62 protein-coding genes, 1 tRNA gene and 1 pseudogene (1 of these 64 cut by a window edge) are annotated in these 54874 nt (G+C 64.5%); 31 read left to right on the forward strand and 33 right to left on the reverse strand.

Translation table 11 applies throughout. The features are described from left to right. Window positions 1-279: 279 nt before the first annotated feature. From QN413_RS18615 to QN413_RS18630, 4 genes are all read left to right on the forward strand, one after another. The gene (locus QN413_RS18615) at window positions 280-1176 is read left to right on the forward strand and encodes a 2-dehydro-3-deoxygalactonokinase (protein WP_323498059.1); all 897 of its coding nucleotides are present in this window, start codon (window positions 280-282) and stop codon (window positions 1174-1176) included. Between the two features lie 32 nt (window positions 1177-1208). Beyond that, complete coding sequence (locus QN413_RS18620; protein ID WP_323498060.1) at window positions 1209-1856, forward strand: 2-dehydro-3-deoxy-6-phosphogalactonate aldolase; 648 nt, start codon at window positions 1209-1211, stop codon at window positions 1854-1856. Further along, window positions 1856-2656, forward strand: coding sequence for an aldolase (locus tag QN413_RS18625; RefSeq protein WP_323498061.1), 801 nt, complete (start codon window positions 1856-1858; stop codon window positions 2654-2656). The genes QN413_RS18620 and QN413_RS18625 overlap by 1 nt, the downstream gene beginning before the upstream one ends. A gap of 107 nt (window positions 2657-2763) precedes the next feature. Next, complete coding sequence (locus tag QN413_RS18630) at window positions 2764-3078, forward strand: hypothetical protein (RefSeq protein WP_323498062.1); 315 nt, start codon at window positions 2764-2766, stop codon at window positions 3076-3078. Between the two features lie 50 nt (window positions 3079-3128). Here the strand turns inward: QN413_RS18630 and QN413_RS18635 are convergent, their stop codons facing one another. The 3 genes from QN413_RS18635 to QN413_RS18645 form a co-directional block, all read right to left on the reverse strand. Then, window positions 3129-4538, reverse strand: coding sequence for an MATE family efflux transporter (locus QN413_RS18635; RefSeq protein WP_323498063.1), 1410 nt, complete (start codon window positions 4536-4538; stop codon window positions 3129-3131). Between the two features lie 10 nt (window positions 4539-4548). Next, window positions 4549-5883: an MFS transporter gene (locus tag QN413_RS18640; protein WP_323498064.1), complete on the reverse strand. Its 1335-nt coding sequence runs from the start codon at window positions 5881-5883 to the stop codon at window positions 4549-4551. Between the two features lie 75 nt (window positions 5884-5958). Beyond that, entirely contained in the window at window positions 5959-6432 is a 474-nt protein-coding gene (locus QN413_RS18645; RefSeq protein WP_323498065.1) for a MarR family winged helix-turn-helix transcriptional regulator, read from the reverse strand. A gap of 53 nt (window positions 6433-6485) precedes the next feature. On the opposite strand from QN413_RS18645, the gene QN413_RS18650 reads away from it, so the two are divergent. From QN413_RS18650 to QN413_RS18685, 8 genes are all read left to right on the forward strand, one after another. After that, a complete protein-coding gene (locus QN413_RS18650; RefSeq protein ID WP_323498066.1) occupies window positions 6486-7028 on the forward strand; it encodes a PaaI family thioesterase in 543 nt (180 codons plus the stop codon). A gap of 51 nt (window positions 7029-7079) precedes the next feature. Continuing rightward, on the forward strand, window positions 7080-7529 hold the full coding sequence (gene gloA, locus QN413_RS18655) for a lactoylglutathione lyase (RefSeq protein WP_323498067.1): 450 nt from the start codon (window positions 7080-7082) through the stop codon (window positions 7527-7529). Between the two features lie 66 nt (window positions 7530-7595). Beyond that, window positions 7596-8333, forward strand: a complete 738-nt coding sequence (locus QN413_RS18660; protein ID WP_323498068.1) for a type IV toxin-antitoxin system AbiEi family antitoxin domain-containing protein — start codon at window positions 7596-7598, stop codon at window positions 8331-8333. Then, the gene (locus QN413_RS18665; RefSeq protein WP_323498069.1) at window positions 8330-9244 is read left to right on the forward strand and encodes a nucleotidyl transferase AbiEii/AbiGii toxin family protein; all 915 of its coding nucleotides are present in this window, start codon (window positions 8330-8332) and stop codon (window positions 9242-9244) included. The genes QN413_RS18660 and QN413_RS18665 overlap by 4 nt, the downstream gene beginning before the upstream one ends. 80 nt (window positions 9245-9324) lie before the next feature. Beyond that, window positions 9325-9456, forward strand: coding sequence for an RHS repeat domain-containing protein (locus tag QN413_RS18670; protein ID WP_323498070.1), 132 nt, complete (start codon window positions 9325-9327; stop codon window positions 9454-9456). A gap of 128 nt (window positions 9457-9584) precedes the next feature. Further along, window positions 9585-10625 carry a LysM domain-containing protein gene (locus tag QN413_RS18675; protein ID WP_323498071.1) on the forward strand — a complete coding sequence of 347 codons (1041 nt, stop codon included), beginning with the start codon at window positions 9585-9587 and terminating at the stop codon, window positions 10623-10625. Then, a complete protein-coding gene (locus QN413_RS18680) occupies window positions 10616-12364 on the forward strand; it encodes a hypothetical protein (RefSeq protein WP_323498072.1) in 1749 nt (582 codons plus the stop codon). Before QN413_RS18675 ends, QN413_RS18680 begins: the two co-directional genes overlap by 10 nt. Window positions 12365-12368: 4 nt before the next feature. After that, a complete protein-coding gene (locus tag QN413_RS18685) occupies window positions 12369-13088 on the forward strand; it encodes a hypothetical protein (RefSeq protein ID WP_323498073.1) in 720 nt (239 codons plus the stop codon). On the opposite strand, the gene QN413_RS27375 is transcribed toward QN413_RS18685, so the two are convergent. The 9 genes from QN413_RS27375 to QN413_RS18720 all read right to left on the reverse strand — a co-directional run bounded on the left by QN413_RS27375 (window position 12983) and on the right by QN413_RS18720 (window position 19398). Next, window positions 12983-13225, reverse strand: a complete 243-nt coding sequence (locus QN413_RS27375) for a putative toxin-antitoxin system toxin component, PIN family (RefSeq protein ID WP_416352206.1) — start codon at window positions 13223-13225, stop codon at window positions 12983-12985. The two genes, QN413_RS18685 and QN413_RS27375, sit on opposite strands and share 106 nt — an antisense overlap. A 1-nt stretch (window position 13226) precedes the next feature. Then, on the reverse strand, window positions 13227-13367 hold the full coding sequence (locus QN413_RS18690; RefSeq protein WP_323498074.1) for a hypothetical protein: 141 nt from the start codon (window positions 13365-13367) through the stop codon (window positions 13227-13229). A 180-nt stretch (window positions 13368-13547) separates the two neighbouring features. Continuing rightward, entirely contained in the window at window positions 13548-13883 is a 336-nt protein-coding gene (locus QN413_RS18695; protein ID WP_323498075.1) for a hypothetical protein, read from the reverse strand. A gap of 107 nt (window positions 13884-13990) precedes the next feature. Beyond that, window positions 13991-14863 carry a flagellar type III secretion system pore protein FliP gene (fliP, locus tag QN413_RS18700; protein WP_323498077.1) on the reverse strand — a complete coding sequence of 291 codons (873 nt, stop codon included), beginning with the start codon at window positions 14861-14863 and terminating at the stop codon, window positions 13991-13993. Then, complete coding sequence (locus QN413_RS27380; RefSeq protein WP_416352207.1) at window positions 14860-15174, reverse strand: flagellar biosynthetic protein FliO; 315 nt, start codon at window positions 15172-15174, stop codon at window positions 14860-14862. The genes fliP and QN413_RS27380 overlap by 4 nt, the downstream gene beginning before the upstream one ends. A gap of 312 nt (window positions 15175-15486) precedes the next feature. Next, window positions 15487-16257, reverse strand: a complete 771-nt coding sequence (locus tag QN413_RS18705; protein WP_323498078.1) for a haloacid dehalogenase type II — start codon at window positions 16255-16257, stop codon at window positions 15487-15489. Beyond that, window positions 16254-16904 (reverse strand): bifunctional 4-hydroxy-2-oxoglutarate aldolase/2-dehydro-3-deoxy-phosphogluconate aldolase, encoded by a 651-nt coding sequence (gene eda, locus QN413_RS18710; RefSeq protein WP_323498079.1) that lies wholly within the window; start codon window positions 16902-16904, stop codon window positions 16254-16256. Before eda ends, QN413_RS18705 begins: the two co-directional genes overlap by 4 nt. Continuing rightward, window positions 16895-18733, reverse strand: coding sequence for a phosphogluconate dehydratase (edd, locus tag QN413_RS18715; protein ID WP_323498080.1), 1839 nt, complete (start codon window positions 18731-18733; stop codon window positions 16895-16897). The genes eda and edd overlap by 10 nt, the downstream gene beginning before the upstream one ends. 98 nt (window positions 18734-18831) lie before the next feature. Further along, window positions 18832-19398, reverse strand: coding sequence for an OmpA family protein (locus QN413_RS18720; protein WP_323498082.1), 567 nt, complete (start codon window positions 19396-19398; stop codon window positions 18832-18834). 42 nt (window positions 19399-19440) lie between these two features. On the opposite strand from QN413_RS18720, the gene QN413_RS18725 reads away from it, so the two are divergent. Then, window positions 19441-20169, forward strand: a complete 729-nt coding sequence (locus QN413_RS18725) for a gamma-glutamylcyclotransferase (protein WP_323498083.1) — start codon at window positions 19441-19443, stop codon at window positions 20167-20169. A 107-nt stretch (window positions 20170-20276) separates the two neighbouring features. Beyond that, window positions 20277-20747 (forward strand): superoxide dismutase family protein, encoded by a 471-nt coding sequence (locus tag QN413_RS18730; RefSeq protein WP_323498139.1) that lies wholly within the window; start codon window positions 20277-20279, stop codon window positions 20745-20747. Here QN413_RS18730 and QN413_RS18735 read toward each other — a convergent pair. Continuing rightward, entirely contained in the window at window positions 20744-21325 is a 582-nt protein-coding gene (locus tag QN413_RS18735) for a nucleotidyltransferase family protein (RefSeq protein WP_323498084.1), read from the reverse strand. The genes QN413_RS18730 and QN413_RS18735 overlap by 4 nt on opposite strands. A 15-nt stretch (window positions 21326-21340) precedes the next feature. On the opposite strand from QN413_RS18735, the gene pdxH reads away from it, so the two are divergent. After that, window positions 21341-22021 carry a pyridoxamine 5'-phosphate oxidase gene (gene pdxH / locus QN413_RS18740; protein ID WP_416352208.1) on the forward strand — a complete coding sequence of 227 codons (681 nt, stop codon included), beginning with the start codon at window positions 21341-21343 and terminating at the stop codon, window positions 22019-22021. A 40-nt stretch (window positions 22022-22061) separates the two neighbouring features. Here the strand turns inward: pdxH and QN413_RS18745 are convergent, their stop codons facing one another. The 3 genes from QN413_RS18745 to QN413_RS18755 all read right to left on the reverse strand — a co-directional run bounded on the left by QN413_RS18745 (window position 22062) and on the right by QN413_RS18755 (window position 25237). Further along, window positions 22062-22421, reverse strand: coding sequence for a hypothetical protein (locus QN413_RS18745; RefSeq protein WP_323498085.1), 360 nt, complete (start codon window positions 22419-22421; stop codon window positions 22062-22064). A 103-nt stretch (window positions 22422-22524) separates the two neighbouring features. Next, window positions 22525-23472 (reverse strand): AEC family transporter, encoded by a 948-nt coding sequence (locus QN413_RS18750; protein WP_323498086.1) that lies wholly within the window; start codon window positions 23470-23472, stop codon window positions 22525-22527. Between the two features lie 16 nt (window positions 23473-23488). Then, complete coding sequence (locus QN413_RS18755; RefSeq protein WP_323498087.1) at window positions 23489-25237, reverse strand: IlvD/Edd family dehydratase; 1749 nt, start codon at window positions 25235-25237, stop codon at window positions 23489-23491. Window positions 25238-25322: 85 nt separating this feature from the next. On the opposite strand from QN413_RS18755, the gene QN413_RS18760 reads away from it, so the two are divergent. Next, complete coding sequence (locus QN413_RS18760; RefSeq protein WP_323498088.1) at window positions 25323-26780, forward strand: MFS transporter; 1458 nt, start codon at window positions 25323-25325, stop codon at window positions 26778-26780. Window positions 26781-26789: 9 nt separating this feature from the next. Here the strand turns inward: QN413_RS18760 and QN413_RS18765 are convergent, their stop codons facing one another. From QN413_RS18765 to msrA, 3 genes are all read right to left on the reverse strand, one after another. Beyond that, entirely contained in the window at window positions 26790-28883 is a 2094-nt protein-coding gene (locus QN413_RS18765) for a TonB-dependent receptor (RefSeq protein ID WP_323498089.1), read from the reverse strand. A 90-nt stretch (window positions 28884-28973) separates the two neighbouring features. Next, window positions 28974-29408, reverse strand: coding sequence for a hypothetical protein (locus QN413_RS18770; protein WP_323498090.1), 435 nt, complete (start codon window positions 29406-29408; stop codon window positions 28974-28976). A gap of 31 nt (window positions 29409-29439) precedes the next feature. After that, window positions 29440-30006: a peptide-methionine (S)-S-oxide reductase MsrA gene (gene msrA, locus QN413_RS18775; RefSeq protein WP_323498092.1), complete on the reverse strand. Its 567-nt coding sequence runs from the start codon at window positions 30004-30006 to the stop codon at window positions 29440-29442. Between the two features lie 87 nt (window positions 30007-30093). On the opposite strand from msrA, the gene QN413_RS18780 reads away from it, so the two are divergent. Genes QN413_RS18780 through QN413_RS18805 form a run of 6 tightly spaced genes read left to right on the forward strand, consistent with a single transcriptional unit; the run spans window position 30094 to window position 37779 of the window. Then, window positions 30094-30771 (forward strand): TetR/AcrR family transcriptional regulator, encoded by a 678-nt coding sequence (locus QN413_RS18780; RefSeq protein WP_323498093.1) that lies wholly within the window; start codon window positions 30094-30096, stop codon window positions 30769-30771. Beyond that, window positions 30768-31919, forward strand: a complete 1152-nt coding sequence (locus QN413_RS18785; protein ID WP_323498094.1) for an efflux RND transporter periplasmic adaptor subunit — start codon at window positions 30768-30770, stop codon at window positions 31917-31919. The genes QN413_RS18780 and QN413_RS18785 overlap by 4 nt, the downstream gene beginning before the upstream one ends. A 5-nt stretch (window positions 31920-31924) precedes the next feature. Beyond that, window positions 31925-35164: an efflux RND transporter permease subunit gene (locus QN413_RS18790; RefSeq protein ID WP_323498095.1), complete on the forward strand. Its 3240-nt coding sequence runs from the start codon at window positions 31925-31927 to the stop codon at window positions 35162-35164. Between the two features lie 22 nt (window positions 35165-35186). Next, a complete protein-coding gene (locus QN413_RS18795) occupies window positions 35187-35864 on the forward strand; it encodes a protein-L-isoaspartate O-methyltransferase (RefSeq protein ID WP_323498141.1) in 678 nt (225 codons plus the stop codon). Between the two features lie 22 nt (window positions 35865-35886). Continuing rightward, window positions 35887-36225 carry a rhodanese-like domain-containing protein gene (locus tag QN413_RS18800; protein ID WP_323498096.1) on the forward strand — a complete coding sequence of 113 codons (339 nt, stop codon included), beginning with the start codon at window positions 35887-35889 and terminating at the stop codon, window positions 36223-36225. 21 nt (window positions 36226-36246) lie between these two features. Continuing rightward, window positions 36247-37779, forward strand: a complete 1533-nt coding sequence (locus QN413_RS18805) for a TolC family outer membrane protein (RefSeq protein ID WP_323498097.1) — start codon at window positions 36247-36249, stop codon at window positions 37777-37779. Here QN413_RS18805 and QN413_RS18810 read toward each other — a convergent pair. After that, window positions 37760-39148, reverse strand: a complete 1389-nt coding sequence (locus QN413_RS18810; protein ID WP_323498098.1) for a 3-deoxy-D-manno-octulosonic acid transferase — start codon at window positions 39146-39148, stop codon at window positions 37760-37762. The two genes, QN413_RS18805 and QN413_RS18810, sit on opposite strands and share 20 nt — an antisense overlap. A 20-nt stretch (window positions 39149-39168) precedes the next feature. Beyond that, a complete protein-coding gene (locus QN413_RS18815; protein WP_323498099.1) occupies window positions 39169-40551 on the reverse strand; it encodes a phosphomannomutase/phosphoglucomutase in 1383 nt (460 codons plus the stop codon). A gap of 82 nt (window positions 40552-40633) precedes the next feature. Between QN413_RS18815 and QN413_RS18820 the strand changes: the two genes are divergently transcribed. Genes QN413_RS18820 through QN413_RS18830 form a run of 3 tightly spaced genes read left to right on the forward strand, consistent with a single transcriptional unit; the run spans window position 40634 to window position 43695 of the window. Continuing rightward, window positions 40634-42244, forward strand: coding sequence for a DNA-3-methyladenine glycosylase 2 family protein (locus QN413_RS18820; RefSeq protein WP_323498100.1), 1611 nt, complete (start codon window positions 40634-40636; stop codon window positions 42242-42244). 6 nt (window positions 42245-42250) lie between these two features. Next, complete coding sequence (locus tag QN413_RS18825) at window positions 42251-42748, forward strand: methylated-DNA--[protein]-cysteine S-methyltransferase (protein ID WP_323498101.1); 498 nt, start codon at window positions 42251-42253, stop codon at window positions 42746-42748. Beyond that, complete coding sequence (locus QN413_RS18830; protein ID WP_416352209.1) at window positions 42745-43695, forward strand: DMT family transporter; 951 nt, start codon at window positions 42745-42747, stop codon at window positions 43693-43695. The genes QN413_RS18825 and QN413_RS18830 overlap by 4 nt, the downstream gene beginning before the upstream one ends. Here the strand turns inward: QN413_RS18830 and QN413_RS18835 are convergent. Beyond that, window positions 43692-44348: a DUF1345 domain-containing protein gene (locus QN413_RS18835; protein WP_323498102.1), complete on the reverse strand. Its 657-nt coding sequence runs from the start codon at window positions 44346-44348 to the stop codon at window positions 43692-43694. The two genes, QN413_RS18830 and QN413_RS18835, sit on opposite strands and share 4 nt — an antisense overlap. A gap of 104 nt (window positions 44349-44452) precedes the next feature. Here QN413_RS18835 and QN413_RS18840 point away from each other — a divergent pair, with 104 nt between their 5' ends. The 4 genes from QN413_RS18840 (at window position 44453) to QN413_RS18855 (ending at window position 47341) form a co-directional block, all read left to right on the forward strand. Next, the gene (locus QN413_RS18840; protein ID WP_261802266.1) at window positions 44453-45142 is read left to right on the forward strand and encodes a c-type cytochrome; all 690 of its coding nucleotides are present in this window, start codon (window positions 44453-44455) and stop codon (window positions 45140-45142) included. Next, on the forward strand, window positions 45139-46482 hold the full coding sequence (locus QN413_RS18845; protein WP_323498104.1) for a c-type cytochrome: 1344 nt from the start codon (window positions 45139-45141) through the stop codon (window positions 46480-46482). The genes QN413_RS18840 and QN413_RS18845 overlap by 4 nt, the downstream gene beginning before the upstream one ends. A 172-nt stretch (window positions 46483-46654) precedes the next feature. Then, the gene (tssJ, locus tag QN413_RS18850; protein WP_323498105.1) at window positions 46655-47170 is read left to right on the forward strand and encodes a type VI secretion system lipoprotein TssJ; all 516 of its coding nucleotides are present in this window, start codon (window positions 46655-46657) and stop codon (window positions 47168-47170) included. 36 nt (window positions 47171-47206) lie between these two features. Beyond that, window positions 47207-47341, forward strand: a complete 135-nt coding sequence (locus QN413_RS18855) for a hypothetical protein (RefSeq protein WP_323498106.1) — start codon at window positions 47207-47209, stop codon at window positions 47339-47341. 4 nt (window positions 47342-47345) lie between these two features. Here the strand turns inward: QN413_RS18855 and QN413_RS18860 are convergent, their stop codons facing one another. The 8 genes and pseudogenes from QN413_RS18860 to QN413_RS18895 all read right to left on the reverse strand — a co-directional run bounded on the left by QN413_RS18860 (window position 47346) and on the right by QN413_RS18895 (window position 51697). Continuing rightward, a complete protein-coding gene (locus tag QN413_RS18860; RefSeq protein WP_323498107.1) occupies window positions 47346-47768 on the reverse strand; it encodes a hypothetical protein in 423 nt (140 codons plus the stop codon). A 49-nt stretch (window positions 47769-47817) separates the two neighbouring features. After that, window positions 47818-48348, reverse strand: coding sequence for a DUF3304 domain-containing protein (locus tag QN413_RS18865; protein WP_323498108.1), 531 nt, complete (start codon window positions 48346-48348; stop codon window positions 47818-47820). After that, window positions 48345-48500, reverse strand: coding sequence for a hypothetical protein (locus QN413_RS18870; protein WP_323498110.1), 156 nt, complete (start codon window positions 48498-48500; stop codon window positions 48345-48347). Before QN413_RS18870 ends, QN413_RS18865 begins: the two co-directional genes overlap by 4 nt. Before the next feature lie 55 nt (window positions 48501-48555). Continuing rightward, a complete protein-coding gene (locus QN413_RS18875; protein ID WP_323498112.1) occupies window positions 48556-49092 on the reverse strand; it encodes a DUF3304 domain-containing protein in 537 nt (178 codons plus the stop codon). Next, complete coding sequence (locus QN413_RS18880) at window positions 49085-50014, reverse strand: hypothetical protein (protein WP_323498113.1); 930 nt, start codon at window positions 50012-50014, stop codon at window positions 49085-49087. Before QN413_RS18880 ends, QN413_RS18875 begins: the two co-directional genes overlap by 8 nt. Next, on the reverse strand, window positions 50014-50499 hold the full coding sequence (locus QN413_RS18885) for a DUF2345 domain-containing protein (RefSeq protein ID WP_416352210.1): 486 nt from the start codon (window positions 50497-50499) through the stop codon (window positions 50014-50016). The genes QN413_RS18880 and QN413_RS18885 overlap by 1 nt, the downstream gene beginning before the upstream one ends. Continuing rightward, window positions 50423-50695: pseudogene (locus QN413_RS18890) on the reverse strand (type VI secretion system ATPase TssH); the annotation flags it as partial. The pseudogene QN413_RS18890 and the gene QN413_RS18885, both read right to left, overlap by 77 nt. 294 nt (window positions 50696-50989) lie before the next feature. After that, window positions 50990-51697 carry an SDR family NAD(P)-dependent oxidoreductase gene (locus tag QN413_RS18895; protein WP_323498114.1) on the reverse strand — a complete coding sequence of 236 codons (708 nt, stop codon included), beginning with the start codon at window positions 51695-51697 and terminating at the stop codon, window positions 50990-50992. A gap of 100 nt (window positions 51698-51797) precedes the next feature. Between QN413_RS18895 and QN413_RS18900 the strand changes: the two genes are divergently transcribed. Then, window positions 51798-51873 (forward strand) — tRNA-Lys (locus tag QN413_RS18900). Window positions 51874-52232: 359 nt separating this feature from the next. Then, the gene (locus QN413_RS18905; RefSeq protein ID WP_323498115.1) at window positions 52233-52922 is read left to right on the forward strand and encodes an H-NS family nucleoid-associated regulatory protein; all 690 of its coding nucleotides are present in this window, start codon (window positions 52233-52235) and stop codon (window positions 52920-52922) included. Window positions 52923-53178: 256 nt separating this feature from the next. On the opposite strand, the gene QN413_RS18910 is transcribed toward QN413_RS18905, so the two are convergent. The 3 genes in view from QN413_RS18910 to QN413_RS18920 are tightly spaced (each overlapping or abutting the next) and all read right to left on the reverse strand, a layout consistent with a single transcriptional unit that may run on beyond the window. Beyond that, a complete protein-coding gene (locus QN413_RS18910) occupies window positions 53179-53895 on the reverse strand; it encodes an ABC transporter ATP-binding protein (RefSeq protein ID WP_187051151.1) in 717 nt (238 codons plus the stop codon). Further along, window positions 53888-54709 (reverse strand): ABC transporter ATP-binding protein, encoded by an 822-nt coding sequence (locus QN413_RS18915; RefSeq protein WP_323498116.1) that lies wholly within the window; start codon window positions 54707-54709, stop codon window positions 53888-53890. The genes QN413_RS18910 and QN413_RS18915 overlap by 8 nt, the downstream gene beginning before the upstream one ends. Then, on the reverse strand, window positions 54706-54874 hold the 3' end of the coding sequence (locus QN413_RS18920) for a branched-chain amino acid ABC transporter permease (RefSeq protein ID WP_323498117.1). The gene runs 797 nt beyond the window's last position; 169 of the gene's 966 nt are visible here — the last part of the coding sequence; its start codon lies beyond the right edge, outside the window; its stop codon occupies window positions 54706-54708. Before QN413_RS18920 ends, QN413_RS18915 begins: the two co-directional genes overlap by 4 nt.

A 54874-nucleotide genomic window follows, 5' to 3' on the forward strand; every position in this document is an offset into this window, starting at 1 on the left:
GGCGGTGGTGGCTACGGTGGCGGTGGTGGCGGTGGCCGTTCGTTCGGCCGCTGATCGCGGACCGCATCAGGAACAGATCGGCAATCGATCGACAAAAAAGGGCGCTACGGCGCCCTTTTTTTCTGTGCGCCACGCTTAGAACGGCGGGCCCGAGTTGCTGCCTTGAAAATACCCGTGAAACGAATTTCCGAAAATGACGGCAAGGCCGAATTGAGGCGCACAGTTTTACGGTTTCTGGCCGGGCAGCGCCTGGGTCCAACTGACGAGAGAATCTGAACAATGAATCTGATCGCAATCGATTGGGGCACGAGCTCGTTGCGCGGCGCGCTGCTCGACCCGAAGGGCCACGTACTTGAAGAAAAGAGCCACGCGCGCGGCATCCTTACGGTGCCGCCCGGTGAATTCAAGAGCGTGTTCGACTCGCTCTTCGGCGAATGGATGCAACCGCTAGGTTCGCGCTGCCTCATCTCCGGCATGGCCGGCAGCAAGCAGGGCTGGATCGAGGCACCCTACTGCGCCTGCCCGGCGGGGATGGAGGAACTCGGCAACCGCATCGTCGACATCGAGGCCAGCGCCAACCGAACGATTTCGATGGTGCCCGGCCTCCGCGACGAACACGACGGCGTGCCGGACGTGATGCGCGGCGAAGAAGTGCAGATCTTCGGCGCGATGGCGTTGACAGGCCGCGATGAAGGCGTCTTCGTGCTGCCTGGCACGCACAACAAATGGGTCACCGTGCGCAAGGGTCGCATCGCTGGTTTTCGCACCTTCATGACCGGCGAGTTCTATGCGCTGCTGAGCCAGCATTCGATCCTGGCGCGCATGCTCGACGTCACTGCACCGCTCGACGAAGCCGCTTTCCTGCAGGGCGTGACGCAGACCGACAACGGTCAGGGCGTGCTGCACAACGCGTTCGGTGCGCGCTCGCTTCCCCTGTTCGACCGCATGCCCAAAGCCGAAGTGGCGAGCTATCTTTCAGGCTTGCTGATCGGCGAAGAGCTGCGCACGCAGTCGCTTCATGGCATCGGCGAAGTGGTGCTCATCGGCTCGCCCACCCTGACCGAACGCTATGCGCTGGCGCTGCGAACGATCGGCGTCGCAACCCACATGCTGGGCGCAGAGGCGACGTGGGCCGGGCTGCATGCGTTGTCGGCCTATCAGCGCACGGTGGCCTGAGCTGCCACGTCACGGTCCAACTTACCCATCACATGATCACCTTGACCCCACTCGAAAAGTTCAGCGCCGCAGCGAGCCAACTTCCACTTGTAGCCATCCTGCGCGGCCTGTCGCCCGGGGAAGCGAATGCCGTTGGCGATGCCATCGTCGAGCCCGGCTTCAGGCTGCTCGAAGTGCCGCTCAATTCACCGCGACCGTACGAGAGCATCGCGCTGTTGCGCGCGCGCTTTCCGCAGGCACTTGTGGGCGCGGGCACGGTGCTTTCCGTGGCCCAGGTTCATCAGGTGCGCGAAGCCGGCGGCGAGCTGATCGTCTCGCCCAACTTCAACGCCGAAGTCGTCGCCGAGGCCGCACGCCTCGGCATGGTCTGCCTGCCGGGCGTGATGACGCCGACCGAGGCTTTCGGGGCGCTGGCCGCAGGTGCGACCGGGCTGAAGCTGTTCCCGGCCGAGCTGGCGTCCCCCGCCGTCGTCAAGGCTCTGCTGGCGGTGCTGCCATCTGGCACGCCGCTGATGCCGGTGGGCGGCATCACGCCGAGCAACATGACGGAATGGCGGGCCGCAGGCGCGACCGGTTTCGGCATCGGCTCGTCGTTGTACAAGCCCGGCAAAGAAGCGTCGGCGGTGCGCGACACAGCCATGGCTTTCGTCGCTGCTTACAACGGCGTGGTGCGCGCGTGATGAGCGCCTTGCCTTCAGCCTTTGCGCCATCCGCCGAGGCCGACTACGCCAGCCCGGCAGTGCGCCAGCTGCGCGACGATCTCGCGCTCGCTTTGCGAGCCGCCGCCCACCACGACTTGTCCGAAGGCGTCTGCAATCACTTCAGCGTGCTGCTGCCCGGCGCGCAAGACCGCTACCTCATCAACCCGCGTGGGCTGCACTGGAGCGAGATTGGCGCCGACGACATCGTATTGATCGACGTGCGGGGCAACGTGCTGGCCGGGCGACATCGGGTGGAGCCGACCGCCCTCTTCATCCACGGCGCGGTGCATCGCATCGCCGGCCATGCCGTGGTGCTGCACTGCCATATGCCTTACGCGACGGCGCTCACGCTGACCGCAGACCGCGCGCTCGATCCGACGCTGAGCCAGAACGCAATGCGCTTCATGGACCGCATCGCGATCGACGGCCACTACAACGGCCTCGCGCTCGACGATGCAGAAGGCGAACGCATCGCGCATGCGATGGCGGGCAAGGACGTGGCCTTTCTGGCGAATCACGGCGTGATCGTCGCCGGCGCCTCCGTCGCGCACGCGTACGACGACCTGTACTACCTCGAGCGCGCGTGCCTGCACCAGGTCATTGCGCAATCGACCGGCCGGCCACTGGCGCCGGTCGATGCACGGCTGGCGGCGAAGGTCGCGGCGCAGGTGCAAAGCGAACGCGAACAGTCGGACCTGTTCTTCGACGCGCTGCGACGGATGCTGCCCGCGCCCGCTTCGGCGTTTGCACCGCTGACTGCAGGCAAACACCGAGGCTGAACGGCCACTGACGGCTTACAGTTATTCATGACACTTCGCGTGCGGCTTACAAAGACTTCACATCGGCCGGCGACGATAGTGACTCTTATCACTCCATCGGAGTTGCCATGAAAAAGCTCTCTTTCGTCATTGCCGCAGCGGCCCTTCTGTCGCTCGGTGCCATCGGCACCGCAGCACAGGCGCAGCCGTTCGGTGGCCACACCATCCAGGCGCAGGTCTACGTCGTGCCCCCTCCGCCACCGCCCGGCTACTACCATCGCCCGCCGCCGCGTTATTACAACGCGCCGAACCATTACCGCCATAACGATCGTCGTTGGGAAGATCGCCGCCGCTGGGATCATCGCCGCGGGCGCTGGGACAACGACCGTGACGGCGTGCCCAATCGCTACGACCGCGCGCCGAACAATCCTTATCGTCGTTGAGTCGACCGCCCAAGCGGCAAAGTGGCAAAGTGGCGAGACGGCCTAGTGGATCAGGCCTGCCGCAGCCGCCGGAGCAATCCGGCCGTACTGCGCGGCCAGCCGACCCGGCCGAACCAGGCGCCGCCAGCAATGGCCGACGCGATGACGATGCCGTAGACCACCATCGCAACGCCCTGCATCGTGAAAACCTGAACAAGCTGGCCGCCCCATCGCAGCGCCAGCCAGCCACCGATGCCCGCGACAGCGAGCCGCGCCAGGTTGCCGATCACCGGCCACAACAAGCGACCCGCGCCCTGCGACGCGAAGTACAGCACCAGACCTACGCCGAAGAAGCCGTACATCGGGCCCGCCGCGCGCAGGTACTGCGAACCGGTTTCCAGCATTGCCGGATCGTTCCCGAACAGGCCGAGCCATTCGCGCGGAAAGATCGCCGCCGCGATGCCGACGACTTCGGTCAGCGCGAACGCCATCGCCGCACCGGTCCACGCAGCGCGCATGGCGCGCTCGCGCTGACCCGCGCCGATGCAGGTACCGACCATCGCGACCAGCGGCGCGCCGAGGCCGAACACCAGCGGCACCAGCAAATATTCGAGCCGTGAAGCGGTACCGTATCCGGCGATGGCACCGGAGCCGAAGTGACCCGACAACGCGGTCGCGATGCCGATCGACAGATTGGTCGCCACGGTCGAGATCGAGCCGACCAAGCCGATGACCAGGATGTCGCGAAACAGAGTCCAACGCAGCTTGACGCCAGCGATCTTGGGTTTCAGCAAGCTACGGTTCGATCGCAGGTACAGGAGCAGCGCGATGGTGCCACCCAGGTAATACAGCAGCAAGGCGATCGCGCCACCGGCAATGCCCATGCCCGGAATCGGACCCCATCCGAAGATCAGCAAGGGCGACACCGGGATCAAGAAGACCACGCCCACGACCGTCACGTTGGCTGGCACCGCCATGTTGCCGGTGCCGCGAATCACTGCCGCGAGCGAGTTGAACATCCACACCAGGATCGCACCGGCGAAGACCCAGTGCGAGTACGTCAGCGCCGCTTCGAGCGCCGCGCCGCTTCCGCCCATCAGCGCATACAACCAGCGCCCGCCCAGCAACAACACGGCTGAAAACGCAACACCGAAACCGAGCGCGATCACGCCGGCATGCACCACCAGTGCGTCGGCATCGCCACGACGACCCGCACCGAGCGCGCGAGCGATAGACGAAGCGATGCCGCCGCCCATCGCGCCTGCCGACGTCATCTGCATCAGCATGACGATGGGGAACACCAGCGCCATGCCGGCCAAGGCGTCGAGTCCGAGCTTGCCGACGAAGTAGGTTTCGATGAGGCCGACGGCGGCCTGCGCCACCATCACGACGATATTGGGTGCGGCGAGTCGCAGGAGCGTCGGGACGATCGGTGCTTCGAGCAGGAGACGGGTGCGCGAGTCGATGGTGATCGCCGTCATTTCATCTCTCTCAAGCGCGCGCAACGCTGGTCGGCGCGGCGGGTCGTTTGACTGGCGCTGCCGCAGCAGGGCCTGCAGGACGCTTGATCAGCAGCACCAGCACCGCGGCCAGCAGGCACGCAGCGCCAGCCGCATACAGAGCCGGGCTGTAGGTCAACAGCAAGGTGCGCGCGAAGCCAGCGCCATAGGCCGCCGTAGCGGCCCCAAGCTGATGCGCTGCGAAGATCCAGCCGAACACCAGACCGACCTTTTGCGGGCCGAAGGTGACGCCGGCGAGCTTGACCGTCGGCGGTACGGTCGCTATCCAGTCGAGCCCGTAAAACATCGCGAACAGGCCGAGGCCGTAGATCGTGAACTCGGAATGCGGCAGCCAGAACAGTGACAGGCCACGTAGGCCGTAGTACCAGAAGAGCAGCTTGCGGTTGTCGTAGCGATCGGACAGCCAGCCCGACATGATGGTGCCGACGAAGTCGAACGCGCCCATCATCGCCAGCACCGAAGCAGCAGGTATGGCGCCCATGCCGTTGTCGCCGCAGAGCGAAATAAAGTGGGTCTGCACCAGCCCGTTGGTGCTCAGCCCGCAGATGAAGAAGGTGCCGGCGAGGATCCAGAACGTCTTGTTGGACGAGGCTTCACGCAGCGTGATGAACGGCGTGCGCCAGTTCATGACCATCGCGGGCGGCGGCGGCGGTGCTGCGCCTGCCGCGGCGGGCGTCTGGCCGTAGGGCAGCAGGCCGATATCGGACGGCCGGTTGCGCACGAAGAGCAAACACAGCAACGCGATCACGATGGCGCCGAAGAACACCGGCACGGTGGCGGAACGCCAGCCCCAGTGTTCGATCATCCATGCTGCCACCGGCAAGAAAGCCAGTTGCCCCGTCGCCGAACTGGCCGTCAACATGCCGATGACCAGCCCGCGTCGCCCGACGAACCAGCGGTTGGCCACCACCGCGCCGAGCACCAGCGCCGTCATGCCGGTACCGATGCCGAGCATCAGGCTCCAGACGATGAAGAGTTGCCAGAGCTGCGATGCCAGCGTGACCAGCGCCATGCCCGAGCCGACCAGCGCCAGCCCGACGCACATCACCGCGCGCAGGCCGTAGCGCTCCATCAACACCGCCGCGAACGGCCCCATGAGTCCGAACAGCGCGAAGCGCAATGCCAGCGCCGACGACACCTGCTCGGTGCTCCAGCCGAACTCCTTGCCGAGCGGTTGCATCATCGCGCCCGGCAGGCCGAGCGCCGCCGACATCATCAGCATCGTCAGGAAGGTGACAGCGGCAATGATCCAGCCGTAATGGATGCCACGGCGCTGCAGCCATGCGGAGAACTGGGGAGCGAACATGCGACCTCTGCGACTAAAAAATGGGATCTAAAAGACGGGACGAGAACGTGAGCAGGAGCGAAAGCTGTACGAGCGTCAGCTCTCTTGCGCAGCTACGGCCACCGCATCGGCACCGAGCAACTCGAGCGAGTCGTCGACCAGCTGATGCAATGCCAGCACGCGATCCGCACCCAGGATTCGGTTGAGGTCGAGCTGTGCGCTGCGCCACAGGCGTTGCGCTTCGACGCGCTTGACACGGCCTGCATCGGTGATGGTGATGAGCCGACTCCGCGCATCCACGCCCTCGCATTGCGTGAGATAGCCGGCCACCAGCAGCGGCTTGAGATTGCGGGTGAGGGTCGAAGCCTCGACGTTCATAGCGCGCGCCAGATCGATGGGGCGCAACGGGCCCAACTTGATGACATGCGACAACAGTGAATACTGCGAAGTCTTGAGCCCGCACTCAGTCAGCGCGCCGTCGTAATGCCGTGAAACCACCCGGCCCAGGCTGCGCAGCTTGAAGTTGGTACAGCCCTGGGGCTCGATTCGTGTCGCGGTGGCAGCTTTCATGCGCGTCTATTGTATCTACAATAGTTGCACCTACAACTATCTGAGGAAATCCCGTGTCTGAGAACAACCAGCTCGAAGCCTGGATCGCGAGAGAAACCGAAGTAAACGCGCTGCTGCACGCCGGTCCCGGACCAGGCGTTGCGCGACCGGAAGACATCGAAGGCCTGACCGGTCTCGAAGTAATGCAGGCCATGATGGATGGCAAGATTCCCTATGCCGCGATTGCCAGGACACTGAACTTCACCGTCGTCGAAATCAGCACCGGCGTGGCGATCTTCCAGGGCGAGCCGCTGGCCGAGCACCTGAATCCACTTGGCACCATTCACGGTGGCTGGGCCGCCACGATGCTCGACTCGGCATTGGGTTGCTCGGTCCATACGATGATGCCGCCGGGCCGTGGCTACACGACGGCCGAACTCGGCGTCAACTACGTCAAGGCCCTCACGCCCAAAGTGCAACGCGTGCGCGCCATCGGCAAGGTGATCCATTGCGGTCGCCAACTGGCCACAGCTGAAGCAAGGCTCGTCGGACCCGACGGCACGCTCTACGCCCACGCCACCACGACCTGCCTGGTGTTCGAACTCCCCAAGCGCTAAAAGGCGCGGCGCGCCAAAATCGGGGTTTCCACGACGACAAGAAATCCCAAAATGAAATTGCTTCACACGATGCTACGCGTCGGCAACCTGCAGCGTTCGATCGACTTCTACACGAAGGTGCTAGGCATGAACCTGCTGCGCACGTCCGAGAACCCCGAATACAAATACAGCCTGGCCTTCATCGGCTATGGCGAAGGAAATCCGGCGCAGGCCGAGATCGAACTGACCTACAACTGGGGCACCGAAAGCTACGACCTCGGCAGCGCCTACGGCCACATCGCCCTCGGCGTGCCTGATGCCTACGCGGCCTGCGACAAGATCAAGGCGGCTGGCGGCAACGTGTCGCGCGAGGCAGGCCCGGTCAAGGGCGGCAGCACGGTCATCGCCTTCGTGACGGATCCTGACGGCTACAAGATCGAATTAATACAACAAAAATCAACAGCTTACGAAGACAGACGCCACTCAGACGCCACAAGGGCAGATCCCCTGCGCGGCGCGTAACAGATTGGCAAAAACCCGTACAAGCGAACTTTGCCACTTGCTTGAATTAGTGATAAAAAACGTAGCATGGCTACGACAGAACGAACAAAACTAAAGACTCTCCACGCTCACTGGCCACCAGGAACGCCGTTGACATCGCAGGATCTGGCCGCGCGGGGCATCTCCGCCGACCTGGCTGTGCACTATGCACGCGCCGGCTGGCTCACTCGCCTGGCGCGCGGGGTGTACTGCCGCCCGAACGACGTGCTGGACCTGCAACCCTGCCTGCTCTTGCTGGAGCGAGTCGTCGATGGGCTGCACGTCGGCGGCAAGTCGTCGCTCGACTGGTACGGGGTACGGCATTACGTGTCGCAGCAACCCGTCCTGCAACTCTACGGCTGGACTGCGGCCAAGCTGCCCGACTGGTTCACCGAACGCTTCCCGGCCGAATACCACCGCAAGCGCCTGTTCGACGAGTCACCAAGCGCTCCGTTGCATGCTGGCCCGTTCGAGAAGCTCAGCGGCGCGCCGCGGGTTTCGGCTCCCGAACGCGGATTGCTGGAAGTGCTCAGCGAGGTCGGCGTGCGACAGCCGCTGCAAGAAGCGCGTGAGCTGGCAGAGAGTGCGTACAGCCTGCGGGCCGAGGTGCTGCGCGAACTGCTGCAACGCTGCACCAGCGTCAAGACCGTGCGCTTGTGCCTGCAGATCGGACGCGAACTCTCCCTGCCCTGGACTGCGAAGCTGGACCCCGCGCAACTGCCCACCGGCAGCGCGAGGGCCTGGGTGTCCCGGTCGGTGAATGGGCTCCTGGTGCTCAAACCATGAACCAGACCTACCTCGACACCGCCCGCCTGCTGACACAGATCGCGCCCTTCGTCTTCGCGGACGGCACCTTCGCACTCAAGGGCGGCACGGCAATCAATCTGTTCATTCGAGACATGCCACGGCTGTCTGTCGATCTGGATCTGGTCTTCCCCGACCACAGCCTGCCCCGCGACGCAGCACTCATCCGCATCAACGACGCCATCCGGCAATCCGCAGAGCGCCTGAACGCCCAAGGTTTTCAGACGCACACGCTGGCAACGCCCGATGCCGGCGAAACCAAACTGCTGGTACGACGTGGGAAGATCGAGGTCAAGGTCGAAGTGAACTTCGTGATGCGGGGCACCGTCCAGCCTGTGCGCACTGCGGCCTTGACGCCTGCGGCCCGCGACACCTTGCTGGCTGAGTTAGAGATCCCGGTGGTGTCGCTGGAGGATGTGTACGGCGGCAAGCTCGTCGCAGCCATGGATCGCCAGCATCCCCGCGACCTGTTCGACGTGATGCAGTTGTTCTCGCATGAAGGCATCACCCCAGGCATCCGGCGCGCCTTCGTGGTCTACCTCGCCAGTCACAACCGACCGGTCCACGAAGTCTTGTTCCCGGCCATGCGCGATATCGGCCAGGAGTATGAGCGCAACTTCAGGGGCATGACCACCGAGCCAGTGGAACTGGATGCGCTCCTCGCCGCGCGCGAGCGCTTGGTTCAGGAGCTGCACCGCGGCCTCGATGCGGATGAGCGCCGCTTTTTGGTGTCACTCGTCAACGGTCAGCCCGAATGGCGGTTGCTGGGCGTCGCGCATGCTGAGCATCTGCCGAGCATTCGATGGAAGCTGCAGAACCTGGCCCAACTGAAACACAAGAGCCCGGCAAAATTTGTCGAACAAGCCGACTTGTTGGCACAGCGTCTGGGATAAACCCACGAGACGGCCGCGTGAACGCCTGTGCATCGACAGCTTCTCCCCGTAGCAGTCCGTCCGCGTAGCGTCCCGAAAGATTGCCGCGGTACAACGCGGCCGGCCAGCTGCTGGCGATCACCGATCCGGGCACCGGCACGCTGACCACGTATGCCTACGACCTGGCCCGCCGTCACATCCGCGAGAAGACCGTGGAGAACGGTGTGGGCTAACAGGACAACCTGCACAGGACGCGGCCGGCACCCTGGGGGCCAACGGCCACGCCCTCGCCTACGATCTAGCGGGCAACCGCACCAGCGATGTCAGCGCCGCAGGCAGCGAGAGCTACAGCTACGACGCCATGGAGCGCCTGGCCGGCAGCACGCACGACGGTGCGGCCGTGGACCGGCGTCTGTATGACGGGGCCAGTCGCGTCATCGCCAGCGGTGCGGTCAGCGGCCTGACGGTCGACAGCGCCAATCCCGCGGTGGACGGGCGCACCAGCCAGTACGACGCCAACGGGCGCCTGGTGCACCAGAACATCTTCGCCGGCGGGGTCTGGAAGACGGCCGTCGACTACAACCAGTACGACGCTGCGGGCAACCTGCTGGGCTACCTGAGTGCGGACGTGGGCTCGGTGACCATGGCCAGCACCCTCAACACGCTGGAGCGCGCCGAGGGCTACCGCCAGCGCCTGAGCATGACGGCCTCGCACGTGGTGGCCGGACCGGGTGCCGGCGGTGCCGGCCAGATCGGGGGCGTGGCCTATGGCTACGACGCCAACGGGGCGCTGAACTTCGTGGGGGACGCCGGGCAGATCAGTCAGCCGACCTTGCGCACGCACCGCTTCGTGAACGATGCCAACGGTACGGCGCTGTACGCCTACTACGCCAACGAGAACACCCCCGGCGAGCAGGCTTTCGTGCAGAGGCAGCTGATCGTCAACGGCGAGGTGCTGGGGCGCTACGGGGCCACCGCGGACCACAGCTACGACGGCACGGTGTTCGCCCAGATGGGGACATTTTTCAAGTCAGACAGCCAGTTCAGTTTCGGGTACCAGCCGATCGATGGCAACTACCCTGCGGGCAGTCCGGGCACCTATGCGGTGGCCGCGGGCGACACGCTGCAGACGATTGCCAAGGGGGCCTATGGGGATGCGAACCTCTGGTACCTGATTGCGGACGCCAACGGGTTGTCGAGCAACGGGGACTTGAGGGCCGGGCAGGTGCTGACGATTCCGGCGCATGTGGGGAGTGCGAACAGCGCCAACACCTTCAGGCCTTACGACCCGTCGAAGATCACGGGGAATACGAGTCCGACGCTGATGGCGCAGCCAGGGGGCAGGACAAGGGGTGCGGGGCCATCGGCGCGATCATCGTCGTCATCATTGCCGTGGTGGTGACCGTGATCACCGAGGGCGCGACATCGGAGTTGCTGGCCGAGTCGATCATGTCGAGTGCCGGGTCGATGTCGGCAGCAGAGTTCGCCACTGCAGCGGCGGTGTCCAACGTGGCCGCCGGTGTAGCGGGTGCTGTGGCAGGCAGCATCGCAAGTCAGGCGGTGGGCGTGGCCATCGGTGCGCAGGATTCGTTCAGCTGGAAGGGTGTGGCATTGGCGGCGGTCAGTGGCGGTGTGAGCAGCGGCTTGGGCAGTTGGGCACCTTTGGGGAGCGAGGCGACCGTGGGCAATGCGATCGTTCGCTCTGCCGTGGGCAGTTCGCTCACGCAGGGCATCGCTGTGGCGACCGGGTTGCAGTCGAGCTTCAATTGGAGAAGCGTGGCGGCGAGTGCTGTCGGAGCAGGGGTCGGGAGTGCGGTGGGCGGGGCACTGGGCAATGCCAATGCGTTCAACGACCTGGGCGCGATGGGTCAGCGCTTCGCCATCGGGGCGGTGAGCGGCTTGGCGGGGGGTGCCACGGTGGCGGTGATGCGGGGGGGACGCGTGAGTGCAACACAGATTGCTGCGGACGCCTTTGGCAATGCATTGGGCGGCAGCCTCGCAGGGGCCAACGGACAGCAAGCCCAGGGCGTCGGGCCTTGGTCGGATGCGGACTACCGCAACGGCTCGGATATTCAGGACGACAACTACAACCCGGCGTACGAAAGCAGCTATCGCAATGGGTCTGACCTTCAGAGCGACAACGTCTACTACGACCGCATGACGCATCGGGCGTTGGCCAGCGGCGGGCCGACCATCAGCGATTCGGCAACCAATGCCGAGGTCATGGCGTACAACATGCGCCAGCGCGAGTATGGGCCTGATTGGAAGATGACGCCTGTCGCAGACACGGGAGCAGTCAAGCCCGCCATTGACGACGATCGCGATCCGACCAGCAAGAACTATCGCAATGAAATGGATCGGGCGAGTGATGCCGCCAAGAAGCCCACGGTGATCGACAGTACCAAGCAGGTGTACACGCTGGAAAACTTGGCGGGCATGCCGAGTTGGAAAATCCAAGGCGCAGGCGACCCCGAACTCGCTTCGGCCATGACCAAGATGCAGGGCGAGCGCGACAAGGCAACGGGTGAATGGATCCCTTACGACCAAAGCAAAACGGGTGATGTCTTGGCAACGGTTGTGCGGGTGCGCGGCATCGACGCAGATCGAGCTGCGAGTGACTACCAGACCATGTTGGACCTTCGCAACGATGCAGAAAGAGCTGCCTTGGCGGCAGGGCAAAAAACTGGTTCCTTCGATGAACTGAACAAAAACGAGCACCGCGTCCCCCTTCTGTCCATGAGCGCTGCCAACGGCCTTCCCGACAACAGCGCGCACATGGCCTCCATCGAGCAGTTGCGCTTCGGCAAGATGGTGGGCGATGCGCTGGGTGGGTTAGATCCGGTCTTCGGCGCCTTGCTCAGCCCGACGGGCGGCATACCCGGTGCGGGCAATGTGCGAGTCACCTCCGCATCGGCCCTCGCTGCCGCGGGTGGCATCGAAGTGGTGACCAACCACGGCATTGCGCACGACGCTGCGGGCTACCTGCTCAATTACCAGGGCATGGGCCCTGGCTACCAGTACGTGCCGGGCAACTCGGGCTTGTTCTTCTCCACCAAGAATCCGTTGGGCGGGCAAGTCTCCGGCTTGACGCTGTATAACAATGTGCGCCTGTACGGCACGCCTACGGCGCCAGGAAGGTGAGCACATGGGTTCAATCAATCGACGCGAGAGCCTGCTACTTCTGGCTGGTGGCCTGAGCGGTTGTACTGCCATCACGACAACAAACAGCCAAGCGCAATCCAAGATGGTGGTGGACGATGGCACTTCCGAAATCACGCCCGTCTATGTGATGACTCACAACGAGAGTCAGTCCAGCACCTTCGTGCGGGCTGACTTCTACTTCTACGACGCAAAGAAAGACGTGGAGCTTCGCCCGGGCGCCTCCATCAAGGTCAACGGCATCGAGTTGCAACGCGACCCGAAAGAGCTGGTCTCATACATCGGCAACATCCCCGTGCCGCATGATCTACTGACCTTCGAGTTCACGCGCACTCCCAGCAAGATCATCAAGCACAGCTTTGCGCTGCCGGAACTTGAAGTCGTGGAGGTGCCGAAGCTATACCGCGTAGGCGAGAAGCTGACGATTGCCATAAAACGCCGCCCGCCACGGGCCGGGGTGGCAAGCGATACGTATAACTTGGACCTCCGGGGCAATGGCCGCTATACCTTTGCGGAGGAATCTTCGGACGGTTCTCGCATCGTGTTCAGGCCCATCCTTAAAAATGTTGGCTTCCCCAGCGGCCCCGCCACAGCCTATATCTACCGCCAGCAACGCACGCCGCTCAGAGATTTATCGAGCGACCTGCAAACAGGCTGGGCTGTGGCGTCGAGGTCGCGGGACTTCACGATAGAGGTTGTGAACTGATCCTGCAGTTCGGCCAGCAGCGCGGGAGAGGTGTAGAGCTCGATGTCGCCTTCGGTGGCGGCGCGGATCAGCTTGTAGGGCTCGCTACCCCAGATCAGCGCGGAGATGACGATGTTGGTGTCCAGGACGAGCTTCACGTCACTGGGTGCCGTGTGGTGGCTTGGGTTGCTCGCCCTGACGGGCGCGGCGCTCGGCGCGCGAGGCCTGGATCTCGGCGTCGACCTCTTCTTCGGTCATCGGCTCGATGTTGGCGGCGTGCAGGCGTTCGGCCACTTGCATGAGTCGGCGTCCGGCCTGGCGGCACATGGCTTCTTCCAGCAGCCGCTGGATGGCGTCGTCGGTCAGAAAGCCTTCGCTGCGCCTCGGGTTCTAGAGGATGGGCGATGATTGTCAGGCAACTATGGACAAAAATCTCAAGGCCGCCAATGTCGGAGCAGGCCATGCGTGACATGCTTACCTTTAAAGAGCCTTGATGTAGTCGGCCACCCAGCTATGGCCGACCGTCATGTAGACGCCATGTTTCCGGTTGAACAAAGCCTCGATTTCGCGACAACTCCGACCGTGTGATGCAAGGTAGATCACCTCCCTGCATGCCCACTCTGGCTTGCTGCGCCAATGTGCGAAGCGCGACGTCGTCTTGTCGGGACTGTCGCTGGCAAGGATCGCCGCCCTGCGCGGATGATGACGCCTTGGCTTACGGGCGCGGCGGCGGTATGCGCAGTGGAACCAACAGGCGCAGGCCCACGCGGTATCGATGAACGCCAGCGCCAGACAGGATGCAAGAAGGATCAGCATCGCAGTTCATCGGACGCAGGGTCGACTCGTTTAGTCTGCCCTTGCCGACCCGAAGCTCGATCAACCACGGTTGGTTGTCATTGGCCTCGACGCTGCGACAGCGGCGCTCAATGGAAACTGCCGACCAGCCCCTTCAGCAGCAAGCTCCATCCATCGATCAGAATGAAGATCAGTATCTTGATTGGCAGCGCGATGGTGGTGGGCGGCATCATCATCATCCCGAGTGCCATCAGCACACTCGAGACGATCAGGTCGATCAGCAGGAACGGTAGAAATACGACGAAGCCGATCTGAAAAGCGGCGCGCAGTTCGGACAGCATGAAGGCCGGCACCAGCTGCACGTTGCCGATGTCCGCCATGCTGGAGGGTGTGGGCGCCTTGGACAGTTCGACCATCAATGCGAGGTCTTCTTCCCGTGTTTGTCGCACCATGAAGTCGCGCAGCGGGAGCACGCCTTTTTCATAGCCGGCCTGCATGCCCACCTCCCCGGCCATGAAGGGCTGGAAAGCGTCGTCGTTGATCTTCTGCAACACCGGCGACATGGTGAACAGCGTCAGGAAGAGCGCGATGCCGATCAGCACCGTGTTGGGTGGCGTCTCGTTCATGCCGATCGCGTGCCGCAGCATCGACAGCACGATGATGATGCGCATAAAGCTGGTGAGGCACACCACCAGCGCCGGCAGCACGGCCAACACCGTCAGGCCGAGCACGATGCGTAACGCTTGCGAGGTCTCGTCGGCTGGCGTCGTCGACATACCGGGTGATGAGCCCGAGCGAATGCCCAAGGAAGACAGCGCGGGCACGGCCAGCGCCGTGGCCGCAGGCTTAGCGCTGCGTGGCGCAGTCGCAGGTGCGGCGGAGCGCGCTAACGACTCGGCGACGGGCAAGGCGCGAGGCTCGAGTGCCGCACGCGCCCACGGGCTCAGCAGCAGCATCGCAAGCAGTGCGAGGCCGGTCAAGAAATCGCGCAGGGCCTTCATGCGTCGCCACTCCGGTCAGCAGGCATCGACGCATCCGCCAGCGGGCCCGTGCCGGCACCAGGCTTGGGTGTGCTCTCGGCCAACAGCGCGATGGTCTGGTCGCTGCAACCGATAAGCAGGATTTGGCCTTCCCATTGAACGACGTGGACGCTGTGGCGCGGTGTGAGGCGGGTGGTCCCGATCAGTTCGATGGCATCCGATCCCCGTGGACCTACGAAGCGTCGCCATCCCGTTTTTTTGCTGGCGTGAAGGGCTTGGACTCTGCCCCTTCCCAAGCTTCGGGCCCATGGACCACGCACAGCGAGCACCACGATGCCAAGTCGATGCTGGTGGTGGCGTCGGGGTGGCGTCTTGCGCTGCAATGTGGAACGAATCGAGCAGGATGCTCGCCGCCAGCACCGCGCTGCTCGTCGTGCGCGCGGTGCGCGGTCGACAGGTCGATGTCTGGCTCATCGAACGCCGAACTGCCAAGGTACCTGCGTCGTCACTCATGTGCACCTAGCCTCATGGGCAATGGCAGTTCGGACAGCCGCACTGCAAACTTGCCGCCAACCGCTACCAGATGGCTGATCCAGCGCAAGGAAGACGCTAGCGGCGGCGGGTTGCGCTGAAGCTCCAGCGGCTCAACAGCCCAGCAAATCAGCCAGCGCGCCGATGTCTCGCGCGTGCAGCGAGTTGTCGGGCTGCGCTGAAACGTCCTTGGGCCGCGCCGCGCCGAACTCGTTCGGACGCTCGATGTACCCGGTCTTCAGGCCGCAGGCGCGCGCCGCGGCCAGGTCGTCGTGGTGCGCCGCCGCGAGCATCACATGCCCGGGAACGACATCGAACACCGCCGCCACGCCGAGGTAGGTGCGCGGGTCGGGCTTGTAGGCCTTGAAGACTTCGGCCGAAAGCACGCAGTCCCAGGGCAATCCTGCCCCCTTCGCCATTTCGGTCAGCAAGCCGATGTTGCCGTTCGACAGCGTGCAGATGATGTACTTCTTCTTCAGCCGCGTGAGGCCCGCGACTGCGTCGGGCCACGCTGGCAAGCGGTGCCAGGCTCGGTTCAACTCGCGACGGAGGGCCGGGTCGACATCGGTCTGGCCGAAGTCCCGCAGCACGCCTTCGAGGATGCTCATGTGCAATTCGTCGAGCAGAGTGAAGCCACCGGTACCACCCCCATGACCGACGTCGCTCGCCATGCGCTCCATCACGCTCTTCATCGCCGGCTGGTAGCCCGCGCGCCACGCCAGCGCGAACGCGCCACCATCGACACCCGGCAGCAAGCGCTCGGCCTCGGCAGCGATACCGCTGTGCCAGTCGACCACGGTGCCGAAGACATCGAAAGCGATGACCTTCAGATCGGCCAACTCCGCACCTCCGCTCTGACCGGAACCTGCCAGAGCGGCGGTCATGCCGCCGAGCGTGCCAGCGTGGTGGCGGCGCGCGCCAATTGTTCGATCAATGCCCAATTGCCTTCGCGAATCGCCTCGGCCGGCACGATCCACGAACCGCCGACGCAAGCCACGTTCGACAGCGCCAGAAACTCCGCCGCATTGCCCGCGTGGATGCCGCCGGTCGGGCAGAAGGTGACGTCGCCGAACGGGCCTTGCCACGCCTTCAGCATCGGCAAGCCACCTGCCTGAAGCGCCGGGAAAAACTTGAGCTGGGTGTACCCGTCTTCCTGCGCCGTCATGATTTCGCTGCCGGTCGCGACGCCGGGCAGCAAAGGCAAGCCCAGGTCGCGACAGGCCTTGCCGACCGACCGCGTGTAGCCAGGGCTCACGCCGAACCTGGCACCCGCAAGCGCCGACGCCTGTGCATCGGCGGCACTTCGAATGGTGCCGGCACCCGCCACCGCTTCAGGCACGTCCTTGGCGATGGCTTCGATGCATTGCAGCGCCTGCGGCGTGCGCAGCGTGACCTCCAGCATGCGGATGCCGCCGGCCACCAGTGCACGCGCCAGCGGGATGGCGTCTTTGACATCGTGCAGCACGATGACCGGAATGACCGGTGCGTCGCGCATCACGTCGAGGGCGGTGAGTTTGTCTGTTACAGCCATGAGCAGGCTCCTTCTTCAGCAGTCAAAGCATTGCGCCGCATGCCGGCGAACAATTCACGGCCCAGGCCGTGACCGTCGGCGGTGCGTTGCGCATCGGAAAGCGTCGCGACTTCGCGCTCGGCCCATTCGTCGTCGGGCAGCAGCACGGCCAGTGTGCCTGCGACCGCATCGAGCCGGATCAAGTCGCCATCGCGCACCTTGGCGATCGGACCACCGGCGGCTGCTTCGGGCGACACATGGATGGCCGCCGGCACCTTGCCCGAGGCGCCGCTCATGCGACCGTCGGTGACCAGTGCGACCTTGAATCCCTTGCCTTGCAGCACCGACAGCGGCGGCGTCAGCTTGTGCAGCTCGGGCATGCCATTGGCCTTTGGGCCTTGCCAGCGCACGACGCAGATCACGTCGCGATCGAGTTCGCCGGCAGTGAAGGCCTGCTGCAATGCGGCCTGCGAATCGAACACGCGCGCCGGCGCTTCGACGACATGCCGGTCATCGGACACTGCCGACACCTTGATCACGCTCCGGCCGAGGTTGCCGTTCAACAACTTCAAGCCGCCAGTGGCGCTGAAAGGTGCGCCGACCGGCCGCGCGACCGCATCGTTTTTGGAGGGTGCCGCCGCGCTCCATGACAGCTTGTGTTCGCCATCGGCCAGCGTCGGGATGTTCGCGAACTCGCGTATGCCGCCGGAGCGCACGGTGAGCACGTCGGCGTGCATGAGTCCGCCATCGACGAGCTCGCCGATGACGAAGCCGGGGCCGCCGGCGGCCTGGAATTCATTGACGTCGGCGCTGCCGTTCGGATAGACGCGTGTCAACAGCGGAATCACGTCGGAGAGCCGGGAAAAGTCGTCCCAGTCGATCACGATGCCGGCGGAACGCGCTACCGCGACCCAGTGGATCAGGTGGTTGGTCGAACCGCCGGTCGCGAGCAAGGCGGCCATGGCGTTGACGATGCAACGCTCGTCCACCATGACGCCGATCGGCGGCGTGGCGAACGCAGCGGCCCCGGTGTCGCCAGCACGGCCGAGCACCGTGCGAACCGCCTCGCGCGTGAGCGTTTCGCGCATCGCATCGCCGGGCTGGATGAACGCCGTGCCGGGCACGTGCAGGCCCATGGCTTCGAGCAGCATCTGGTTGCTGTTGGCGGTGCCGTAGAAGGTGCAGGTACCGACCGAGTGATAGGCCGCCATCTCGGCCTCCATCAGCCCCTTGCGCCCGACCAGCCCCTGCGCAGCCTGCTCCCGCACTTTCGACTTCGCGGTGTTCGACATGCCAGACGCCATTGGTCCCGCCGGCACGAAGACCGTCGGCAAGTGGCCGAAGTGCAGCGCGCCGATCAACAGGCCGGGCACGATCTTGTCGCACACGCCGAGCAGCAGCGCGCAATCGAACATGTCGTGGGTCAGCGCAACCGCGGTGCTCATCGCGATGAGGTCGCGACTGAACAGGCTCAGTTCCATGCCGGGCGTGCCCTGCGTTACGCCGTCGCACATGGCCGGCACGCCGCCCGCCACCTGCGCCGTGGCGCCCAGCTTGCGGGCTTCGTTCTTGATGATGTCCGGGTAGGTCTGGTACGGCGCGTGGGCCGACAGCATGTCGTTATAAGCCGTGACGATGCCGATGTTGGGTGCGCGCTCGGTCACCACCCTGAACTTGTCGTTGGCCGGGATGCCGGCGACCGCATGGGCCACATTGGCGCACCCCATGCGTTCGGCGCCGCGATCGCGGTCGCGGGTCTCGGTGAGTCGCTGTAGATAGGCCGTGCGCGTGGCCTTGCTGCGCTCCCGGATGCGGTCGGTGACCTCGGTGACAGTGGTATGCGTCGTCATGAGTTTCATCGCAATGGGGAAAACTCATGGTACCAAGAGCCAATGAAAAAGCCCGGTATCGCCGGGCTTGATGTCGATAGGATTTTGCGCGGTGGCGGCTAGTCGACCAGCTTGACCTCGACCCGGCGCGCTTCGGCGTTGTTGCCCGAGCCCGCCGTCTCGCCCGGCTTTTGCAGATCGACCTTGGCGGCCGGCACGCCCAGCCCGGTCAGCACGTCGCGAACCATCTCCGCGCGCTTCTTGGCGAGTTGCTCGTTGACGGCGGCATCGCCCGTGGTGTCGTGGTAGCCGGAAATCACCGCCTTGCGACCGCCCTGCACGCCCTTGATGACCGCAGCCAGTGCCTCGGCGGCGCCCGGTGCCAGATCGGCGCTGCCGGTGGCGAAGTAGAAGGCGACCACACCGTCGGCGCCGACGTTGACGCTGGCGCCGTCGGGGATCGTCACCGTCACGGTCTCGGTGACAACCGCGATGGGCGGCACTGCAGCTGCGGCAGGCGCCACCATCGCCGCGACAGGCGCGCCGCCCGATTTAGCCGGTTTGGCGCTGTGCCCCTTGTGCCAGATCACGATGCCGACCAGCAGGAAGATGACGAGTGCGATGAGTCCAAAGAGCAGGCCGAGAATCAGGTTTTGCAGGCTGTCGTCGTCGGCGCTGGATGCCATGGGTCTGTCTCCATAGGAAAGGGGGCGGTAAATAATGGTGCGGTGAACCATGACCCTGAAATTGTAGTTGGCAACCCCGGCCCTCCCGGACTCGACCCGCTGCCACGACCGTTGCGCGACCCCAAGCCGATGCTCGATCGCGTGATCCACGAATGGGGCGGGCGCCAGGATTTCTGGGTGTATGGCTATGGCTCGCTGATCTGGCGACCCGACTTCGACTTTGCGGAGCGCCGACCGGCCCGTGTGCACGGCTGGCATCGGGCGCTGAAGATGTGGAGCCGCGTAAACCGCGGCACGCCGGAAAACCCCGGCCTGGTGTTCGGCCTGCTGTCGGGCGGCAGTTGTCGCGGCATGGCGTTTCGCATCCCGCAGTCGGATGCGCTCGAAACACTGGGCCGCCTCTGGCTGCGCGAGATGCCGACGGGTGTCTACGACCCGCGCTGGCTCGATTGCGTAACGCCTGGCGGCACAGTGCGCGCGCTGGCTTTCACGCTGTCTCGCCGCAGCCCCAACTTCACCGGCGAGCTGAGCGACGCGCGCTATCGCGAGATCTTTTCCAGTGCGGTAGGGCGCTACGGCAGCTCGCTCGACTATGCGCAGCAGACCTTGCAGGAACTGCAGCGCCACGCCATCCACGATGCGGCATTGGCCCGTCTGATCAAGCTCGCTGCAGAAGAAGTCGCGGCCGGCACCGATGGCGGCGGGGCGGCAATGCGGCTATACAACGAGTCACCTTCCAATTCCTCCAATTCCGACCAGGAACCTTCATGAATCTTCGCTTCGCCTGTATTTCATCCGCAGTACGGCCCTCCGTACGCTCTTGCGCCGTGTGGTCGCTCTCGATCAGCACGGCGGTCGTGCTCACGGCTTGCGGGAGCATGGGTGGCAACAGGCCCGGCGCGGTCGCCAACCTGGTGCCGACTGCCGCCATCAACCCCAACCCGACGATGGGCACGGTGGTGTTCAGCACGCTCGATCACGGCGTGCGCATCAAGGGCGAAGTGCGCGGACTGGCGCCGGGAAGCGAGCACGGCTTCCACATCCATGAAAAGGGCGACTGCGCCAACAACGGAGATGCATCGGGAGGACATTTCAACCCGACCGGCGTCACGCATGGAAAGTTCGGCGCACCGGGCAGCCACGCAGGCGAGCTGCCGAGCCTGGTGGCGGATGCTGCAGGCGTCGCCCGCTTCTCGGTCGACGACCACTCGCTGTCGATGACCGAAGGCGCCGACAACAACGTCGTCGGCCGTGCCTTGATCGTGCATCGCGATCGCGACGACTTCACGACGCAGCCGTCCGGCAACTCGGGACCGCGCATCGCCTGCGCGATCGTCACGCGCAGCTAGCCGGCGCGGCGTGCGAGCAGCAGGCGTTCGGCTTGCGCCAGCGCGTCGGGCGTATCGACGTCGGTGACGATGCCGATGTCTTCGACTTCCACATCGACCACTGCCCCCGCCGCGCGCAGTGCTCGCAGCACGGGCGCCGCGCCAAGGTTGCCTTCGAGTGCCGAGAGTTGCGCGAAGCACGCCGCAGCGAAGCCGACCGGATGGCCGCGCTCGCCACGAAAGCGCGGTTGTGCCGCGTGCACCGCTGCCGACAACGCAGCCGCCACTGCACGCAGCGTCGTCGATTGCACCAGCGGCAGATCGCCCGGCAGGATCAACCAGCCGGCCGCATCGCTGGTAGCGCGCACTGCGGCCGCGATCGAATCGCCCATGCCCGGATGACCGACGTCTTCCAGATGCCAGGGCAGCCCGCTGGCGCGAACCGCGTCGAGCGTGTGCGCCAGCACGGGCTGCCCTGCCAGTGCGGATTGCAGCTTGGAGCCGACACCACCGGCCGCGCGGAAGCGCTCGCCACGCCCGGACGCCAGCACGATCACGGTGGGGAGGCGATCCGGGGGAAGCGACGCGAGGAAGGTCATCGCCCGCCAGTATCCATGCGCGCAGACAGCTTGCGCAACAATGCCGGCATGACCTCGCCCAACGCCGACCTCGCCTCACTTCGCAAAAGCTACGAGCGTGCCGAACTCGACGAAACCCACAGTGCCGGCGAGCCGCTGATGCAGTTCGAGCGCTGGCTCGCCGAGGCAATCGATTCGAAGGTGCCGGAGCCGAATGCGATGACGCTGGCCACCGTCGGAGGCGACCTGAGGCCATCGACCCGCATCGTGCTCATCAAGGGCTACGACGCGCGTGGCATCGTCTGGTACACCAATTACCAGAGTCGCAAGGGCCAGGAGATCGCTGGCAATCCGTATGCGGCGCTGCAGTTTCACTGGGTCGAGCTGGAGCGCGTCGTGCGCATCGAAGGCACCGTCGAAAAAATCAGCGCCGAAGAGAGCGACGCGTACTTCGCCAGTCGGCCGCTCGACTCGCGTATCGGGGCCTGGGCCAGCCCGCAAAGCGAAGTGATCAGCGGCCGTGATGTCCTTGTCAAGAACGCGGCGCTCGCTGCCGCCAAACATTTGCTCTCGCCTCCGCGCCCGCCGCATTGGGGCGGCTATCGGCTGGTGCCCGAGCAATGGGAGTTCTGGCAAGGCCGCCGCAGCCGGCTGCACGACCGCCTGCGCTATCGTCGCCAGCCGGACGCGTGGGTGCGAGAACGGCTCGCGCCTTGAACGCCCGGTGAGCAACCGGTAAACCGGTAAGCGGCCAGCCTTACGGGCACTGCTTTTTCAGGAATTCGTTTTCTTCGACCGTCACCGGTTCACCGAGTGCGGTGCGCATCGTGATGTCACTGCAACGCGGTGGCCTGGCAGGCTGGGTTTTGCGTTCGGTGGCCGTCCCCTTCTGAACCGACGGGCGGGCAGCGACCTTGGGCTCGTCGCGCTTCGGCGCTTCACGTGACGGCGGTGCGGCGCTCGAGAGACACGGCGTTCGACAGGGCGCATCCGGTGGCGTTGGCCGTACCGGGTTATCGGCCGCGGCCGCGGCCACGCAGCCGATGGCGCCGAGCCACACGCCCGCCCCCATCAGCCCGGTTCGAATCAAGGTCGAAACCGATCGTTCGACGCCCATCAAGATGCACCCGATCTCACATTGACCGCCACTGTAGGTTGACCGCGCTGCGGCGCCACTTCCACAAACGGCCAGCTTGCCGAAAGACATAGGCGCCTTCTCCTCAGAGCCGCCCGACCAGCGCCATCACCAGCGACAGCGTCACCAACGCGAGCCCGGTCGACACCACCACACTGGCCGTCACCAGCTCTTCCGCCGTCTTGTAGCGTTGCGAGAACAGGAACACGTTGGCGCCGATCGGCAACGCCGCAGCAACCACCATCACGGTCAATGGCAAGCCGCGCAAGCCGAACAACAGCCCGAGCCCCGCCACCAGCGCCGGATGCACGATGTTCTTGATGGTCGCCTGCACCAGCGCGCCACGCCAGTGCATGCCGACAGGCGTCAGCGCCAGCGTGATGCCGACCATCACCAGCGCGACCGGACTGAACGCAGCGCCGAGCAGCGCGATGGGCGTGTCGATGGCCGCGGGCAGGGTGAGACCGGTCTGCGCCCACAACAGGCCCGCGATGATCGGCAGCGGCACCGGATGAATGACAGCGTTGAAGAGCGCCCGACCCACCGTGTGCGCCATCGAGCGACGCTCGGCACCGCTGATCGTCGCGTGCTCGTGCGCCACCGCGAGTTCGAGCACGATGGTCGCGCTGGTCATTAACACCAGCGAGTGCAACGAGATCAACGTGAGCAGCACCACCATGCCTTCGGGTCCGTAGGCCAAGCCGATCAGCGCGATACCGATCATCACGGTGTTGCTGTAGGTGTTGGCCAGCGCGAGCACCGCCGCCGTGCGATTGAAACCGCGCCACACCAGCGTGCCCGCGAAGATCAGCCCCGCACCGACGAAGTACGCAGCCACCGGCCGCAGGCTGAGCTGCTCGACATGCACGGTACTCATCGCGCGGAACAACAGCGCCGGGGCCAGCAACAGAAAGATCAGGTTCGAAAGATCCTTGACCGACGCAGCGCCGACCCAGCGCCGCTTGCCTGCCATGTAGCCGCAGGCGATCAGCAGGACGACGGGCAGCAGCGAGGAGAAGACGGAGGCGTTCACTGGAAACAGTCAGGCGTTATCGCGGCACCTTGCCCATCATCTTCGGCGCGCGCAGGAAGTCGAAATCGACGCCCTGGTCGGCCTGCGTCACGCTCTGCAAGAAGAGCTTCTTGTAGCCGCGCGCAGCGGTCGGCTCGATCACCGGCGACGCTGCCGCGCGCCGCGCCAACTCTTCGTCGGACACCAGCAATGCGATCTCGCGGTTCGTCACGCTCAGGCGAATGCGGTCGCCGTTTTGCACATAAGCCAGCGGCCCGCCGATGGCCGATTCCGGCGTGACGTGCAGCACGATGGTGCCGAAGGCGGTGCCGCTCATGCGCCCATCGGATATGCGCACGATGTCCTTCACGCCAGCGCGCGCCAGCTTGCGCGGGATCGGGATGTAGCCGGCTTCGGGCATGCCGGGAGCACCCTTGGGGCCGATGTTCTTCAGCACCAGGATGTCTTCTGCAGTGACGTCCAGATCGTCGCGATCGATGCGCGTCACCAGGTCTTCGATGTTCTCGAACACCACCGCCCTGCCCTCGTGCTCCATCAGCTTGGGGTCGGCTGCCGACTGCTTGATGATCGCGCCGCCGGGCGCCAGGTTGCCGCGCAACACGGCGATACCGCCTTGCGGATAGATCGGGTTGCGCGCACTGCGCACCACGTCTTGCTTGAAGCCGGGACCTGAGCGCTCGATCTCTTCGCCCAGCGTGCGGCCGGTCACGGTCATTGCATCGAGCTTGAGCAACGGCTTGAGTTCGCGCAGCAGCGTCGCCATGCCACCGGCGTGATGAAAGTCTTCCATGTAGTGCTGGCCCGAAGGCTTCAGGTCGAGCAGCACCGGCGTCTCGCGGCCCATGCGGTCGAGCGCCGCCAGGTCGATCTCCAGCCCCATGCGGCCAGCGATGGCGGTCAGGTGGACGATGCCGTTGGTCGAGCCGCCGATGGCGAGCAATACGCGCATCGCGTTCTCGAAGGCATCGGGCGTCAGCACCTTGTCGATGGTCAGCCCGTCGCGTGCCATCTGAACCGCCTGCGCGCCGGTCTGCTCGGCGATGCGAATGCGGTCGGCCGTGACGGCCGGTGGCGAGGCGCCCCCAGGCATCGTCATGCCCAGGGCTTCGGCGATGCAGGCCATGGTGCTGGCCGTGCCCATCACCGAGCAGGTGCCGACGCTGGCGACCAGCTGATCGTTGACGTCCGCGATCTCTTCGGCATCGACCTCTTCGGCGCGGTACTTGCCCCAGTAGCGACGGCAGTCGGTGCAGGCACCGACGCGCTCGCCACGATGGCTGCCGGTCAGCATCGAGCCGGTGATGAGCTGGATCGACGGGATGTTGGCCGATGCCGCGCCCATCAACTGCGCCGGCACGGTCTTGTCGCAGCCGCCGATCAGCACCACCGCGTCCATCGGCTGAGCGCGCACCATCTCCTCGGTGTCCATCGACATCAGATTGCGCAGGTACATGCTGGTCGGCGCGGCAAAGCTCTCGTGTACCGATATGGTCGGGAAGTCCATCGGCAGGCCGCCCGCCAGCATCACGCCGCGCTTGACCGCTTCGATCAGCTGCGGTGCATTGCCGTGGCACGGGTTGTAGGCGCTGCCGGTGTTGGTGATGCCGATCACCGGGCGGTCGAGCGCGGCATCGGTGAAGCCCGCGCCCTTGATGAAGGCCTTGCGCAGGAACAGCGAAAAGCCCTGGTCGCCGTAGCTGGTCAGGCCTTTGCGCATGCCGCTGTTGTCGGGCGGATCGGTGGGTTCGAATGGAGAAGCGGACATCGTGGGAGTGCCTTAAGGAATCTGGTGCCGAGGTTAAAGCGCTTTTCGGGTCGAGGCGCTTTCGGATGGCTATGCTCGGTCACTCATGATTTCGCCCCCTTCCGAGAGTCCGGCGCCGGACGTCAGTCCCGCCGACAACGCCCGCCGCGGCCGCCTCATCGCATTTCTCGTCGCCGCGGCCTTCTTCATGGAGAACCTCGATGCGACCGTCATCACGACGGCGGTGCCCGCCATGGCGCAGAGCTTCGGCGTGTTGCCGGTGAACCTGTCGATCGGCATCAGCGCCTACCTGCTGGCGCTGGCGGTGTTCATCCCGATGAGCGGCTGGGTGGCCGACCGCTTCGGTCCGCGCTCCGTCTTTGCCGGCGCGGTGCTGCTGTTCACGCTGGCCTCGGTGGCATGCGGCATGGCACAGAGCCTGCCGGTGTTCGTGGCCGCGCGCATCGTGCAGGGCATCGGCGGCGCGCTGATGGTGCCGGTGGGCCGGCTGGTGGTATTGCGCAGCACGCCCAAGAGCGGCCTGGTCAAAGCCATCGCGACGATCACCTGGCCCGGCCTGGCGGCGCCGGTGCTCGGGCCGCCGCTGGGCGGCTGGATCGCCAGCACCTGGAGCTGGCACTGGATCTTCTTTTTGAACGTGCCGCTCGGTGCGATCGCGATCGTGCTGGCGCTGCGCTGGATCGACGACGCGCCCGGCAAGCTGCGCCCGTTCGACTGGACCGGTTTCGCCGCCAGCGGGTTCGGCCTGGCGGCCCTGATGTACGGGCTGGAGCTGATGAGCCACACGCCCATCGACTGGCTCTTCGCCGGCGCGTTGGCGGCGGGTGGTGCGGCCTCGCTGGGCTTCGCGCTCTGGCACCTGCGGCGCACGGCGCATCCGCTGGTCGACCTGTCGGCCTTCGGCGTGCAGACCTTCAGGGTGTCGGTGTTCGGCGGATCGCTCTTTCGCATCGCGATCAGCAGCGCGCCGTTTTTGCTGCCGCTGATGTTTCAGCTGGCTTTTGGCTTCAGCATGGTCGCCTCGGGCTTCATGATGCTGGCGATGTTCGGCGGCAACCTCGGCATGAAGCCGGCCACCAGCTTCGTCATGCGGCGGCTGGGGTTTCGTGGCACGCTGCTCTTCAACGGCCTGTTGGTGGCGCTCGGTTTCGCGGCGCTCATGGCGTTTTCTGCCGACACGCCGGTCGCGGTCATGGCGGCGGTGCTGGTGTTAAGCGGCATGTGCCGGTCGATGCAGTTCACCGCCATCAACACGCTGGCCTTCTGCGACACCACGCCGGCGCAGACCAGCGGCGCGACCACGCTTTTCAGCATGTTCCAACAGGCAAGCGCAGGCGTCGGCATCGCGTTTGGAGCGATCGGGCTGAGCATCGCCGAGCGCTTTACCGGGCATGCCGGTGCGCCCGGCGTGCAGGACTTTCGCATCGCCTTCGGGCTCGTCACCGCGGTGGCGCTGCTGGCGCTGGTGGATGCGGTGGGCTTGCCGCGGGATGCGGGAAGCAGGGTGAGCGGGCACCCGGCTCCCGCATCCGCGAAAGCCTAGGCGCGGACGTCAGAACGTCGCGCGCAGCCCGACCTTCAACGTCCGTCCCGGCAACGGCGCATTGGGGTACACCGTCGTCGTCAGGATCGACGTCGCGCTGTACGCCAGCTTGTTGGTGATATTGTCGAGGCGCGCGTACCAGGTGAGGTTGGCGCGGTCGACTTTCATGCGGTACGTGAGCGCCGCATTCCACAAGGTGTAGGCGTCGGTCTCGCGGGCGCCCATTTCCGGCACGCGGTGCTGTGCGGCGTTGTAGTCGAAACCGACACGCGCACCCCACGGTCCGTTGCCATACGCCAGCGTGCCGCCGACGCGCACGGGTGCGATGCGCGGCAAGGGCTCGCCGGTGTCGGTATTGATCGCGCGAACCAAGTCACCACGCCATTCGAGATCGAGGGTCGAGCCGTCGTTCATCTTCGAGAAACCGTCGGTGCCCAGCAGCCGCAGATTGCCGTTGGCCTCGATGCCGGTGAAGCGCGCGCGCACGCCGTTGTAGGCGTACTCGGCGAGCGCATCCGGTGTGCCAGGCAAGGCCAATACGTTGCCATCTGCGTCGAGTTCGCGCCCGGTCGAGGTCAGGCCGATGTAGTTCTGGAAGCGCGTGACGTACGCATTGACGCGTGCCGTGTTCGGGCCCGACTTCCATTGCGCACCGATGTCCAGGCCGGTCGACTTCTCTTTCTTGAGCGATGGATCGCCGACCTCCCATGCGGCGGTCGCGACGTGCGGGCCGTTGGCGAAGAGCTCGTAGTCCTTCGGTGCACGCTCGGTGTACGCGAGGTTCGATGTCAGTTGCCACTGCGGTGCGAGATTGACCAGCGCCCCCAGTGCCGCACTGTGCGGGTTGAAGTCGCGCTCGCCGATCGCGAAGCGCGTCACGCTCGGGTCCTCCGGGTAGCCCAGCGACGTCACCTTCACTTGCTCGGCGCGCGCACCGAAGCTCAGGCGGCCCCACGACGTGCCCAGTTCTTCATGCAGAAAGATGGCGTTGGCCCGCGTGCGGCTGTTCGGCGCGAAGGCTTCTTCGCCATCGGCAGAGAAGCGGTTGCTCTCGCTGCTGAAGCCGATCAGGCCTTCGAAGTTGCCGATTTTCTGATGCTTGGCTTCGAGCCTGAAGTCGTTGCTCTTGTTGGCGAAGGTGGTGCCGGCCGTGGCACCTTCGAATTCCGTGTGGCGATAGTCCGTGTGGCTCAGCTTGGCGTGCACGCTGGTGAAGAAGCCACCCGGCCGCCACTCGCCTTCCAGCGCGTAGCGATCCGACTTCATGCCGATGGTCACGTCGTCTTCGGCCACGGTGCCGTAGGTGCTGCGGTAGGTGCTGGCGGAGGCACCGATCCAGACCTGGTCGAAGAACAGCGTGCCGCCGATGGCGCCACCATGCGCCTGGTTGGCCGAGTTGCAGATGCGGCGCGCCAGACCCGGTGAACCCGGCTTGCTGCATTGCAGTTCGATCGGCACCGAGACATCGCCCGACTCACGATCGAAGGCGTCGACGTGCAACACGTAGCGATCGTTGCCGCCTTCGAGGACGACGCCGCCGTTCTTCTCCCGGTTGCCGGTCGAATAGCCCAAGTCGGCCCGGCCGCCGAAGCTGCCCTCGGCATCGAAAGGTTCGGTCGGAATGCGGTTGTCGATGACGTTGACGACACCGCCGACCGCGCTGCCGCCGTACTGCAGTGCCGAGGGGCCGCGCAACACCTCGATGCGGTCGGTCACCAGTGCATCGACCGGCACCGCATGGTCGTAGCTCAGAGCCGACGCATCGGGCGCGCCGCCGCCGTTCTGCAGGATGCGGATGCGGTCGCCGTCCTGGCCACGGATGATCGGCCGGCTCGCGTTGGGGCCGAAGTAACTGCTGCTCACGCCGGGCAGCCCGTCGAGCGTTTCGCCGAGCGTGGACTGCGAACGCAGCAACAAGGCATCGCCTTTGAGCGAGGCGGTGGGTGCGATCGAATCCGTGGCGCCGAGCGGGTTGCCGGTGACGGTGATTTCCTGCAGCGTGGGCGCCGCGTTAGGGGTCGTTTCAGATTGCGCGTAGGCCGCCGAGGCGGCGAGCAAGGAGACAGCGGCGCCGATGGCGCCACGACGAAAAGAAGGGGTCATGAAATTGAGAAGCTCGTTGAATCGAAAGGAAGCCAGCAGGCGCACGCACGCTGAACGCGTGCGGCAGCCGCCGGAACCGAAAGCAGGGATTCAGCGAGAAGAAGGTGGACCGCGCGCTTGAAACAGCGCGACCCAGCGGGCGAGAACTTCGCCCTGAAAGAAGTCGAACGTGGCCGTCGGCAAGACCAACGGCAGAACGATCAAAGGTACGGCGATGGCCGCCGGCCCGTGGGAAAGCTGGTCGTACAAACGGCATTGCGCGTCGCCGTCCGCGTGATCGGCAAAGAGCGCTGCGAAGCCGGTGAAGTGAGCGGTGCGAACGGCCTTGGCGACGGACTGTCTTGCAACGGCTGAAGCAGCGGGAGCCTTCGTTGCCTCGTCAGTGGCCTGCGGCGCGCCCGGCACGTGCACCACGCCATGCACCAGCCCCATCGTCGACGCGAACCAAAGCGCTACCGCCAGCAAGACGGCGATAAGCGGGTTCGCGCTTAGGCGCGGCAAACGGGACAGACGCAGTAAATGCACAGGGATAAAAGTCAGAACTCGGCCGAAAGACTCAACCCTTCACCTTCGAAGCAAAGGTCTTCTGGAACTTCTCGACTTTAGGGCCGACCACGAAAGCGCAGTAGCCCTGGTTCGGGTTGTTCACGAAATACTCCTGGTGGTAAGCCTCGGCCGTCGAATAGTTCGCAAGCGGCTCGACCTCGGTCACCAAGGGCGAGCGGTAAGTCTTGCTCTCGCCGATTTCGCGAATCACGCCATCGGCCACCTGCTTTTGCGCATCGCTCGTGTAGTAGATGCCGCTGCGGTACTGCGTGCCGGCATCGTTGCCCTGGCGGTTCAGCGTCGTCGGGTCGTGGATGACGAAGAAGATCTCGAGGATCTCGCGCAGGCTGATCTGCGCGGTGTCGAAGACGACCTTGACCACTTCGACATTGCCGGTGCGCCCAGTGCAGACCTGCTCATACGTCGGGTTGATCGTCTGGCCGTTGCAGTAACCGGATTCGACGTCGACGACGCCTTGCACCCGGTCGAAGACCGCTTCGGTGCACCAGAAGCAGCCGCCGCCCAGCACGATGGTTTCGGTTTCGGTTTTGGTAGATGGGTCGATGGAGGTGGACATGGATGACATTGTGGCTTCTTGACGGTTTGAAGGGCGGTCACTACATTACTAACCCGTTAGTCATTAACGTTAATTTGCAATTTCTCGATGCCCTCTCCCCGCTTTTTCACCGACAAGATCTGCCCGATTCGGGGCAAGCGCGAGCGTCGGAAGGAAGCGCGACCGGGCGAACTGCTCGAAGCGGCACTCGACCTGTTCGTCGAAAAGGGCTTCGCCGCGACGAGATCCGAAGAAGTGGCGGCCCGCGCCGGTGTTTCCAAGGGCACCCTCTTCCTTTATTTTCCGAGCAAGGAAGAGCTCTTCAAAGCGGTCGTGGTCGAGAACCTGGCGGGCCGCTTCACCGAGTGGAACCAGGAGTTCAAAACCTTCGAGGGCAGCACCGCCGACATGTTGCGCTACTGCATGCGAATCTGGTGGGAGCGCGTCGGGGCGACCAAGGCGTCGGGCCTGACCAAGCTCATGGTGAGCGAGGGCAACAACTTTCCGGAGCTTGCCGCCTTCTACCGGCGAGAAGTCGTGCTGCCGGGCCACGACTTGCTGCGACGCATCCTGCAGCGCGGCATCGACAGCGGTGAGTTCGCGCCCGTCGATGTCGGGCTGGCGATCTACACCATCGTCGCGCCGATGATTTTCCTGATGCTGTCGAAGCACTCGAGCAGCATTTGCATCGACGGAGAAGTGCCTCTCGACCCTGAAAAGTACATCGCGCTGCAGGCCGAGACGGTGTTGCACGGGCTTTCCGCCACCCAGCGGAGCGCGCCATGAATCGCGGCATGAAGTGGGGAATTGCCACGCTTGCCATCGTGCTGGTCGCGGGCGGCGTGTTCCGCGCGATCGGTGCGCGCAAAGCTCAGACGGTGGCCGTCGCCGCAAAGGCGCCTTCGGAGACTGTCGTTCAGCTGGCCGCGGCCGATGTCGTCAGAGTCGCACGCCGCGAACTGGCGCAGACGCTTGCCGTGTCGGGCACCTTGCGCGCCGTCGATTCGGCCGCCGTCAAGGCGCGCGTTGCCGGCGAACTGACCGGCCTCACGGTACGCGAAGGCGACACGGTGACGGCCGGCCAGATCATCGGCCGCATCGAGCCGACCGAGTACGAATCGCGCTTGCGGCAAGCCCAGGAGCAGGCCGACTCGGCCAGCGCGCAGGCCGAGGTGGCTCAACGTTCGTACGACAACAACAAGGCGCTGGTCGACCAGGGATTCATCTCGAAGACCGCGCTCGACACCTCGCAATCGAACCTGAACGCGGCGCGCTCGACGCACCGGGCTGCGCTCGCGGCCGTCGACGTCACCCGCAAGTCCCTCACCGACACCGTGCTGCGCAGCCCGATCGCCGGCCAGGTCGCGCAACGGCTGGTGCAGTCCGGAGAGCGTGTCGCCATCGATGCGCGCGTGATCGAGGTGGTCGACCTGCGCAATATCGAAGTGGAGGCGACGCTGGCCGCGGCCGACTCGATCGCGGTGCGCGTCGGTCAGCGCGCGACGTTGCAGATCGAAGGCAGCGGCCTCGACGCTGCCGGCGCCGACAGCACGGTCGGGGCCACGGTGGCACGCGTCAACCCTAGCGCCCAGGCTGGCAGCCGCAGTGTGCTGGTCTACCTGCGGCTCGACCGCGCTACCGGGTTCAGGCAGGGCCTCTTCGCGCAAGGCCGCATCGACGTCGGGCGCAGTTCAGCGCTCGCGCTGCCACTGTCGGCTGTGCGCATCGACAAGCCGGCCCCGTACGTGCAGATGGTGGCCGACGGGCGCATCGTGCATCGCGCCGTGCAACCGGGAATGCGCGGCCAGGTCGACCGCCAGACGATGGTGGCGTTGACCGGCGTGGACGACGGCACCCTGGTTGTTGCCGGCACGATCGGCCCGCTGCGCGAAGGCACCTTGGTTCGCCTGGCGTCGGGCACCGCGCCGAACTGACCGACATGTGGTTCACCCGCGTCAGCCTCAGGAACCCCGTCTTCGCGACGATGCTGATGCTCGCGCTGGTGGTGCTCGGCATCTTTTCCTACCAGCGACTGCAGGTCGACCAGTTCCCCAACATCGATTTTCCGGTGGTCGTGATCACCACCGAATATCCCGGCGCCTCGCCTGAAATCGTCGAGAGCGAAGTCACCAAGAAGGTAGAAGAAGGCGTGAATTCGATCGCCGGCATCAACGCCCTCACCTCGCGCAGCTACGAGGGGATGTCGGTGGTCATCATCGAGTTCCAGTTGTATGTCGATGGACGCAAGGCGGCCGACGACGTGCGCGAAAAAGTCGCTGCGGTGCGTCCGCTGTTTCGCGACGAAGTGAAAGACCCGCGCGTGCTGCGCTTCGACCCGGCGTCGCGTGCGGTGTGGTCGGTCGCGGTGTTGCCGGACGGCGCCACCGGCAAACAACCCAGCGCTGTCGAACTCACCAACTGGGCCGACCAGGTGTTGAAGAAGCGGTTGGAAAACGTGCGCGGCGTCGGCTCGGTCACGCTCGTTGGCGGGACCAAGCGCGAGATCAACCTCTATCTCAATCCGCAGGCGATGGAGGCGTTCGGCGTCAGCACCGAGCAAGTCGTCAACGCGGTGAGGAACGAGAACCAGGCGCTGCCGGTCGGCTCGGTGCGTTCGCTCGAGCAAGACCGCGTGGTGCAGATCGACGCGCGCATGGAGCGGCCCGAAGACTTCGGCAAGATCATCGTGATGCGCAAGGGCGGTGCGCCGATCCGCATCGACCAGGTCGCACGGGTGAGCGATGGTGCACAGGAGATCGACAGCCTCGCGCTGTACAACGGCCAGCGCACGCTGCTGCTGTCGGTGCAAAAGGCGCAGGACGAAAACACCATAGGCGTGGTGGACGGCCTCGTTAAAGCCATTGCCGAGATCCAGCCGCAACTGCCGCCCGGCATCAGGCTCGAACCCATCGGCGATGCGGCACGGCCGATTCGGGTGGCGGTAGAGAACGTTCGTCAAACGCTGATCGAGGGCGCTCTGCTCACCGTGCTCATCGTCTTTTTGTTTTTGAACTCGTGGCGCTCGACGGTGATCACCGGGCTCACCTTGCCCATCGCGTTGATCGGCACCTTCTGGTTCATGGCGATGTTCGGTTTCACCATCAACATGATCACGTTGATGGCGCTGTCGTTGTGCGTCGGCTTGCTGATCGACGACGCGATCGTGGTGCGCGAGAACATCGTGCGGCACGTACAGATGGGCAAGACGCCGTTTCGCGCGGCGCTCGATGGCACGCAGGAAATCGGGCTCGCGGTGCTGGCCACTACGCTGTCGATCGTCGCCGTGTTCCTGCCGATCGGCTTCATGGGCGGGATCATCGGCAAGTTCTTCCATGAGTTCGGCATCACGATCGTCGCGGCGGTGCTGATCTCGATGTTCGTGAGTTTCACGCTCGATCCGATGCTGTCGAGCATCTGGCACGACCCGTCCATCGACAAGCAGGGCCGGCGCGGCCCGCCAGTGACTTTCTACGACCGCACCATCGGCCGTGTCACCGGCTGGTTCGATCGATCGACCGAGCGCCTGGCCGAGGGCTACCAGAGCATCTTGCGGTGGTCGCTCGGGCACAAGCTCACCACCCTGCTGATCGCACTCGGCATCTTCGTCGGCAGCATCTTCATGGTGCCGTTGCTCGGCACCGAGTTCGTGCCCAAGGCCGACTTCTCGGAAACTGCGATCGCGTTCTACACGCCGGTCGGCTCCTCGCTCGAAGTGACCGAAGCCAAGGCACGACAGGTCGAAGGCATCCTGCGCGAGATGCCCGAAGTGCGCTACACGCTCTCGACCATCAACACCGGCGACGCGCAGGGAAAGATGTACGCCAGCATCTACGTGCGGCTGGTCGATCGCAAAGCGCGCAGCCGCAGCGTCGACCAGATGTCGGCGGTGCTGCGTCAGCGCCTGAGTACGGTGCCGGGCATGACGGTCACGCACGTGGGGCTGCGCGATTCGGTCGGCGGCAACAAGGCGGTCGAGTTCTCGTTGCAAGGCCCGGATCTGCAGGAACTCACGCGCCTGAGCCAGACCGTGATGGAGCGCATCCGCACCATCCCCGGCCTGGTCGATCTCGACTCCAGCCAGAAGCCGAACAAGCCGACGGTGAGCGTCGTCGTGCGGCGCGATGCGGCATCCGACCTGGGCCTGGGCGTGGCACCGATCGCCAGCGCGCTGCGCACGCTGGTGGCCGGCACCACGGTCGGCAACTGGCGCGCGCCGGACGACCAGACCTACGACGTCAACGTGCGGCTCGCCCCTGAAGTGCGCAACTCGCCGGCCGACCTGGAGCGCCTGCCTTTCGTGACCGCCGCCGCCGGCAGCAACGCCGACGGATCCAGCCGCATCGTGCGACTCAACCAGGTCGCCGACGTGCGCGAATCGACCGGGCCGAACCAGATCAACCGCCGTGCACTGGCGCGCGAGGTGAGCGTCAACGCAAACACCGACGGCCGCTCGGCCGGCGAGGTGTCGAACGACGTCAAGGCCGCGCTGGCGGGCATCGCTTTCCCACCGGGCTACGGCTGGCAGTTCAGCGGCGCGACCAAGAACATGCAGGAGTCGTTTTCCTATGCCGTGTCTGCGCTGGCGCTCGCGATCATCTTCATCTACATGATCCTGGCGAGCCAGTTCAAGAGCTTCTTGCAGCCGCTGGCGCTGATGACCGCCCTGCCGCTCACGCTCATCGGCGTGGTGCTGGCGTTGCTGACGTTCCACTCGACGTTGTCGATGTTCTCGATCATCGGCATCGTGATGCTGATGGGGCTCGTCACCAAGAACGCGATTTTGCTGGTGGACTTCGCGATCCGCTCGCGTGCGCCGGGCGTCGATGCCGAAGGCCATGAAGTGCCCGGCCTGGAGCGCGCAGAAGCATTGCTGCTGGCCGCCCGCGTTCGGTTGCGGCCCATCCTCATGACCACGCTGGCCATGATCTTCGGCATGGTGCCACTGGCCTTCGCGATCAGCGAAGGCTCGGAGCAGCGCGCGCCGATGGGCCAGGCCGTGATCGGTGGCGTCATCACCTCCTCGCTGCTCACTCTGGTGGTGGTGCCGGTCGTGTACTGCTACATGGACGACCTTGCCGCCTGGGCGCGCCGCCGCTGGAGCGGCACGGTAGCGGACAAATCGGCAAAGACGGCACCGGCCCTGCCAGCCACGCCACCTAAAATCGAGGGTTTGCCCTGATCCCTCAAGGAAAAAACAGATGATGAATCCCACCCAGACGCAGGAGCGCTTGCGCTTCAACATGATCGAACAGCAGATCCGCCCCTGGGACGTGCTCGACCTCGAAATCCTCGACCTGCTCGCCACGATCCGGCGCGAAGACTATGTGCCGCGAGCGCACCGCGCCCTTGCCTTCTTCGACATGGAGATCCCGCTGCGTGACGGCTCCGTCGCCGGCCAGTTCATGCTGTCGCCGAAGGTCGAAGCCCGCATGCTGCAAGACCTGCACATTCAAAAGCACGAGTCGGTGCTGGAGATCGGCACCGGCTCCGGTTTCATGGCCGCGTTGCTGGCCCACCGCGCTGCGCAAGTGCTGACGCTCGAGATCGATGGCGAGCTGGCCGAAGCCGCCAAGACGACGCTCGCTCGCAACGGCATCACCAATGTCGAAGTGCGCCATACCGACGGATCGAAACCGCTGCCGAGCGGCCCGAGCTTCGACGTGATCGTGCTGAGCGGATCTGTGGCCCGCATGCCGCAGAACCTGCTGGGCTCGCTCAAGGTCGGCGGTCGCATAGCAGCCATCGTCGGCGACGAGCCGATGATGCGTGCCCATTTCGCCACCCGCGTGAGCGAAGGCAAGTGGGAAACGACACAGCCGTGGGACACCGTGGCACCACGCCTGCTCAACTTCCCCGAGCCTTCGCGCTTTTCTTTTTGAACCCGATCGAGGCGACCGACAAATGATCGACCAAGTACGCCCGTCTGATCTCGCTGCATGGTTCGCACAGAACGCGGACGCAACGCCGGTATTGCTCGACGTGCGCGAGCCATGGGAACTGCAAACCGCGAGCGTCGCGCCTCAAGGCTTCACGCTGCTGGCGATCCCGATGAACGAAGTGCCCGCGCGCCTGGCTGAACTCGACGAAGGCCAGCGCATCGCGTGCCTCTGCCATCACGGTGCACGCAGCCAGCGGGTGGCCGCCTTCCTGAGCCAGAGCGGCCTTGCCGAGGTGGCCAACGTGGCAGGCGGCATCGACGCCTGGTCGGCCCAGCACGACGCTGCCGTGCCGCGCTACTGATTTTTCTTCAAGGACTCTTCAATGCCCTTCTGGCCCCGGCTTCTCCCACTTCCTGCCGCGCTCGCAACGTTCTTTGCCGCGGTCGTACCGTCGGCACACAGCCAGAGCTTGATCGAGCTTTTCGACGCCGCACGCGGCTACGACGCAACCTACCAGGGTGCACGTGCGCAGTACGACGCCAGCGTGGCGCGCGCGGCACAGGCCAAGGCCGGCATCCTGCCGGCGGTGGGGTTGACGGCAGGGGCAGGCCGCACCGATCTCGGCATCAACGTGCTGGCCGGCACGCAGGGCTCTGTGGCTCGCGACTACAACACGCAGAACGTCGGCATCAACGCGACGCAGCCGATCTACCGGCCGGCCAACTGGGCCACCTACGAACAGGGCCTGCGGCAAGCCGATATCGCGCAGGCCGTGCTCACCACCGCCGATCAGGACCTGATCGTGCGCGTGAGCCAGGCGTACTTCGACGTGCTGGCCAGCCAAGACAGCCTGGCGCTGGTGCGGGCGCAAAAGGTGGCCGTCGCCGAGCAACTCGCATCGGCCAAGCGCAACTTCGAAGTCGGCACCTCGACCATCACCGACTCGCGCGAAGCGCAGGCCCGCTACGACCTGGTCATCGCGCAGGAGATCGCTGCAGAGAACGACTTGCAAGTGAAGAAGATCGTGCTCGACCAGCTGGTCGGGCGACCGGGCAGCGCGCCGACGCCGCTGGCTGCGCCTGTCGTGTTGCCGACGGCGCTGCCGGCCGACATCAACGCATGGGTCTTGCAGGCCGAAGACATGCACCCGTCCATTCGCCAGGCACGGCTCGGGCTCGATGTCGCGAGTCTCGAAGTACAGAAGGCCGAAGCCGGTCACAAGCCGACGCTCGACGCCAATCTCGGCTACAACGTGACGCGCAACCCGAGCGGCACCAGTACCAGCACGGTCGGCACGCGCATCAACGCGGCGACCATCGGCGTGGTGTTCAACCTGCCGCTGTTCGCCGGCTTCGCAACCGAAAACCGCATCAAGGAAACGCTGGCGCTCGAGGAGCAATCGAAGCAGCAACTCGAATCGACCCGCCGCAGCGTGACGCAGGCAACGCGCTCGGCCTACCTGGGGCTGGTGTCGGGCGCAGGCCAGGTCAAGGCGCTGGAAGCGGCGGAGTCGTCGAGCCAGAGCGCGCTCGATGCGAACCGGCTGGGCTACCAAGTGGGCGTGCGCATCAACATCGACGTGTTGAATTCGCAGAGCCAGCTCTACCAGACCAAGCGCGACCTCGCGCAAGCGCGCTACAACGTGCTGCTGGGCAACTTGAAATTGCGACAGGCCAACGGCACGTTGACGGCGGACGATCTTCAGGCGATCAACTCGACGCTGGCGGCGCCGGGCAGCGCGTCGGCCAACGCTTCGCCGACAGCTCCCTCGGCTGCGACGCAAAGCCCAGTGCCCGTGGCACCTACGCCATCGATCGTGGTGCCTGCGGTGAGGATGCAGCCGTTCAATCCGACACCTCCGGTAATGCCGACCGCACCGCCGGCGCCGCCAGTGATCAATCCGCCGGGTCGCTGAACCCGGGTTCAGTGCGCTCGATAGGCGCGGTGCCCGACATTGGCACCGGCCGCGGCGCGTCTTGCACCAGCGCCAATACGGCTGCGGCCGTACGTTGTGCGGCGCCACGGTTGGACGATGAGAAAGCAATGGCTGCCTCCACCATCGCTTCTCGCTTGCCCGCATTGCCGACCAGCCCCAGCGCCGCCATCACCGCATGTTCCATGTCCGGCACACGCTGCGCCGCGCCAGCCGACAAGGCCAGGTCGGCTGCTTCGGCAAAGTTGAAGGTCGAAGGGCCCATGACGATCGGGCAACCGCACGCGGCTGCTTCGATCAAGTTTTGCCCGCCCAGCGGCTCGAAGCTGCCACCGAGCAGTGCCACGCTGGCAAGCCCGTAATACAGCGCCATTTCGCCGAGCGAATCGCCCAGCCAGATTTCGGAATCGGCCGGCGCACTGGCCGAACTCCGGCGCGCCACGCCGAAACCCTGCGACTCGATCAACGCCGCCACCTCATCGAAGCGTTGCGGATGGCGTGGCACGATCATCCATTGCACCTCGTGCACGCGTTTGGCGATGGAACTGATGGCGGCTTGCGCCGGCGGCACCGGCACCGCGGCGCCGAAGCGCTTGAGCACTTCGAGCAGCATGCGCTCTTCGCCGTCCCGCGAACTTGCCAGCACGACGATCGGTTTGGGCAACGACGCACGCAGCGAATCGGCCGTCGCGAGCTGACGCAAATCGGGCGCCGCATCGAACTTCAGGTTGCCGTAAACACCGGCGACTTTGGCGCCCAGCGACACCAGCCGATGCGCGTCGGTTTCGGTCTGCGCCCACACTGCGGCGAGCGCGCCGTACGCCGGCCGCGCCAACCACGCGAGCCGTTCAGCAGAGGCCAACGACTTGGCGTTGAGGCGCGCATTGGCAAGCACCAGCGGGATGCCGCGCTCGGCACAGGCCGCAGCCATTTCAGGCCAGACCTCGGTTTCCATCAGCACGCCGATGCGCGGTTGAAACCGATCGAGAAAGGCGGCGACCGCCTGCTGCGTGTCCCACGGCAACCAGACCTGCATGTCACCGGGCTCCAGCAGCTTGGCGCCCTCTTCACGACCGGTGGCGGTGCCGTGCGTGAGCAGGATCGGCACACCGGGATGCTGGCGTCTCAGTTCGATCAGCAGGATGCCGGCCGCGCGCGATTCACCGAGCGACACCGCATGGATCCAGCACCAGTCGGTGCCAGTGAGTGCCGCGTCGTAAACGCCGAAGCGCTCTTCCACCGCCACGGCGTATCCGGGTTCTGCGACCGCGCGCTTGCGCAGCTTGCGGCGCAGCATCGGCTGCGCGAGTCGCATCATCGCGCCGTACAGGCGCAGCACCGACGACCTCACGTTGCGCAGGGTCTGCGCGCTCAGTGCGATGCCTCGGCCAGCGTGGCGTCGGGCTTGACCGTCTGCAGCAGCGCCATCATCTGATCCTGGATGCGATGCAGCGCGGCGTCGGTATGGCCTTCGAAGCGCATGACCAGCACCGGCGTGGTGTTCGACGCGCGGATGAGGCCAAAGCCATCGGGCCAGTCCACGCGCAAACCGTCGATCGTCGACACGCTCGCCGGCGCATCGAAGGTCGCCGTCTTGACGAGCTGCGCAACCAAGAGATGCGGCTCGCCTTCGGCGCACTGAACGTTGAGCTCGGGCGTGGAAAAGCTGGTCGGAAGCGCCATCAACACCGCGTTGGCGTCAGGACTCTTGCTCAAGATTTCGAGCAGACGACAGCCGGCGTAGGTGCCGTCGTCGAAACCAAACCAGCGCTCCTTGAAGAAGATGTGGCCGCTCATCTCGCCACCCAGCGGTGAATCGATTTCCTTCATCTTCGCCTTGATCAGCGAATGGCCGGTCTTGTAGATCATCGGCACGCCGCCGGCCGCTTCGATGGCCGGGGCCAGCTGTTGCGAACACTTGACGTCGTAGATGATGGTGCCACCCGGCACGCGCGAAAGCACGTCTTGGGCGAACAGCATCATCTGGCGGTCGGGAAAAATGTTGGTGCCGTCTTTGGTGACGATGCCCAGGCGGTCCCCGTCGCCGTCGAACGCGAGGCCCAGCTCGGCATCGCCCGCCTTGAGTGCGGCCATCAGGTCGTTCAGGTTTTCTAGCTTGCTCGGGTCCGGGTGGTGATTGGGAAAGTTGCCGTCGACCTCGCTGAACAGCTCGGTCACCTCGCAGCCGAGCGCGCGGAAAATGGCGGGGGCCGAAGCACCCGCGATGCCGTTGCCCGAATCGACCACGATCTTCATCGGCCGCGCCAGTTTGATGTCGCCGACGATGCGCTGCGTGTAGGCCTCGGTCACGTCGACCGTGCGAACGGTGCCACCCGGCGCGAGCGTGGCGCTATCGGCCTCGATGGTCTTGCGCAGGCCCTGGATCTCGTCGCCGTAGATCGCGCGGCCGGCCATCACCATCTTGAAGCCGTTGTAGTCCTTCGGGTTGTGGCTGCCCGTGACCTGAATGCCGCTGCGGCACAGCGTGTGCGCCGCGAAGTAAAGCATCGGGGTGGTGACGGCACCGACGTCGATGACTTCGATGCCCGTCGCCACCAGACCGCGGATGAGTGCAGCGGCAAGCGTAGGCCCCGACAAACGACCGTCGCGGCCGACCGCCACCGTCGTTTCGCCGGCAGCGCGTGCCGCACTGCCGAAGGCCTTGCCGAGTGCCTCGGCCACATGGGTGTCGAGGGTGACAGGAACCACGCCACGAATATCGTAGGCCTTGAAGATCGAAGCGTTGATTTGCATGAACAGATTGTAGGCACAAGGCCTTGCGGCCAGATGTCCGGAAATGGCTGATTGTGCGGCGCCATCGTCCTAAGATTGCGCCATGTCGAACCTCACCGCCCCACCGTCACCAGCCAACGTCGCGCCGCTGGAGAACGACGCCTGCTACCTCGCCATGAAGACGCACGACGCACGCTTCGATGGCTCGTTTTTTACCGCAGTGACCTCCACCGGAATCTATTGCCGGCCAGTCTGCCGGGTGCGCACCCCGCGGCGCGAAAACTGCCGCTTCTTTCGCCATGCCGCGCAAGCCGAGGCCGAAGGGTTTCGCCCCTGTCTGCGCTGCCGGCCAGAACTGGCGCCGCGCGCCGCCAGCTGGTCGACCGAAGATGCGTCGCGCATCCTCGCGTTGCAGGCAGCGCGCCTCATCGACGAGCCGGATGCGTGGTCGCACGGTGACGATGACAGCGGCCCCGGCGCAGCACAGATCGCTGCGAAGCTGGGTGTAAGCGACCGCCACTTGCGGCGCATCTTCGAGACGCAGTTCGGCGTGTCGCCGTTGCAGTATCTGCAGACGCGGCGCTTGCTGGCTGCCAAGCAACTCATCGCCGATACGCGCCTGCCGATGACACAGGTGGCGCTGGCCAGCGGCTTCGCCAGCGTACGCCGCTTCAACGATGCTTTCGTCGCGCACTACGGCCTGAACCCGAGCGCCTTGCGGCGTGCCGGCGGCAACGCCGAGGCCCGCGAAGGCCAGCCGATCGAAGTGCGGCTCGGCTACCGGCCGCCGTACGACACCGCGGCGATGATCGGTTTCTTCGAGCGCCATGCGTTGCGCGGTGTCGAGGCGGTGGCGGGCAGCGGCCATGGCATGCGCTTTGCAAGGACAGTGCGCGTGCAGCAAGGCATGCGCATTCACGTCGGCTGGCTGCAGCTCCGCTTCGACACCGAGCGCGAGCAGTTGATGCTGTCGGTCGGCGATTCGCTCGCGCCGGTGCTGCCGATCGTCATCTCCCGGGTGCGTGCGATGTTCGATCTCGATGCCGATCCGATCGCCATTAACGCAGCGCTGCATGAGAGGTTTCCGGATGGCGACGGCTTGCGTGTGCCGGGCACGGCCGACGGCTTCGAGTTGGCGGTGCGCGCGGTGCTCGGGCAGCAGATCACAGTGGCCGCGGCACGAACGATCGGCTCGCGGCTGGTCGAGGCTTTCGGCGAACCGATCGCCACACCGATCGACGGGCTCGACCGGCTCTTTCCGACACCGGCTGCGATCGCCGCAGCGAGCGGCGATGCGCTGGGCCAGCTCGGCATCGTGCGGCAACGCCAGGGCGCCTTGCAGGCCCTGGCGCGCGAAGTCATCGAAGGCCGGCTGGCACTGCACGCGGGCGCCGATGTGCCGTCGACGCTCGTCGCCTTGCAGGCTTTGCCCGGCATTGGCGACTGGACGGCGCAGTACATCGCGATGCGCGCATTGCGGTGGCCCGACGCGTTTCCGGCTGGCGACGTCGCGCTGCAAAAGGCGCTCGGCGTGACGACCGCGCGCGCTGCAGCGGAGGCATCCCAAGCCTGGCGGCCATGGCGCGGCTACGCCGTGCTGCGCGCCTGGCACACGCTGCCTGCAAGCGCAGCGCCGGGCATCAGGACATCGGCTACATCCGCTACAGCCAAGGCAATACAAGAACCAAGGACGAGGACAGGCACCATCGCCTGAGACACCATGAAATTCAAGAACGCAACGATCTACACGACGCACATCGACAGCCGCCTCGGCGGCGTCACGCTGGCCGCCACCGACGAGGGTTTGGCGGGGGCATGGTTCGATCATCAAAAGCACTCGCCCGACACCGCGGGCTGGCAGTCGAACGACGCGCATCCGGTGCTGCGCGAAGCAGCCGCGCAACTGCGCGACTACTTCGATGGCAAGCGGCAGCGCTTCGACCTGCCGCTCGACCTGTCGCACGGCACGGCGTTCCAGCAGAGCGTATGGCAGGCGCTGCTCGCGATTCCTTCGGGCGCGACGACCAGCTACGGCGCGCTGAGTGCCGGTCTCGGCAAGCCGGCCGCCGTGCGCGCAGTGGGCGCAGCCGTGGGGCGCAATCCGATCAGCGTGATCGTGCCGTGCCATCGCGTGGTCGGCAAAGACGGTTCGCTCACGGGCTATGCCGGCGGGCTCGAACGCAAGACAGCGCTGCTCGAACTCGAAGGCGCCTTGTGAGTGGTGCGGTAAAGGGCGCCGTGGGCGTCGCGGGCGCAGCGGTCGAACCAAACCCGCGCCGCTGGCTGATCGATCTGGTGTTGCTCGGTGCGCTCTGGGGAGCGTCGTTTCTGTTCATGCGCATCGCCGCGCCGGAGTTCGGGGCCTTGCCTGCGGCCGCCGTGCGCGTGGGTATCGCAGCACTGTTTCTGCTGCCGCTGTTGCTGGTGAGAGGCCACGGACCGACGCTGGCGCGCCACTGGAAAGCGACGATGCTGATCGGTGTTTTCAACTCGGGCATTCCGTTCGCGCTCTTCTGCTTTGCGCTGCTCACCATCAACACCGGGCTTGCTGCCGTGCTTAACGCGACGGTGCCGATGTTCGGCGCGCTGGTGGCGTGGGCATGGTTCAAGGACCGGCCCGATGGCTCACGCATCGTGGGCCTCATGATCGGCTTCGCGGGCGTCGCAATGTTGGCGAGTCGCAGCGCCGGGCTGCATTCCAGCGCCGACGGCCACGATGCCATGTGGGCCGTGCTGGCTTGCCTGGGTGCGTGCATGAGCTACGGCATTTCGGCAAGCGCCTCGCGTCGTTTTCTCGGAGGCATTCCGCCTTTGGCGACTGCCACCGGCAGCCAGATCGGCGCCACGATCGTGCTCGCGTTGCCGGCGCTGTGGCTCTGGCCCGCGCAGATGCCCAGCAGCCGCGCGTGGCTTGCGCTGATCGCGTTGGGCGTCGCCTGCACGGGGCTCGCGTACATCCTGTTTTTTCGTCTGATCGAACACGCCGGCCCGGCCCGCGCGCTCACGGTGACCTTTCTGGTGCCGGTGTTCGCAGTGCTCTACGGCACCGTTTTCCTCGACGAGCGCATCACGCAATGGATGCTTATTTGCGCTGCCGTGATCGTTTGCGGCGTGGCACTGTCCACCGGCATCGTCAAGCTGCGGCGGCCGGCGGCGGCGCTTTAAATCGCGCTGGCCACGACGTTGATGGAGAGCGCGAGCACCAGCATGTTGAAGGCGAACGAAAGGAGGCTGTGCACCGTCGTGATGTGTCGCATCTCGCGTGACGTGACCTGCACGTCCGACACCTGCGAGGTCATGCCTACGACATAAGAGAAGTACATGAAGTCGAAGTAGTTCGGGTCGAGCTTGCCCGGAAAGTCAAGGCCGGCACCGGCGATCTTGTTGTTCTTTTCTTCCTGGTAGTAGCGGTGCGCATAGTGGAAGGCATAGATGGTGTGGATCATCAGCCAGGAAAGCGCCAGCGACACCACGCCCAGCACGACATGCGCGGCCCGCTCGACATCGCTCAGGCCCTTGACCTGCTTGAGCAACATCACGATGACCCCGACGCTGACCAGCGCCGCTGCAAGCATGGCGGTCAGGATCAACGCGGTCGGCTGGTCGAGCGACTGAGCACGGGCACGCGTGTGCTCGGCGTCGCACGTTTCGGCCAGCCAAAAAGCCAGCATCAGGTAAACCAAAACGCCGCTGCACCAGCCCACGAGCCCTCGCGGGAGGCCATCGAGAGGCCACGCCAGGGTTCCGACGACCAAGCCGACGACGCCTCCATACAGCAGACGTTGCGGGCCCTGTGTCGATGAGAGATGTTTACGCATAGCAGGAATGTATCGGCTGCCACCGCTGCCGGCGCCACAATCGTTCGATGACATTCGTAGTCCGTATCCGCAAGGTCGGGTGGGTCCTGCCCACCTTGAGCGCCATGATTGCCTCTATCGCCTCAGTTACCTTCTCGGACATGGCCCTTGCCGCACCGCCCGGTCGCGTTCCTGACACCATCGAGCAACGTGCCGCCGCCTGCATCGCCTGCCATGGTCGCGAAGGCGCCACCGGCAACACGGCCTTTTTTCCGCGCCTTTCGGGCAAGCCGGCCGGCTACCTCTTCAACCAGCTCCGCAGCTTTCGCGACGGTCGCCGCTTCAACTCCGACATGGCCTACATGGTTCAACATCTGTCCGATCCGTATCTGCTCGAGATTGCCGAATACTTCGCCGGCCTCGATCTGCCCTATCCGCCCGTCGCGACGACGAGTGACGTTACGCCCGAGATGCTGCGGCGCGGCAAGGCGCTGGTCGTCGACGGCGATCGGAGTCGTGGCATCCCTGCATGCGCGGCATGCCATGGCACCGCCCTCACCGGCGTGCTGCCAGCCATCCCCGGACTGGTCGGGCTACCGCGCTTGTACCTGTCGTCGCAACTCGGTTCGTGGCTGACCGGCGAGCGCCATGCGCTCGCGCCGGACTGCATGGCGCAGGTGGGCAGCAAGCTGACGAGTAGCGACATCAACGCAGTGGCTGGCTGGCTTGCATTGCAGCCGGTGCCGGTCGATGCCCGGCCCGCAGCGTCGTTGCCCGGCCCGGCACCGATGGCTTGCAGCGGGATGACGCCATGAGCAACGACAACGAAAAAGACGATCCGCCCCGTTCGATGCTGCGTCGCATCGTGTTCGCCCTGCTGGTGACTACGGCGCTGGCATCGCTGATCGGCGCGGCGCTGATCGGAATGAGGCTGTTAGGCCCCGAGCGCGTTGCGGACGACGCAACTCCAGTCTTCGTCGCCACGGCAGGCCAGGTCGAGCGAGGCCGCTATCTCGCACTCGCCGGCAACTGTGCTGGCTGCCACACCACGCGCGGCGGCGCGGCATACGCGGGCGGCCTGGCCATCGACACTCCCTTTGGCACCATCTATTCGAGCAACCTCACATCCGACAACGCTCATGGTCTGGGCAACTGGAGCGCGGCGCATTTCTGGGGCGCCATGCACAACGGCCGCTCCCGCAATGGCAGGCTGTTGTATCCCGCATTTCCGTATCCGAATTTCACCAAGGTAACGCGCGAAGACTCCGACGCCATCTATGCCTACCTGCGAAGCGTGCCCGCGGTGTCGGTGCGCAACGTGCCGCATGCATTGCGCTTTCCGTACAACACCCAGGCTGCGCTCGTCGTGTGGCGTGCCTTGTCTTTCACGCCCGGCACCTTCGTCGCAGACACACGACAGCCCGCCGAATGGAACCGCGGCGCATACCTGGTCGATGGGCTGGGCCACTGCATCGCCTGCCATGGCACGCGCAACGTGCTCGGCGCCACCGAGGAAAAGCGTGGCCTGTCGGGCGGGCTGATACCGGTCGAGAACTGGTATGCGCCGTCGCTAGCCGACCCGCAAGAAGCGGGGCTGGCTGACTGGCCGACCGCCGACATCGTCGCGCTGCTGCAAACTGGAACGTCGCCGCATGGATCGGTGCTGGGACCGATGGCGGAAGTGGTTTACCAGAGCACGCAGCATCTGAGCGAAGCCGACCTGACAGCGATGGCAACTTATCTGAAGGCATTGCCTGCGGTCGCTGCCGCTGACGATCGAGAAATGGCCGATAGTGCCAAACCGTCAGCAACGAAAGTCAGTCGGCGCGACGTCGGCGTGATGGAGCGTGGCAACAGAATCTTCGATCAACGTTGCGCCTACTGCCACGGCGACGTCGGCCAGGGTGCGCAAGACGCCTACCCGCCGTTGGCAGGCAATCGCGCCGTCAATATGCGCTCGCCGATGAACCTTATCCAGATGGTGCGGCACGGCGGCTTCTTGCCTTCCACGGCCGGCAATCCGCGGCCTTACGGCATGCCTGCGTTCGGTCATGTGCTGGACGACAGCGACATTTCGGCGGTGCTGACTTACGTGCGCGGATCATGGGGCAACGATGCGGAACCGGTGTCGGCGCGGGAGATGATGAAGCGGTGAGGGAGTGAGGGCCTGAGCCATGCAGCACTACTTCTCGCTAGAGAGGCGAAAGTGATGGCGGCTGCAGAGGTCTCCATTGCGGCCGGTGTTGTAATTCACGCTCGATAGCGACAGAAAAACACAGCACCTGGGAGGGTCCATGTCGAACACCTTTGCAACAAGGCGCAAAGCCTTGCGCGTTTTGCCTATGACCGTGATGGTCGTTTTGCCCTTAGCGCTCAGCGCGTGTGGCCTGTTGAGCGGCAACAGCCAGCCGGCGCAAAAGGAGCAGGCCAAGCTCGATATCTCGATCGAGGCCGACCGCGACCTCAACACTGACACCAAAGGCCGCGGCGCGCCGATGCTGCTGCGGATCTATGAACTCAAGTCCGACATCGCCTTTCAGGAGGCCGACTTCTTCGCGCTGCAGAACTCCGACAAAGCCGTGCTCGGCACTGATTTGCTGGCCGTCGACCAGTTCATCATGCGTCCGGGTGAGACTCGAAAAATTCAGCGCAAGTCGAATCCCGAGACGACGGCCATCGCCATCTTCGCCGGCTATCGCGAACTGCCGACATCGGTCTGGCGTGTGGTCCACAAGATGGAAGTGGCGCCCGAGTCGAGCTGGTATCGCGCGGTGATTCCTGCCAACAAGGCGAAGCTGAAGATTGCACTGCAATCCAATGCGATTTTGATGACCGACGAATAATCCGGAACGCAACCCGTCCAGTACGCGAATGAATCAATGAAGGGACTGGATCAGAACCCGATCGAGGGCGCGAAGCAGCAGATCGACAGTGTCACGCAGAGCGTGCCGAAGATGCCGGAGACGCCCTCCTTGGACAGCCTCAAGAGTCCCGCAACCGGACTGAAGAAGTAGCGACCTACAGGCTGCGCAAGTTCAGCTTCTTGGGCGACGGCAAGATTCGTTTGCGCGGCATCGAAGCCTCTGGCAAGTCGGCCGGCAGCGCGTCGATCTCCTCATCGAAGGGCGTGCCGACGCCGGGGATGTAGAAGCGGTAATACCCGTCGTTGGGGGCGTTTTTGAACGCATCGTGCAACACCACCACGTTGCTATGGCTGCATTTGGACGGATCGTTGGTCTTCGTGAGTACCTCGGTCTTGTAGCGCTCCATGTTGTTGTTGGTACCGTCGAAGAAGATGCCCACATGGATCACGGTCGAGCATGGAAGCTTCTTGCCTTTGTAGTCGTCGGTATGCGGCGCAGCCTTGATGCGCTTCATCTGGTCCAGGCAACTGAAGGCGCGGTCTGCGCTTTGCGCGGCGGGAAGGGGTTCGACGGCCATGGGGGATGTCTTTGTTTGTCGGTTGATTCGGCTGAAGTGGCAGGTGAAGCTATTCGGCGCCGGCGGGGTTCTTCGGGTACGCCATGCCGGAGGGATGTCTTTCGTGACCCAGCCCCAAGTTGCTCACCCACACCTTGATTTCGTCGTTGGGCAGGAAGAACACCTGCACATCTCCGCCCTCGCCGTAACGCTCGACCGGGACGGTTTTGCTCAGAGTGCGTTCGATCCAGCAACAGGTCATTTGCTCTTTCGTGGACAAATGTGCAATCTGTGCATATGGCACTTTCCAGTCGCCCATCGTCCAGTCCACCTTCACAGTCAGCCCCGGTGTCCACTGCCCGGGCAGCGTGACGCAGCAAGAGGTCCCGCCACCGCCACCGTAAGGCGGCAGGTTGGAACCGCGAATGTCGTTCACGTAGTACGCCTGCACCCCTTCGGCGGTGAAGTTGTAGCCCGTGATACCCACGGACATCTCCTTGGCCACGCGTGGTGCCGGCGGCTCGCAACCGGCCAGTGCCAAGCTCAAAGCCAATGCGCAGCACACGGTCAGCCAGCGGGCAATGGTGTTGATCGAATTCATGGTGCCTTGGGCAGGTGAATGACTGTGGCGCAAGGGAGCTTCTTGCCCTTGTAGTCGTCGGTATGCGGCGCAGCCTTGATGCGCTTCATCTGGTCCAGGCAACTGAATGCGCGGTCTGCGCTCTGCGCGGCGGGAAGGGGTTCGACGGCCATGGGGGATGTCTTTGTTTGTGTGTGGTCGGTGGATCGGGTGGGTTCGCAGAGGCGGCTACTCGGCCTTGGCGGGATTCTTTGGGTAGCCCATATGCGACGGATGGTTCGGGTTCTGTGGCCCTGCGTCGTATACCCACACCTTGATTTCGTCGTTGGGCAGGAAGAACACCTGCACGTTTCCGCTCTCTTCGCCGTAGCGCTCGACGGGGACGGTTTTGCTCAGGGTGCGCTCGATGGAACAACATTTGATTTGCTCTGCGATCGTCAAATGCTTGCGAGTTTCATAAAGCGTGGTCCAGTGGCCCATCGTCCAGTCCACCTTCACAGTCAGCCCCGGTGTCCACTGCCCGGGCAGCGAGACGCAGCATGAAACTCCGCCACCACCGCCGTACGGGGGGAGATTGGAGGCGTAATTGCCGTTCACGTAAAACTCCTGCACCCCCTCGTTGGTGAAGTTGTAGCCCGTGATGCCCACGGCCATGGCCGGCGCCACGCGTGGTGCGGGCGGGTTGCAGCCCGTCAGCGCCAGGCCCATGAACAAGGCACAGGCCAGCGCCAGCCAGCGGACTAAATTGGATGGGACTTCATGCATGCCAGAAACGCTCAACTGCGGCCCATTGGGAGGCACTCCATTGCTCAACCTCGTCGGGCAAACGCGCAGCGCCACTGCGCACCCGCAACCAGGTTTCACCCAACTCAGGTGTCGCTTCAAACTCCCCAGCCACGCGCAGCGCTAGCGACGTGAAGGCCAACTGGTCTTGTTGTCGCGTGATGCCGAGCGCCGCCGTCCGTTGCAACACGCGCTGCAGCCACACGTGCAGTTGTGCGCCGGTGCGGCTGTCACTCCAGAAAGATTCAATGGGACGCAGGGCAGCGTGCAAGATGTCAGCCGCCGCGTCGTCGAGCATGGCCGCGTACTGCGCGTCGTCGAGTACAAGATCCGACTCCGGCCCTGAAAGCGATGACTCTGACTCGATCACCATGCTCTGCGCGCGTCCTTCGCGGTCAGGCCAGACCCATTCGCGCACGGTGGCTTGCAGTTGCGCCCGCTGGGCCCAGTGCATGTGGCGCAAAAAGCTGCTGAGCACGCGGGTGTCTCCGACTCGCATATAAAGCGGCAAATCGTCAGCGGTGGTGGCGCCGGCCAGCCAGGCCAAGACGCCACCCAACGCACCGGTGCGTCCGGCCGCGATACGTACAAAGCTCACTCCCGGTCGGTCGGCCATGACGGTGCGCATCGATTCCAGCCCATCGTGGGCGTCCATAGCAACCCAGGGCCAGATCAAAAGGCCAAACTCTTCGTATGCACTAAGCGCTGTGTCGTCGAAAGCGCGCAGCGGGGTGCCGTACGCGTCCTGCAGTAGTCGCGCGCCCTCCAAGCCCAAAAGAGCGCCGTCGACGATCGTCCATACGCTGTCATCGCCGCGAAACCGTTGTCCGAGTTGCCCGTGCCAAACCTTGACTTGTTGCAATGTTTCACCCAGCAGCGGGTCTTGAAGGTATCGTCGTTGCATCAACGTACCCCGAATGGCGCACCTGCGGCCAACGCTTTGAGCAGACACTCTTTGCAGACGGACGTGTATTTAGGCTCGGGGAATTTGATGTCCGGCACTGGAAGACTGTCGGGACCGATCATGCTGTGCAGGCTGGCATGCTCGATCCAGGCGCCTTTGGTCCCGTGCACGATGCCCGTGCTGTTCCACCGGCTGTAACTTGTGCCCCCGTTGATCTCCACCTCTTGCTTGGCTGTAATCGTGATCTTGTTAGCGGTGTGGGTAATGTCGAGCTTGGCCAGAAGATTGATGCTGTTCTTCAGAGCACGAATATCGATGTCGGCATTTGCCGCGACCAATCGCATGCCGGCGTTGTACGCAAATAGCCGGATCGCTTCCTTGGCGCTGGCCAGAAGGCTGCCTGCCGTGGATATGGTTGGAGAAGTCGCTGAGAGACGTCGCCCCGGCAGGCAAAGCGGCAAGGGCCGACGCAAGGTCTTTTTCAATGGCCTGCGAGTCGACCTGATAGTGGCGGCAGATGCGATGCAAGTCGCTGTCGTTCAACTGCCAAAGCTGGTGCAGCCAGTGCGTCAGCTCGACATAAGGATTGCCGCGCAGCTTGGCGAATGCAGTGGCCGACTCAATGGCCCGAAACAGTGTGATGTCGAGTTTGCCGAAAAGCGCTCGTCGAGAGATCGCCATTCAGAAGCTCCCGCCAAGGCACGCACTGCGGGTGCGCCGCAGCGCGCGGCAGCACACCCTGCGCTCGCCCCGCTCCCTCAAGAAAACAATTTCGAACATGACCTGCATCCCTGCGTCTTTTTGTAGATCGGGATTCTGGTGCGTGGCGCACCGCGCCGAGAAACTCAATGATCGTCAAAGGTTAACTGGATCACAAACCCAAGCCGTACGTGAACTTGTGCCGGACCCTGTTTTGAACCAGTCATCCGAAAGCATTACTCCGCGAGATCCTGCGACGGTGAGTGATGTTTCGCTCTATGCATCCAACGTCAAATGCTGCCCATGAATAGCAGCGGCAGCGGACGAAGCAAGAAAGCCAATTGTCTTTGCCGCGACCGCAGTCGACACCCATTTATCGGGATTTGCATCCGGCATCGCCTGCCGGTTGGCCGGTGTGTCGAGCACGCTGGGTGCCACGCTATTCACATTAATGCCGTGCAACGAGAGCTCGGCAGCCATCGACTCGACCAACCGCTGCAGCGCGCTTTTGGAGGCGATGTATGCCGACATTCCCGCGAGGCCGCGCCCGGCTGTCTTCGCCGTCACTGCGATCACGCTGCCCGCTTTGCGCTCGATCATCGAAGGGACGAAAGCCTGGGCCACCGCGACGAACGACCACGCGTTGAGATCCATCATGCGATCCCACGCCGCACGCGTCAGTGCATGTGTCTCTTCGCCCATCGCGAAGCCGCCTGCGATGTGCACGACGGTGTCGACGTGCGTGAACGCCGCCAGCACTTGCTTCGCCGCGCCGGCGACTGCAGACGCCGACGTAACGTCTGCCGCGATCAGCAGATGCCGCGAGTTGTCCAGGCCAGGATACGTGCTGCTCAGGTGTTCGGCGCTATGGTCCAGCAGCGCGACACGCGCGCCCGCATCCAGAAAGTACTGCGCGACCGTGCCGCCCAAGGCACCCGCGGCGCCGGTCAATACGACGTTTTGTGGCGTGTTTGCTTCGATCATGGTGTTTCCCTCAAGCCGGCGACAAAAACGCATCCTAGCGCGGCCTGTTTTTGCTGGGCTATAATCGAAGGATTGCCTGATGACAGCGATGTCGATTCAGGGGCTCTTAGCTCAGTTGGTAGAGCAGCGGACTCTTAATCCGTAGGTCGAGTGTTCGAGTCACTCAGGGCCCACCACCAAACATCCCGTGGTATTGAAAAGCCTGCTATTTAATCAATAGCAGGCTTTTTTCATTTCGCGATCGGATCGAACTTCCCCGCCACTTCGTCGACCGACGTGTTCTGCGCGCCTGCGATGAGCCAGCGGCCGTCACGCTTCACCAGAAACATGTCGCGGCGCATCCGTCAGTTTTCAGCCGCGATGGCAGTGTTCGCCCCGGCGTGTCCGTCGAGTCATCCACTGTACCGACAAGCGGCATGAAAGGATTGGACAGCGGCTATGTGGGATTGAACCCAATCGGTGCGCATAGTTAATCGAGCGCCACGAGACACTCATATATGCCAACCGCCTGCAGTCGCTGAAGCACTGCGATCCCATGACAACGCGGCTTTTGCTGCGTTTGAAGATCGGATCACTGCCACTTTGCATGCGGCTGGAATGCCGATTGGGTATCGGCACAGAGTCCTTCATTTCGACCGCACACTCGCGAGGAGTAAAGTCGAGTCCTTCACAGTCCCTGGAATTACTTATGGCGCAGACATACGAGCAAGTGCAAAAGCAGATCGAGTTGTTGCAGCAGCGAGCACAGAAACTACTCCAACGCGAGGCTATTGGAGTCATCGAGCGCATCAAGGAAGCGATAGCGCACTATGGAATCACGGCTGCGCAACTTGGCTTCGAATCCAGCACTGCGCCGAGCGTGACGGTGGCTTCCAAGGCCAAGTCTTCGGCATCGCAATCTCCCAAGTTCGCCGATGGCAATGGCAACGTCTGGAGTGGTCGCGGACCGCGTCCGCGTTGGCTTCGCGAAGCACTGACGGCTGGAAAAGCACTCGAAGACTTCGCCGGAACGGCGACAACGACGGCCGCAAACGCCCTGCTTCCAAAGACAATAAAGAAAGCAAAGCAAACCAAGCGGAAAAACGCAGCGGCGAAGGCGAAATCGACGTCCAGGCCGCGCTACAAAGACGACGCAGGACGGGAGTGGAGTGGCATGGGCCCGCGTCCCAAGTGGCTGAAAGAAGCCATCGAGTCCGGAAAGACTCTGGAACAACTTTCCAGCTGAACAGTCTCTGACGGATTGCTGACCGAACCGGCAGGCTATGCGAACCCCTCGTGATGCGCGCAAGCCGATTGAACAATCGATTTGCGAGCGGGTCATGGTTTTTGCTTGCGTGCAGGCGTTGGGCAAACGTTAGGGCTGGTCGTCAAGCAGGGCTTCGGCCGGCCGGACCAGTTCGGCCCTAAGACGCCGACACCCTTAAACGCGTTGCTGGAATACCTGCGCAGCGCGCTGTTGTATGCGAGGGTCTATGCGAGGTTCAACGCGCGACGCCGAGCAACCGCTCCAGCACCTCGGGCTGCACCCGCAAGGCTGCTGCAGTGTCGGCATGCACCACGGTCCCTTGGTCGAGCACCACGGCTTCGTCGGAGATCGCGAGGATCGCCTGCGGATGCTGCTCGACGATGATCGCCGACAGCCCCTCGTCTTGCGTAATGCGGCGGATGGCGCGCAGCAACTCTTCCACGATGATCGGCGCCAACCCTTCCAACGGCTCGTCGAGCAGCAGCAGCTTGGGGTTGACCACCAGCGCACGGCCGACCGCCAGCATCTGCTGCTCGCCGCCCGACAACTGCGTGCCCAGGTTGCCCTTGCGCTCTGCCAGCCGCGGGAACATCTCGTAGACACGCTGCGCGTTCCACTTGCCGGTGCGCTCCACGGCTGTGAGGTTCTCATGCACCGTGAGCGACTTGAAGATGTTGCGCTCCTGCGGCACCCAGCCTATGCCCGCAGCAGCGCGCTGGTGCGGCGCGAGCTTGTGCAGCGCAACCGCAGACGCGCCGGCGCCCAGCGTGATGCTTCCGCCATGCTGCCGCGTCGCGCCGGCCAGCGTGTTGATCAGCGTGGTCTTTCCCGTGCCGTTGCGGCCCAGCAGTGCCAGCGTCTGCCCTTCGCCGAGGGTCAGCGAAATACCGGTAAGCACCACGGCCTCGCCGTAACCAGCGCTCAGGTTCTCGATGCGGAGCAACTCAGACATGCGCCGCTCCTGCCAAGTTGTCGGAGCCGCCCGTCCCAACAGCTCCATGGCCGAGGTACACCTCTTTGACCTTCGGATCGTTGGCGATGGTGTCGGGGTCGCCCTCGGTCAACAGCGTGCCGTTGACCAGCACCGTCATGCGATCGGCGAAGCTGAAGACTAGGTCCATGTCGTGCTCGATCAGCAGCACCGACACATCGGCCGGCAAGGCGGCGACAGTCTGCAGCAACTCCTCACGCTCCCCCGCCGGCACGCCGGCCACCGGCTCGTCGAGCAACAGCACGCGCGGCTCGCACGCCAGCGCAATGGCGATTTCGAGGAGACGTCGCTTGCCATACGCCAGGTGCTTCACTTGTTGCGACGCAACTTCTGCAAGACGAAATTGGTCGAGCAATTGCGCAGCACGTTCGACCACCGCCTTCGATGCGCCCAGCGGTTTCCACCACTGCGCCGCACCGCCTTGCTGCTGCGACACGACCAGCGCCAGCGTTTCCAGCGGCGTCATCGAATCGAAGAGTTGGTTGATCTGAAACGTGCGCACCATGCCGCGTGCGACGCGCAGATGCGGCGGCAGTCGGGTGATGTCCTGGCCCAGCAATTCGATGCGCCCTTCGGTCGGCGTCAGCACGCCGGTCAGGATGTTGATGAGCGTCGTCTTGCCTGCGCCGTTGGGGCCGATGAGCGCGTGACGCGCACCGCGCTTGAGCGTGAGCGAGACATTGTTGGTCGCGGTGATGCCGCCGAAACGCATCACCAGGCCGGTGGCGGCGAGAACGGTTTCGGTGACAGCGGTGTCGGTCACTTCGGCATTCATGCGCGTTTGAACAAGGTCGATGGCTTGAACAAGCGCTCGCGCCCGACCAGCACCAAGATGACCAGGATCAAGCCGATCCAGAACATCCAGTACTGCGGCGTCACCGCAGACAGCCAGTTCTGCAACAGCTTGAAAACGATGGCGCCAGCCACGCCGCCGTAAAGC

It is taken from the genome of Variovorax sp. LG9.2, from assembly GCF_035018885.1.
Taxonomy (GTDB): Bacteria; Pseudomonadota; Gammaproteobacteria; order Burkholderiales; family Burkholderiaceae_C; genus Variovorax.

Excerpts from the sequence above, each read along its gene's own strand:
- QN413_RS18615 (WP_323498059.1), top strand. The coding sequence starts at position 280 with ATGAATCTGATCGCAATCGATTGGGGCACGAGCTCGTTGCGCGGCGCG.
- QN413_RS18620 (WP_323498060.1), top strand. The coding sequence starts at position 1,209 with ATGATCACCTTGACCCCACTCGAAAAGTTCAGCGCCGCAGCGAGCCAA.
- QN413_RS18625 (WP_323498061.1), top strand. The coding sequence starts at position 1,856 with ATGAGCGCCTTGCCTTCAGCCTTTGCGCCATCCGCCGAGGCCGACTAC.
- QN413_RS18630 (WP_323498062.1), top strand. The coding sequence starts at position 2,764 with ATGAAAAAGCTCTCTTTCGTCATTGCCGCAGCGGCCCTTCTGTCGCTC.
- QN413_RS18635 (WP_323498063.1), bottom strand. The coding sequence starts at position 4,538 with ATGACGGCGATCACCATCGACTCGCGCACCCGTCTCCTGCTCGAAGCA.
- QN413_RS18640 (WP_323498064.1), bottom strand. The coding sequence starts at position 5,883 with ATGTTCGCTCCCCAGTTCTCCGCATGGCTGCAGCGCCGTGGCATCCAT.
- QN413_RS18645 (WP_323498065.1), bottom strand. The coding sequence starts at position 6,432 with ATGAAAGCTGCCACCGCGACACGAATCGAGCCCCAGGGCTGTACCAAC.
- gloA (WP_323498067.1), top strand. The coding sequence starts at position 7,080 with ATGAAATTGCTTCACACGATGCTACGCGTCGGCAACCTGCAGCGTTCG.
- QN413_RS18660 (WP_323498068.1), top strand. The coding sequence starts at position 7,596 with ATGGCTACGACAGAACGAACAAAACTAAAGACTCTCCACGCTCACTGG.
- QN413_RS18665 (WP_323498069.1), top strand. The coding sequence starts at position 8,330 with ATGAACCAGACCTACCTCGACACCGCCCGCCTGCTGACACAGATCGCG.
- QN413_RS18675 (WP_323498071.1), top strand. The coding sequence starts at position 9,585 with ATGGAGCGCCTGGCCGGCAGCACGCACGACGGTGCGGCCGTGGACCGG.
- QN413_RS18685 (WP_323498073.1), top strand. The coding sequence starts at position 12,369 with ATGGGTTCAATCAATCGACGCGAGAGCCTGCTACTTCTGGCTGGTGGC.
- QN413_RS18690 (WP_323498074.1), bottom strand. The coding sequence starts at position 13,367 with ATGCAAGTGGCCGAACGCCTGCACGCCGCCAACATCGAGCCGATGACC.
- QN413_RS18695 (WP_323498075.1), bottom strand. The coding sequence starts at position 13,883 with ATGCTGATCCTTCTTGCATCCTGTCTGGCGCTGGCGTTCATCGATACC.
- fliP (WP_323498077.1), bottom strand. The coding sequence starts at position 14,863 with ATGAAGGCCCTGCGCGATTTCTTGACCGGCCTCGCACTGCTTGCGATG.
- QN413_RS18705 (WP_323498078.1), bottom strand. The coding sequence starts at position 16,257 with ATGACCGCCGCTCTGGCAGGTTCCGGTCAGAGCGGAGGTGCGGAGTTG.
- eda (WP_323498079.1), bottom strand. The coding sequence starts at position 16,904 with ATGGCTGTAACAGACAAACTCACCGCCCTCGACGTGATGCGCGACGCA.
- edd (WP_323498080.1), bottom strand. The coding sequence starts at position 18,733 with ATGACGACGCATACCACTGTCACCGAGGTCACCGACCGCATCCGGGAG.
- QN413_RS18720 (WP_323498082.1), bottom strand. The coding sequence starts at position 19,398 with ATGGCATCCAGCGCCGACGACGACAGCCTGCAAAACCTGATTCTCGGC.
- QN413_RS18730 (WP_323498139.1), top strand. The coding sequence starts at position 20,277 with ATGGGTGGCAACAGGCCCGGCGCGGTCGCCAACCTGGTGCCGACTGCC.
- QN413_RS18735 (WP_323498084.1), bottom strand. The coding sequence starts at position 21,325 with ATGACCTTCCTCGCGTCGCTTCCCCCGGATCGCCTCCCCACCGTGATC.
- pdxH (WP_416352208.1), top strand. The coding sequence starts at position 21,341 with ATGCGCGCAGACAGCTTGCGCAACAATGCCGGCATGACCTCGCCCAAC.
- QN413_RS18745 (WP_323498085.1), bottom strand. The coding sequence starts at position 22,421 with ATGGGCGTCGAACGATCGGTTTCGACCTTGATTCGAACCGGGCTGATG.
- QN413_RS18755 (WP_323498087.1), bottom strand. The coding sequence starts at position 25,237 with ATGTCCGCTTCTCCATTCGAACCCACCGATCCGCCCGACAACAGCGGC.
- QN413_RS18760 (WP_323498088.1), top strand. The coding sequence starts at position 25,323 with ATGATTTCGCCCCCTTCCGAGAGTCCGGCGCCGGACGTCAGTCCCGCC.
- QN413_RS18765 (WP_323498089.1), bottom strand. The coding sequence starts at position 28,883 with ATGACCCCTTCTTTTCGTCGTGGCGCCATCGGCGCCGCTGTCTCCTTG.
- msrA (WP_323498092.1), bottom strand. The coding sequence starts at position 30,006 with ATGTCCACCTCCATCGACCCATCTACCAAAACCGAAACCGAAACCATC.
- QN413_RS18780 (WP_323498093.1), top strand. The coding sequence starts at position 30,094 with ATGCCCTCTCCCCGCTTTTTCACCGACAAGATCTGCCCGATTCGGGGC.
- QN413_RS18785 (WP_323498094.1), top strand. The coding sequence starts at position 30,768 with ATGAATCGCGGCATGAAGTGGGGAATTGCCACGCTTGCCATCGTGCTG.
- QN413_RS18790 (WP_323498095.1), top strand. The coding sequence starts at position 31,925 with ATGTGGTTCACCCGCGTCAGCCTCAGGAACCCCGTCTTCGCGACGATG.
- QN413_RS18795 (WP_323498141.1), top strand. The coding sequence starts at position 35,187 with ATGAATCCCACCCAGACGCAGGAGCGCTTGCGCTTCAACATGATCGAA.
- QN413_RS18800 (WP_323498096.1), top strand. The coding sequence starts at position 35,887 with ATGATCGACCAAGTACGCCCGTCTGATCTCGCTGCATGGTTCGCACAG.
- QN413_RS18805 (WP_323498097.1), top strand. The coding sequence starts at position 36,247 with ATGCCCTTCTGGCCCCGGCTTCTCCCACTTCCTGCCGCGCTCGCAACG.
- QN413_RS18815 (WP_323498099.1), bottom strand. The coding sequence starts at position 40,551 with ATGCAAATCAACGCTTCGATCTTCAAGGCCTACGATATTCGTGGCGTG.
- QN413_RS18820 (WP_323498100.1), top strand. The coding sequence starts at position 40,634 with ATGTCGAACCTCACCGCCCCACCGTCACCAGCCAACGTCGCGCCGCTG.
- QN413_RS18825 (WP_323498101.1), top strand. The coding sequence starts at position 42,251 with ATGAAATTCAAGAACGCAACGATCTACACGACGCACATCGACAGCCGC.
- QN413_RS18835 (WP_323498102.1), bottom strand. The coding sequence starts at position 44,348 with ATGCGTAAACATCTCTCATCGACACAGGGCCCGCAACGTCTGCTGTAT.
- QN413_RS18840 (WP_261802266.1), top strand. The coding sequence starts at position 44,453 with ATGATTGCCTCTATCGCCTCAGTTACCTTCTCGGACATGGCCCTTGCC.
- QN413_RS18845 (WP_323498104.1), top strand. The coding sequence starts at position 45,139 with ATGAGCAACGACAACGAAAAAGACGATCCGCCCCGTTCGATGCTGCGT.
- QN413_RS18855 (WP_323498106.1), top strand. The coding sequence starts at position 47,207 with ATGAAGGGACTGGATCAGAACCCGATCGAGGGCGCGAAGCAGCAGATC.
- QN413_RS18860 (WP_323498107.1), bottom strand. The coding sequence starts at position 47,768 with ATGGCCGTCGAACCCCTTCCCGCCGCGCAAAGCGCAGACCGCGCCTTC.
- QN413_RS18865 (WP_323498108.1), bottom strand. The coding sequence starts at position 48,348 with ATGAATTCGATCAACACCATTGCCCGCTGGCTGACCGTGTGCTGCGCA.
- QN413_RS18870 (WP_323498110.1), bottom strand. The coding sequence starts at position 48,500 with ATGGCCGTCGAACCCCTTCCCGCCGCGCAGAGCGCAGACCGCGCATTC.
- QN413_RS18875 (WP_323498112.1), bottom strand. The coding sequence starts at position 49,092 with ATGCATGAAGTCCCATCCAATTTAGTCCGCTGGCTGGCGCTGGCCTGT.
- QN413_RS18880 (WP_323498113.1), bottom strand. The coding sequence starts at position 50,014 with ATGCAACGACGATACCTTCAAGACCCGCTGCTGGGTGAAACATTGCAA.
- QN413_RS18895 (WP_323498114.1), bottom strand. The coding sequence starts at position 51,697 with ATGATCGAAGCAAACACGCCACAAAACGTCGTATTGACCGGCGCCGCG.
- QN413_RS18905 (WP_323498115.1), top strand. The coding sequence starts at position 52,233 with ATGACAACGCGGCTTTTGCTGCGTTTGAAGATCGGATCACTGCCACTT.
- QN413_RS18910 (WP_187051151.1), bottom strand. The coding sequence starts at position 53,895 with ATGTCTGAGTTGCTCCGCATCGAGAACCTGAGCGCTGGTTACGGCGAG.
- QN413_RS18915 (WP_323498116.1), bottom strand. The coding sequence starts at position 54,709 with ATGAATGCCGAAGTGACCGACACCGCTGTCACCGAAACCGTTCTCGCC.